We start from the raw sequence: 57,309 nt of genomic DNA on the forward strand, positions 1-57,309 counted from the left end.
TTGCGCTTGATCGAGTACTGGGTCAGCTCGGGGTGGCTGTCGACGAAACTGGTGTTGAACTGGCCACTGCGAAACTCGGGGTTGCGCAGGATTTCCTGGTAGTACGCCGCAGTGGTCTTGATGCCTTGCAGGCGCATGTCATCCAGCGCACGCAGGCCGCGGTCCATGGCCTCCTCCCAGGTCAGCGCCCAGACCACCAGCTTCAGGCACATGGAATCGTAGAACGGCGGAATGGTATAGCCGGTATAGATCGCCGTGTCGGTGCGTACGCCCGGCCCACCAGGCGCGTAGTAGCGGGTGATCTTGCCGAAGCTGGGCAGGAAATTGTTCTTCGGATCCTCGGCATTGATGCGGAACTGCAAGGCAAAGCCACGGTGCACGATGTCCTCCTGCTTCACCGAAAGCGCAAGCCCCGAAGCAATGCGAATCTGCTCGCGAACGATGTCGATGCCGGTGATTTCCTCGGTGATGGTGTGTTCGACCTGCACCCGGGTGTTCATCTCCATGAAATACACCTCGCCTTCGGCGAGCAGGAATTCCACGGTGCCGGCGTTCTCGTAACCCACCGCCTTGGCCGCACGCACCGACAGGTCGCCGATGTAGGCGCGCTGCTCGGGGGTCAGTTGCGGGCTGGGCGCGATCTCGATGAGCTTCTGGTTGCGCCGCTGGATCGAACAGTCGCGCTCGAACAGGTGCACCACATTGCCGAAGCTGTCACCCAGGATCTGCGCCTCGATGTGCTTGGGATTGACGATGCATTTTTCCAGGAACACTTCGGCCGAACCGAAAGCCTTGGTCGCTTCGGAAATCACCCGCGGGAAGGCCTGCTCCAGCTCCTCGCGGCTGTTGCAGCGGCGAATGCCGCGCCCGCCGCCGCCGGAAGTGGCCTTGAGCATCACCGGGTAGCCGATGCGTTCGCCCTCCTCCAGCGCTTCGCGGATGTCGGCCACGTTGCCCTCGGTGCCGGGTGTGACCGGCACGCCCGCCTTGATCATGCTGCGCCGGGCTTCGGTCTTGTCGCCCATGCGGCGGATGACCTCGGCCGACGGACCGATGAACTTCACCCCGCGCTCGGCGCAGATATCTGCCAGCTCGGCGTTCTCGGAAAGAAAGCCATAGCCTGGGTGCAAGGCATCACAGCCGGTTTCCACCGCCAGGTTCACCAGCTTGCGTGGGTTCAGGTAACCGGCCAGGGGCTCGGCACCGATGCTGTGGGCTTCGTCGGCGCGCTTGACGTGCAGCGCGTGACGATCGGCTTCGGAGTAGATCGCGACCGAACGAATGCCCATTTCGGCGCAGGCTCGTACGATACGTACGGCAATCTCACCTCGGTTGGCGATCAGGATCTTTTTTATCACTTGGAATTTCCTCGACCGATGAATCCATTCGGGTCGGTGCGTGGCCGACCCTTTGGGTAACCAGTTGTTTCCTGGTCGCCCCTGCAAGCTAGCGCGGCATGAGGATTAATAAAAATAAATCTTTGTTGGGTTACATATTAGTAAAAGCTTATATTTGAGAAACTGCACACCGCACATCGGATTGAGAAATGCGTAAGTCATTGATGCGCCTGACGTTGCGTCAGCTGCAAGTGTTCAACGAAGTGTGCGACCTGCGCTCCTACAGCCGCGCGGCAGAAGAAATGTCGCTGACTCAACCGGCAGTCAGCTTGCAGATTCGTCAGCTGGAAGAGCTGGTGGGCCAGCCCTTATTCGACTATGTGGGCAAGAAGCTCTACCTGACCGAGGCAGCGCAAGCGCTGCAGGCCGCCAGCCGGGACATCTTCGGCCGCCTGGAAAACCTCGACATGCAGCTGTCCGACCTGCAGGGCTCGCTGCAGGGGCAACTCAAGCTGGCGGTCGAATCCAGTGCCAAATATTTCACGCCACACCTGTTCGCCGCCTTCCGCACGCTGCATCCGGAAGTCAATCTGCAGCTCACGGTGGTCAACCGTGCGCAGGTCATTCGCCGTTTGAGTGACAACCGCGACGACGTGACCATCATGTCGATGGTGCCGCAGGACATGGGGCTGGACTTCATGCCCTTCCTCAACAACCCGATCGTGGCGGTGGCTCCGCCCGAGCACCCGCTGTGCCAGCAGGAACGGGTGAACCTGCAGGACCTGCAGGCCTATACCCTGCTGGTACGAGAACAGGGTTCGGGCACACGACGAGCGTGCGAGGAATATTTCAAGGAGAAGCGCGTGCATTTTGCGCAGACGCTGGAAGTGTCTTCCGCCGAGGCTCAGCGCGAATGCGTGATTGCGGGGCTGGGGCTGGCACTGCTGACACGCCACGCCGTCGCCAGGGAGTTATCCACAGGCACGTTATGCGAATTGCGTGTGGAAGAGCTGCCGTTGCAGCGCAGTTGGTGCGTGGTGCAGGCCAAGGCACGGCGTCAGTCGCCGGTGGCGTTGGCCTTTGCCGCATTCATCCGCGCCGAACGTGCGCAGATCAAGGCGCTGGTCGAGCGTTTTGGCGGGAACCCGCCGATGCCGCCTGCCAGTAATTGAGCTCGGCATCGTCGCCGATTTCCTGGAGCAAGCGACGCTGCTCGGAATAGCTCTCGATCGCGCGGCGAAACTCCATGCGGCGCTGATCTTCCTGCTGGCGTTTGGTACGGGTAGCACTGTTGCCCTGCGGTTGCGAGCCATCGAAGTAACGAGCCATTGCGTGTCTCCCAGTTCGAGTTCGGGAGTACAGGGTGGCGTGGCTATGTGAAGGTTTGGCGACGAGGCGGTGAACATCGGGTTAAACCGCAGCGGTCGCTCAGTCCTCGTGAGCCTCGTGGGCCTTCAACGACTTGGGCGACAGGCGCAGGCTGCGCAGACTGCGCTTGACGCTCTTCAAGTGATTGACCAGGTCTGGGCCGCGAGCCATTGCCACGCCCATGGCCAGTACGTCGATCACCACCAGGTGGGCGATGCGAGAGGCCAGCGGGGTGTAGATCTCGGTGTCTTCATGCACGTCGACCGCCAGGTTGACCGTCGCCAGTTCCGCCAACGGCGTCTGCCCCGGGCACAGCGAAATCAGGGTGGCGCCGGTTTCACGCACCAGGTTGGCGGTGATCAGCAGGTCCTTCGAGCGCCCGGATTGGGAGATGCACACGGCCACGTCGGTCGGCTTCAGTGTCACTGCGGACATGGCCTGCATGTGCGGGTCCGAGTACGCCGCCGCTGTCAGCAGCAGACGGAAGAACTTGTGCTGAGCATCGGCGGCCACTGCGCCGGATGCGCCGAAACCATAGAACTCGACACGCTGTGCGGTAACCATGGCGCTGATCGCCCGCTGCAGGGCTTCGGGGTCGAGCTTCTCGCGCACCTCCATCAGAGTATGCAGGGTGGTGTCGAAGATCTTCAGGCTGTAGTCGGCCACCGAGTCGTCTTCGTGGATGGCGAACTGACCGAAACTCGCCCCCGCCGCCAGGCTTTGCGCCAGCTTGAGTTTGAGGTCCTGGAAACCGGTGCAGCCGATCGCCCGGCAGAAACGCACGATGGTCGGCTCGCTGATGCCCACGCTGTGCGCCAGGTCGGCCATGGAGCTGTGCATCACCGCCGCAGGGTCCAGCAGCACATGCTCGGCAACCTTGAGTTCGGATTTGCGCAGCAGGTGGCGAGACTGGTCGATGTGTTGCAGCAGGTTCAAGGGACAGCTTCCGCTAAAGGGGTCGAAGGGCCGGGATGTAGCTAGTCTGCAGTTATACTACAGGCCTCTGTGATCGCCCAGTTAAACGTCTCAGCAAGGATGATCGGCCGCCAATCCGGCCCTTGCGAATGTCATCGGTACCCATGAGTCTCACCTGCGCGTACCCCGGCCCAGGCTAGCGGTGGTCACCGGTACGCGCCGACACGTCGGTGACCAGAACGATGGTCTGGTGAACTTCACCTCGGGCATTTCGCACGCCGATCAGTTGTAGCCATTGACCATACTGCTCCCCATTCAGTCGCGTCTCGGTCAGCGCTCCCTGCCATGAACCCTCGACGCTCACGGCATGCCGAATCGACGCCTCGCACCTGCGCGCATCGCGACTGCAAGGCAGTTGCCACCAGGATCGCCCGCAGAGCTGATGCGCAGCCAGCCCGGTAATACGGCTGAATGCCGGATTCGACGTCAGTACTTTGCAATGAGCGTCGAGCACCAGGATGCCCTCGCTGGAATGGTCGAACACCAACCCCGCCAGCTCCAGCTGGCCGCTCAGGGCGATGTCGCGGCTGGCGTCGCGGCGGGTGCCGACCATGCGCAGGACACTGCCATCCGCCGCACGCTCCACGGCCCGACCGTGGTCTTCGATCCACAACCAGTGGCCTTCATGGTGGCGGATGCGGTACTGCACCAGGTAGTCGTCGCTGCGACCCTTGAGGTGGTCGATCATGGCGCGCTTCACCCGCGGCACGTCCTCCGGGTGCATGCGCGGGCGCAGTTGCTTGAGCATTGCCTGCATGAATTCCGGCTCCAGGCCGAACAGCTCCTTGAGTTGGGTGTGGTAGACCTCGTCAGTGCTCAGGTTCCAGTCCCACAGGCCCAAACCGCTCGCCTCCAACGCCAGGGCCAGACGCTGCTCGCTCTTGCCCAGCGCCTGGTTGGCCTGATCCAGTTCACGACTGCGCTGCTGCACGCGATTTTCCAGCTCCGCATGGGCTTGAGCCAATTGCTGCTGGGCCTCGCGGCGCTGGCCAACTTCGGTGGTCAGGGCCTGGTTCAGGCGCTCGCTGCGGCTTTGCGCCAACTGCAGGGTCTCGATCAGCTCCTGGTTGCGAAAGCGCCGCAACAGGCTGCGGTTGGTCAGGCGATTGACCTGCCAGGCGACCACCAGCAATGCCCCTAGGAAAATCAGCCCGAACCAGCCCCAGCCGCGCTGGGCGCCGTCGTTCCATACGAACAGGTAGGCGGTGGGCGGCAGCAGGCACGGCAAGGTATAGGCAAGAAAGGCCGGCAGGCTGACGGCGTAGGCCACGCTGGCCGACAGCGTCGCCGCGCCGAGCAGGCCGAACACCCAGGCCTGCTGGATGAGGTTGTCTTCGGACACCAGCATGATGGCCGCCGCCGCCAGGGTCGCGCCGCTGACGGCCGAGCCGAAGATGAACATGCGCCGCCAGTGGGCCTGGGCCTGCCGGTCCGGCATGGCCGCATCGAACGCCGCCACCTGGATGACCCGTCCGGCCACCAGCAGCAACAGCCACAACAACCCGATGCTGACCCCCAGGTAATGCTGCGGAATCCATAGCAGCCAGGCGCACAGGCCGCCGTTGAGCAGCATCAGCAAGGTCGGCAGCAACGAGCCCTGGTACAGCAGGCGCGTGCGCTCGGCGGCCAGTTGCGCGGCGTAGCGCTCCTGCAGGGCCTGCTGCTCCAGGGGCGAGTCCAGCGGGTTGAGGTTCGGCGTCATGGGCAATGTGCTTGTCGTGAGGTGCCATCCGTCGAGCCAGAATACACAAGCACAGGCGTCGCACTTGCACCTTATGTCCGACTCTGCAGGTATTTATCCAAAGACGCGCAACTCTTGTTTGCCCCAACTCCATCGCGCACCCTAAAATGCCCGGATGCGCGATGACCTCTCCCTTCTGCTGAACTCCCTCAACGATGCCCAACGCCAGGCCGTAGCGGCCTCCGTCGGCCGTCAGTTGGTCCTGGCCGGTGCTGGTTCCGGTAAAACCCGAGTGCTGGTGCACCGTATCGCCTGGCTGATCCAGGTCGAAAACGCCTCGCCGCACTCGCTGCTGTCGGTGACGTTCACCAACAAGGCGGCCGCCGAGATGCGCCAGCGCATCGAGCAGCTGATGGGCATCAACCCGGCCGGCATGTGGGTCGGCACCTTCCACGGCCTGGCCCATCGCCTGCTGCGCGCGCACTGGCAGGAAGCTGGCCTGAACCAGAACTTCCAGATCCTCGACAGCGACGACCAGCAGCGCCTGGTCAAGCGGGTCATGCGCGAGCTGGGCCTGGACGAGCAGAAGTGGCCGGTGCGCCAGGCGCAGTGGTTCATCAACGGGCAGAAGGACGAGGGCTTGCGCCCGCAGCACATCCAGCCCGGTGGCGACCTGTTCCTGGCGACCATGCGCTCGATCTACGAAGCGTACGAGGCGGCCTGCGCGCGGGCGGGGGTGATCGACTTCTCCGAACTGCTGCTGCGCGCCCTCGACCTGTGGCGCGACAACCCTGGCTTGCTGGCGCACTATCAGCGCCGTTTCCGCCATGTGCTGGTCGACGAATTCCAGGACACCAACGCCGTGCAGTACGCCTGGCTGCGGTTGCTGGCACAAGGTGGCGACAGCCTGATGGTGGTAGGCGACGACGACCAGTCGATCTACGGCTGGCGCGGCGCCAAGATCGAAAACATTCACCAGTATTCCGCCGACTTCCCTGATTCGCAGCTGATTCGTCTGGAACAGAACTACCGCTCCACCGCCGGCATCCTCAAGGCCGCCAACGCCCTGATCGCCAACAACAGCGGGCGTCTGGGCAAGGAGCTGTGGACCGATGGCGGCGATGGCGAGCCGATCAGCCTGTACGCCGCGTTCAACGAACACGACGAGGCGCGCTATGTGGTCGAAACCATCGAGAGCGCGCTCAAGACAGGCCTGGCGCGCAGCGACATCGCTATTCTCTACCGTTCCAACGCCCAGTCGCGGGTGCTGGAAGAGGCGCTGTTGCGCGAGCGTATCCCTTATCGCATCTATGGCGGGCAGCGCTTCTTCGAACGCGCCGAAATCAAGAACGCCATGGCGTACCTGCGCCTGCTCGAAGGGCGCGGCAACGATGCCGCCCTGGAGCGGGTGATCAACGTCCCGCCACGCGGCCTGGGCGAGAAGACCGTCGAAGCCATCCGTCAGCATGCCCGTCATGCCGAAGTGTCGATGTGGGAAGCCGGCCGCCAACTGGTGGCCAACAAGGGCCTGACCGGGCGTGCCGCCAATGCCCTGGGCGCGTTCATCGAGCTGATCGAGAACCTCGCCGCCAAGGTCATGCAGATGCCGTTGCACCTGATGACCCAGACGGTCATCGAGCAGTCCGGCCTGATCATCTACCACCAGGAAGAAAAGGGCGAAAAAGGCCAGGCACGGGTGGAAAACCTCGAGGAACTGGTCAGCGCTGCGCGCAACTTCGAAAACGGCGAGGCAGAAGCCGACCTGACGCCGCTGGCGGCATTCCTGGGCCATGCCTCGCTCGAGGCCGGCGACACCCAGGCCGAGGAGCACGAGGACAGCGTGCAGCTGATGACCCTGCACAGCGCCAAGGGCCTGGAGTTTCCCTACGTGTTCCTGGTGGGCATGGAAGAAGGCCTGTTCCCGCACAAGATGAGCCTGGAAGAGCCTGGCCGTCTCGAGGAAGAGCGTCGCCTGGCCTATGTCGGCATCACCCGGGCCATGCAGCAGCTGGTCATGACCTACGCCGAAACGCGCCGCCTCTACGGCAGCGAGACCTACAACAAGGTGTCGCGCTTCGTGCGCGAGGTGCCCGCCGGGCTGATCCAGGAAGTGCGCTTGTCCAACAGCGTGAGTCGTCCTTTCGGCGGTGGCCAGGCGCAGAACTCGAGCAGCCTGTTCGGTGCGGCCAACATTCCGGAAACCCAGTTCAACCTGGGCCAGCGCGTGCAGCACTCTGTGTTTGGCGAAGGCGTGATCCTCAACTTCGAAGGCTCCGGCGCGCAGGCGCGGGTGCAGGTCAACTTCGCCGAGGGCAGCAAGTGGTTGATGCTGGGGTACGCGAAGCTCGAGCCAGTGTAGCCACTGGCTGCAGGGCTTTGTCGCGGTGCCCGGCGGCCGCGAAAAAGCCGACACGGCCTTTCCAAGGAGCAACGAATTTTCCTACGCCGCGCTTCGCATTTACGCAAAAGCTCGAAACATGTTGTCACTAGCTATGTACAGCGCACCTGTGCAACATGACTCGCGTGCAATCCACCTAACGGAATGAACCTATGCAACGTTTTCTCAGCATGGCCCTGGCCCTGTGCATCGGCCTGACCATGAGCCTCGATGCCAGTGCCAAACGCTTCGGCGGCGGCAAGAGCATGGGCGCAGCCCCGACTCACCAGACTCGCCAGGCCGCGCCCACCACCCCAGGTGCCGCAGCAGCCGTCCCAGGCCGTGCAGCCCCAGCCGCCAGCGGTGCCTCGCGCTGGTTGGGCCCTCTGGCCGGCCTCGCCGCCGGTGGCCTGCTGGCGTCCATGTTCATGGGCGATGGCTTCCAGGGCATGCAGATCTTCGACTTCCTGATCATGGCGGTCATCGCCTTCCTGATCTTCCGCTTCATCGCCGCTCGCCGTCGCAAGCAGCAGGGCCCGCAAATGGCCGGCGCCGGTGCTCCGTACCAGCGTGAAGCGATCGACCAGGCACCTGCCCAACCGTCGATCTTCGGTGGCGCCAGTGGTGCTTCCGCAGCCCGTCCGGTGATCAACGCGCCGGCCTGGTTCAACGAAGAAAGCTTCCTGAACGCAGCCCGCAGCCACTTCCAGTCGCTGCAGCAGCACTGGGACGCCAACGAGATGGACAAGATCGCCGAGTTCGTTACCCCGCAGATGCTGCAATCGTTGAAGCAGGAACGTGCCGAGCTGGGTGATGGCTTCCAGTCCACCTACATCGACGATCTGCAAGTGCAGCTGGAAGGTGTCGATGACCGCGCCGAGAAAACCATCGCTACCCTGACATTCGTCGGCGTATCGAAGACCTCGCGCTTCGACAAGGGCGAACCCTTCAGCGAAAGCTGGAACATGGAACGCGCCCAGGGCGAAAATCAGCCTTGGCTGGTCGCGGGTATCCGCCAGAACTGATACACGTCACGCTTTGCAAAGCCCCGGCCCTGGTCGGGGTTTTTGCATTTTGAACGTTGCATCCATTTCCAGCTAAGGTATAAACCGCAGCGCGTATTCTGGTCAGAGGAAAACATCGTGGAAGAAGTGATCGAGCAGCTCCGAGAAGCCAATGAACCGGTACCGGTTCCCCTGGAACTGCCAGACGAAGACCTGCTGGTCGAGATCGAAGAGCAGTTGTTCATCAATATTCCGTTCGTCTTCAAGGAGTATCTGCTCACCGTCAGCGACGTCGTGTATGGCAGTCTGGAACCGGTCACCGTGACCGACCCGCAATCGCATACGTATCTGCCGGAGGTCGCCGCCAGCGCCTGGGACATCGGCGTACCACGCGAGCTGATCCCGATCTGTCAGGACGGCGAGGACTACTACTGTGTCGAAGAAGACGGCACCGTGGTGCTGTGGTCGGGCGAGGAAGAGCTGGTGACCGAGGAAAGCTGGGAGTCGGTCTGGCACTGGGTGCGAGACGTCTGGCTGGAAAGCTGATTGATGCAGGCAGGTGTGACCTTTTCACAGCTCGATGGCGCGCCGCCAACCCTGTGGGAGCGGGTTCTACCCGCGAAGAGGCCAAACCTGCCTGCCCAAATTCAATGCTCGACGTTGTTATCCAAGGTTTCCAGCAAAGCCACCTGCATCCGCGTATGCACGCGAATGAACCAGCGCCACAACACGGCCACCACTGCTGCTGCAACCACTGCAATCAGCAGCAGTAATTCCATGGTCGGCAATATGCTCGCCGACAGTGCCGCCAGCAGCACGAAAATCACCAGCAGCGACAGCAGCGGAATGACTTCGGCGATGATGCGCCGCACCCGCTGGGTATGCCTGCCAGCCATTTCAGGCTTCACCCCCATTTCCGCCAGCAGCATCGACAGCGCCTTGAGCTTGCGATAGGCGGCGATCAAAAACGGCAGCGACAGCAGCAAGGCTGCGCCCCAGATCAACGCCTTCTGCCCGCCTGGCTCGGCTACCCAAGTCGTCAGGTGACCGCCGATACGTTCGGCAAAATAGGCGCCGGCCAGAAAGATGCCGATCACCAGTGCCAGGTTGACCCCTACCTGCAGGAGGATCTTGCGGATCATCGATGCCAGCATGGCGCCCTGCCCCCGCGGCTGGATGCTGCGCAGCCATTCCCCGTACATGCCCAGCACGCGTGCGACACGTTGCGGCACGATAGCGCCGAGGCGATGCGACAAGGGATCGGCTGCCCGGATCAGGTACGGCGTGGACAGCGTGGTCAGCACCGACACGGCCACGGCAACGGGATAGAGAAAATCGCTGGTGACCTGCAGGGTCATGCCCAGCGCGGCGATGATGAACGAGAACTCGCCGATCTGCGACAAGCCCATGCCCACCCGCAGCGATGTCTTGCCATCGTTGCCGGCAATGAACGCACCCAGCCCGCAAGAGACGATCTTGCCGAGCACCACGGCCACGGTGATGACTGCAATCGGCCAGGCATAGTCGAGCAGGATGGCGGGGTCGAGCATGAGGCCGATGGCGACGAAGAAGATCGCGCTGAACATGTCGCGGATGGGTTCGATCAGACGCTCGATCTTCAGCAATTGCCGCGACTCGGCCATGATCGCCCCGATCAGGAAAGCCCCGAGCACCATGCTGTATTCAAGCTTGACCACCAGCAGGCAAAAGCCGAAGCACAGGCCCAGCACGGTCACCAGCAGCATCTCGTTGCTTTCGAAGGTGGCCACATAGGCCAGCAGTCGGGGCACCACCAGGATGCCCACGACCAGGGCAATGACCATGAACAGCGAGAGCTTGCCGACCGTCGAGAACACCTCGCCCGAACTGACCGCGCCGCTGACGGCAATCCCCGACAGCAGGGCGATGATACCGATACCTAGAATATCCTCGACGATCAACACGCCGAAGATCAACTGGGCGAAGCGCTCGTTCTTCATCTTCAGGTCGTTGAGCGCCTTGACGATGATGGTGGTCGAGGAAATGGCCAGGATAGCCCCGAGGAACAGCGAGTCCATGGTACCCCAATCGAACCAGCGGCCGATTTCGTAGCCGATCCAGATCATCAGCACGATTTCCAGGAACGCAGCGATGAAGGCCGTGGCACCGACCTGGAACAGTTTGCGCAGGCTGAATTCCAGGCCCAGGCTGAACATCAGAAAGATCACGCCCAGTTCGGCCAGGGTCTTGATGGTGTCTTCGTCGTGGATCAAGCCGAACGGCGGCGTATGGGGGCCGATGATGAAGCCGGCAACGATGTAGCCCAGCACCACGGGTTGCCGTAGCCGGTGAAACAGAATCGTCACCACGCCGGCTACCAGCATGATCACCGCCAGGTCCTGGATAAAACTGATGGCATGCACGGTGATAGCCTCCATTGCTATTCAGAATTGCTGTACCAATTGTTTCAGAAAGGCAGATTAACACCGGCCATTGCAGGCGAACGTCGGTGCAATATGCGGAAACAGATCGCCGCTATGCCCTGCGTAATGGCACGATAGACGTGACGGCGCCCGTCCGTTCGGCGTCCGCTTCTGGATGCAACCCCTTGAAAGCGGCAAACGCCAATATAGGCGACGCCCCTGCACTTCTGCCAACCAACCGTGAGTTCACTATGGAACCTGGAAACGCCCAGCTGTCGATGACGGTGCTGATGACCCCCGACATGGCCAATTTTTCCGGCAATGTGCACGGAGGAACGCTGCTCAAATACCTCGACGAAGTGGCATACGCCTGCGCCAGCCGCTATGCCGGCCGGTATGTGGTGACCTTGTCGGTGGATCAGGTGATCTTCCGCGAGCCGGTGCATGTCGGCGAACTGGTGACGTTCCTGGCTTCGGTCAATTACACCGGCAATACTTCGATGGAAGTGGGCATCAAGGTGGTCACCGAGAACATCCGCGAACGCTCCGTGCGCCACACCAACAGCTGTTTCTTCACCATGGTGGCAGTGGATGACCAGCGCAAGCCGGCCAGCGTACCGCCCCTGCAGCCGCAGGATGCCGAAGGCACACGGCGCTTCATCCAGGCGCAGCAACGTCGGCAGATTCGCCAGGAGCTGGAAAAGCGCTACCGCGATCTCAAGGACGAGCCGATTTAAAGCGCCACGGCTTCGAACCGCAGGCGCGGATGGACGATGCGGTCCTGGGCACGCACCAGCTCCAGCTCGTAGCTGGCGCAGGCCTGGGTTTCCAGCAGCACTTCGTGCACCGCCGCCGCGGTGAATTCGAAAGCCGCCAGCCAGTCATCGCCCAGCAGCAGCCGGGCGAGGAACAAGCCACTGGTCAGGTCACCCACCCCGACCGGTTGGCGCGGAAACGCCAGCAGCGGACGACGCAGGTGCCAGCTGCCCGCGGCAGTGACCAGAAGCATTTCGAAGTCTTCGGCCGATTTGCCCGGATAGGCCAGGTGCTTGACCAGCACCGCCTTGGGTCCGCGCGCCAGTAATGCCCGCGCCATGGCCACGCAGTCCGGCAGGGATTGGGCCTTTCGCCCGCTGAAGCTGTCGAGCTCCAGCTGGTTGGGACACAGCACGTCGGCAGCGGCAACGGCTTCATCGAGCAGAAAGTCGCTGACCTCGGCCGGCACCACGCAGCCTTTTTCCGCATGCCCCATCACCGGGTCGCACAGATACAGGGCCTTGGGATTGGCCGCCTTGACCCGACGTACCACGCCCAGGATCGCTCGCCCCTGCGCGGCGCTGCCCAGATAGCCACTGAGCACGGCATCGCAGTTGCCCAACTCGCCAATCGTCGCAATCCCTTCGACCAGTGCGGGAATGTGTTGCGGCGCCAACACTTCTCCCGTCCACTGGCCATACTGAGTGTGATTGGAAAACTGCACCGTATTCAGTGGCCAGACCTTGACCCCCACCCGCTGCATCGGAAAAACCGCCGCGCTGTTGCCGGCGTGGCCGAACACGACATGGGACTGGATGGCGAGCAGGTGTGGTGTACGTTTCATGCAAGGATTCCGGACCGGTGACAGGACTTCATGGCGCGCAGTATCGCGCGAAATGCAGCCTGTACGACAGACCGGAGACACAGTTAAGCTGCGAGCAACCGGTTGGAGCGCACTTCGATGTTGACCCTTGGCAATATGTTCATCCTGATGTTGATGGCCGCAGGTGCGGCTTGGCTGTGGCACAACCATGGCCTGCGTGAAAAGGCCCTGGCGCGGGTCAAGCAGCATTGCAGCAAGCTCGACCTGGAACTGCTCGACGACAACGTGGCCTTCAAGCGTTTTGCCTGGCTGGCCGATGCCAACGGCCGCAAGCGTCTGGCGCGTGTGTACAACTTCGAATTCACGGTAACCGGCGAGCAACGCCATGCGGGCATTGCCACCCAATTCGGGCCGCACGCGGTGCAGATCGAGCTGGCGCCCTACCCGTTCGAAGTGAAAACCGCGACCAGTGCCGAAGTCATCGAGATGAGTCAGTGGCGTCAGGAACACAAGCGCTGGCGTCCCTGAGCGACGTCAGCGCTGCGATGGGTCGTCCACGCGTGCCTGCTGCAAGTGATCCTGAAGGGCGGCTGCGTCCTGCGGCGTATCGAATATCAGCTCCAAACGTGAATCACGACGCCATTCACTGGTTTTCCACTGCACCGACTGCCCCGCCAGCAGGTTGCTCGAAAACCATCCATTCGGGCTGTGGATAACCAGCTTGGCCCGTCGCCAAGACCAAGTGGCCAATGCGCGCTCCACTGTTGGCAAATCGAACTGCGTTCGGGCTTGCCATCGCCAGCCGATGCTCCAGCCATCGCGGTGATCCTGCACCTGGCATTGCGGCTGGGACTTATCCACCCAGATTTCGCCCGTGGCTTGCGGGAGCTTCCTCAGCCTGTCCACAACCAGTGGCGTTGAATTATCCACAAGGGGCAATTGCTCGAATCGCACCTGATCGACATCGAGCCACAGCAGTCGGTCTGTGGGTAACCCTGAAGTTATGCACACTTCTGGCGTCGGCTTTGCCTTGTTCATGATCAACAAGCCTGCCACTTCAGCGGCTTCGCGCTGTGCAGCTGGCAGCGCGACGCCTTTCGCAAGGGTCAGCGCGTCGAGCACCATCACCAGCGGTTGCACCGCCAGAACGCCGCGCCAGGGCGCTTCGCTCAGTTGCGAAAGGATCTGCAAAGGATGACCCAGACCCGAGGGTTCGATGAACAGGCGATCCGGCCGGGCTTTGCGCAGCAGGCGGCCCAGGCCGATCTGAAACGGCGCACCGTTCACGCAGCACAGACATCCTCCGGCGATTTCGCCGATTGCGATACCATCATCGGTGGTGGCAAGCAGCGCGGCGTCGATGCCCACCAGGCCGAATTCGTTGATCAGCACGGCCCAACGCTGGTTTGTCGGCTTGCACGCCAGCAGACGACGAATCAGGCTGGTCTTGCCGGCGCCCAAGGGGCCTGCGATGACATGGGTGGGGATGTTCTGCAGCATGGTCGGATATCTATGGAGGTTGAGCGATGCGTGTGTGGGGTTTGCTGGGGCTGCTGGCCAGTACCCAGGTGTGGGCCGAGGCCTGCGTGGTGCATAGCCAGGCAGAACGGGTAAGCGTCGAAGTGTGCCAGCAGAATCGCACTATACCGCCGAAGCTGTTCAAGGAAGGTTTTTGTCGACCCAACCTGCCGGGGCAGCAGGTCGAAGTGCAATTCCTGGCGCAGTGCCCACGAGGCGCCTACGGCATCTGCCGCGGCGCTCGGGTCGAGCGCATGCCCTATGAACAGGACATCCACTACTACGGTGTGGCGAGCGACGCCGCCTACCTCAAGCCGTTCTGCGAACAGAACAGTCAGGGACAATGGATCTTGCCCTGAGCAATCTGGATCACGCCTGCTGGCCTTGATCGTGCCACTCGCCGAACGGATCCGGCCAGTGCACCCAGGCCTGTGCGCCCTGGGCCAGTTCCTCATCATCCAGCAGACACTGGTCCAGCGCGTGGCCCAACGCTGCGAAATCCATGTTCTGCCCGATGAATACCAGCTCCTGGCGGCAGTCTCCGGTGTCGGTCTGCCAGGTTTGCTGGATGGCAGCCACACTCTCGGCCTCCTGCGGCCATTGCGTTTGCGGCACGAAACGCCACCAGCGGCCAGCGAAGCCATAGCGCATCAACCCACCCGCCTGGGACCAGCTTCCTGCTTCCTGGGGTTTGCTGGCGAGCCAGAAAAAGCCTTTGGAGCGCAGCAGCCGACCATTGGTCCAGGGTTTGTCGATGAAGTCATGGAAGCGCTGTGGGTGGAACGGACGCCGGGCGCGGTAGGCCGTGGATGCAATGCCGTATTCTGCGGTTTCCGCAACATGCTCACCCCTGAGCACCTTCAGCCAACCTGGCGCTTGCGCTGCGCGCTCGAAATCGAACAGCCCGGTGTCCAGAATGCGTGCCAGCGGCACCTGCCCCATGACCATGGGCATGACCTGCGCGCCGGGGTTGAGTGTGTGCAGTACTGCCATCAGCTCGGTGCGTTCAGCCTGACTGATGAGGTCGATCTTGCTGATAAGGATGACGTCGGCAAATTCCACCTGTTCCACCAACAAATCAGTGATGGCTCGCTCGTCGTCCTCTCCCAGGGTTTCGCCGCGCGTCGCCAGGCTTTCCGCTGCCTGATAGTCGAGCAGGAAATTGACCCCGTCGACCACCGTGACCATGGTGTCGAGCCGGGCCAGATCGGCCAGGCTCTGGCCGTGCTCGTCGCGGAAGGTAAAAGTCTCGGCCACCGGCAGCGGCTCGGAGATGCCCGTCGATTCGATCAGCAGGTAATCGAAACGCCCCTCGGCAGCCAGCTTGGCCACTTCTTCGAGCAGGTCTTCGCGCAGGGTGCAGCAGATGCAGCCATTGCTCATTTCGACCAGTCTTTCTTCGGCCCGGTTGAGGCTGACGTTACGCTGCACTTCACTGCCGTCGATGTTGATCTCGCTCATGTCGTTGACGATCACGGCAACGCGCAGATCCTCCCGGTTGCGCAGGATGTGATTGAGCAACGTGCTCTTGCCGGCCCCAAGGAAGCCGGACAGCACGGTGACGGGTAAACGGTTGGGCATGACGGACCTCATCGGTGACAGGTGCAACGAACGCTGCATCGCTTATATTGTTATAACATAACATATAAGTCGTCACTGACTTGATTACATTGTGCTTTAAGCAACAATTGCATGGCCGAGAAACGCGTGTTCCACGTGGAACACGCATTGCAGCTATCAGGTGCGAGGCTTCACTGACCCACAGTTGTTTCCCAACCAAACGGCGCGAGTGTTCATGCTGCCCTTCTGCGCGACGCCGGAGGCATTGAACGTGCCGTTGACCGTGGTAAGAAACTCTCTATCGCTGAGAAACTGGGCTTGCCCGGTACCCTGAGCCTTGGGGCAACTGAACTGAAATTTCCAGACATTGCCATTGCGCTCAGTGATCTTCTGCGTGCAGCCGGACTTTGCATCTTGCAAAGGGATGTCGTTGGTTTTCACCTGTTCAGGCGTCAGGCACGAGCGAATGCCATTGCCGCCCACCGTGATGCCCTGGTTGGCAAGCACGCCTTCCATCATTGCCCTTTGCTCGGGTGGAAGCATCTTCAACTGACCCAGCATCACCTGCATGTCAGGCAGCGGCTTGCCATCGACTTGCATGTTACTGGTGGTCATTTCCCATAGGCCCGGCTGGAGCATCTGCGCCTGTGCCCCGGTTGCCGAAAGGCACACTACCAATGCAGCCATCGGCCATTTAAATCTCATCTGATTCCACTCCTCAAGAACGTTGGGAAAAGTGCGGGCATGGGTCTTTGACGTCGAAACGGGTGCCGAGTTGCGCGGTAATAAAAACGCGACAACCGCCACTGAACGTGGTCTGTTTAGCACAGCGCATCAAGGAGCCGCCGTGCAATGGATTATCACAGTCCGATTTTTTTTGGGTATCTATTTGGCCTGCTGCACGTGTTGGGCATCGCTGCCGCCGTTCATGCAGTTCTTACCGTACGCACCGCGCAGGGTTCGATTGCTTGGGCCTTATCGCTGTTGTTCATTCCCTACCTCACGTTGATCCCCTATCTGGTGTTTGGCCGCAGCACGTTCGACGCATACATCAAGGCCCGTCGGCATGCCAACAAGGAGATGCACACCGCCATCGCCGACATGGATTGGCGCCCTTGGATAGAGGAAGCACTTGCCGCACGCAAATCCACGTCTTACGCGTCACTCAGGGCCATGCCCAAACTTGGCCGGATGCCATGCCTGGCCAATAACCGGGTCGGTCTGCTGATCAATGGACACGCCACGTTCGATGCCATCTTTGCAGCCATCCGCGAAGCCCGGCGAGCGGTGTTGGTGCAGTTCTTCATCATCCACGACGATCATATCGGCCGGCAGCTGCAAGGCTTGCTGCTGCAAAAGGCCTCCGAGGGGGTCGAGGTCTACGTGCTTTACGACCGAGTGGGGAGCCACGCCCTGCCCCGCGAATACGTCGAGCGGCTGCGCGAGGGTGGCGTCAATGTGAAAGCATTCGCGACCCAAAGCGGCTGGTTGAACAGGTTTCAGGTCAATTTCCGCAACCATCGCAAGATCGTCGTGGTGGACGGAGTAAAAGGCTTCATCGGTGGCCATAACGTCGGCGACGAATACCTGGGCGGCAATCCCAAGCTCTCGCCCTGGCGCGATACCCATGTGAGCATCAGCGGGCCGGTGATCGCCTGCCTGCAAGAGTCGTTTGCCGAAGACTGGTTCTGGGCAGCACGGGAATTGCCACCCTTGATCCTCCCCGAAGCGTATGAGGAAGACGGCGTGTTGTGCCAAGTGCTGGCCAGTGGCCCGGCCGACCCCTATGAAACCTGCTCGCTGTTTTTCGTTGAATCGATCCACGCTGCGAATGACAGAGTGTGGATAACCACTCCTTATTTCATACCGGACGAAGCGGTTTTTGCCGCACTGCGGTTGGCGGTACTGCGCGGGGTGGACGTCCGTATCCTGCTGCCCTCGCGTCCGGATCACAAAGTGGTGTATGCCGCATCCAGCCTGTTCGCGTTCGAAGCAGTGCGCGCCGGGGTGAAAATGTATCGCTATGGCCCAGGCTTTCTGCATCAGAAAGTGGTGCTGGTCGACGATGAAATTACGGCAATCGGCAGTGCCAATATGGACAACCGCTCGTTTCGTTTGAACTTCGAAATCATGTTGCTGACCGTCGATAAGGCATTCACCAGCGAAGTGGAACAGATGTTGCTCGATGATTTCGCCCAGTCACGAGAAATAGATGTCCGTGATAGCAAAGAGACACATCGTTTGGAAAAGCTCGGTATGCGAGTGGCGCGCTTGATTTCGCCTATCCTGTAGCGCGCAGTAGGCGAATTTGTCAGCTGATCGGCAACGAAGCCTGCCTTTAGACATATAAGGAAACATTGGAAACGCTTCGTGTACCATGAGCGGGCTTCGATATTACTAAAGGGAAGTGGACCTGCATGAACGCAGAGAAAGAGAGATTCATCGGTTTGGAATGGCTGCGGTTTTTCCTGGGCGTGTATCTGGTGATGTTCCACACGCTGCCGTTCTACGAGGAATACACACAGCTGAGTGGGTTGGTGGAATTCACCGAATTGGGTTTCTTTGCCACAAGCAGCTTTTTTGCGTTGTCCGGTTTTCTCCTCGCGCACGTCTACCTCGACGGTGACAAACTGCGGGAGCCGCCGGTCTCCTTCATGACCAAACGATTTGCCAACCTCTATCCGATCCACATATTCGGCCTCGCCAGCTGCGTGGTTCTGATATCGCTGACAGGCCTGTTCGACAGCAACACTGACCTGAGTGTGGCGTATCGTTCCGATGACCTGCTCAAGCGTACCGCGCCCGAGCTGCTCAAATACAAACTCAGCGATTTCCAGATAGCCGTGAATGCTGTGCTGCAGGTTACCCTGCTGCAGGCCTGGAACCCGGTTTACCTGGCCTACAACGGCCCGCTGTGGTCGATCTCGGCGCTGTTCTTCTTCTACCTGACATTCCCCTGGTTTGCGCCACGCCTGGCAGCCGCCAAACATAAGGTAGGGTTGCTGCTGATCATCTGGGCCGCCTGCCTGATCCCTCCTTTGCTGGTGGTCCTCAATGACGACTACAGCTCGATATGGATTGGCTTCCTGCACCACTTCCCGTTGCTGCGGCTGCCGGTCTTTCTCGCAGGCATCGTCGCCTACCTGCTGTTTCGCGATTATCGACTGATGGGTACCGGCCTGCGCGGGCCTCGCAAATTGATGGCGGTGATTGCCCTGGGCTTCGGTGTGGCGATCGCCGCCGAGGTCAACTGGCGGGGCGAAAGCCATTGGTATGTGCTGCTGCACAATGGCTTGCTGCTGCCGATGGTGCTCAGCGTCATCATCCTGTGCGCCATGGCCTCGAGTGCGCAAAGCGAGCGGCATATCAAATGGGCCCGCCGTCTGGGCGCCGCGTCACTGCCGATGTTCGCCCTGCACACGCCGATCTTCATCGTCTTCCGTCGCTTGGAAATGCTGGCGAACATCGACGTGAACCTGTGCTTCACCAACGCGGCGGCGTGCGTGGCAGAGGCCAAGGGGCATCCATTGTCGCTGACTTACTACCCGCTGCTGCTGCTGGCGTGCATCATTCTGTGCGTGATCTTTCAGGAGCAGATTGGCAACCGTACGCGACAGTGGCTGTTGCAGGGTCCGTTGAGTCGCTGGGTGGTGAAGAGCAAGCGTGAGACGTCGGGCAACACCAACGCCCTGCGCGCAGCCTGAACATCGGGTGACTGTCCTTGCAGTTCAGGCGCTGCCTGAGCTGCAAGGGACCCACGCGCCGTTCCTAGCCCTGTACAGACTTCCAAAGGGCACGCTGCAAAGGCTGATGTTGCAGGCGCGGGACAGTTTGCCCGACAAGGTGGACAGCCAGCCGCTGCGGTTCAGCCCAACCTGTCCAACTCAACCACGCACACCTGCGCGGCCGTACCTTCCAGGCTGTAACGCTGGCGCCGGCCGCTGGCGTTGGTGCAGCGCAACGTTGCTCGCGAGCTTAACTCGTGTCTGCGTCCATCACTCGCGTCGGTCACCTGGACAGCATCTGAAGAGGCGTTGAAGAAAATCACCTCGGCCGCCACCGAGCTCAACACCACCACCGGATGGCAATCCACCCAGCGCAACGATGCCTGGATCCGATCGTGGCGGTAGATCAGGTTGAAGTCCTCGATGGGTGAACCCAGCAACCGACACCGTACCTTCGCCCCACCGTCGAAACTCATAGGCTGGATGGGACCCAGCGCCCTGCTCTCCACCCCGTTCACTTCCAACACCATGCCATCGCCGTGCAGCACGGTGATGATCCGGCTATAACCGGCGAACACGGAGAAGGGTCCGTCGGCGCTGATCTGGGCAATCGACAGGCGCCAGTCATACCCGCTGTCATCGACGGAGCGCTGCCGGACAATTTCCAGGGTACTGCCGCCGCCGTTCTTCCACGGCATGGACGCGTAATCTTCGGGGCGGTATACGTGCGCATCGGTCATCGGAATCTGGCTACCAAAGGAATGTCAGGCAGGCTTGAACGCCATGAATCGCTCGATCAGTGCACGCAGTACCGGCTGGAGAGTCTCGACCTTGTCTGCTTGCAACCCGTAGGGGGCGGTTTCCTGCATGTAGGCTCGCTGCGCCAGCTCCAGCTGTACGGCGTGAACCCCTTGGGCCGGGTGGCCGTACTGGCGAGTGATGTAGCCGCCTTTGAAGCGGCCATTGAGTACCGCCGGCAACTGCGGAGCCAACCGCTCGGCCACGGCGAGCAGCTGCTCCCCGATGCCGGGTGCGCAGGCGCTGCCGTTGGCGGTGCCGAAGTTGAACACCGGTAACTGGCCTTCGAACAGGTGCGGGATGACCGAACGGATCGAGTGCGCGTCCCACAGCAGGGCGTAGCCATGGATCGCCTTGATTCGTTCCAATTGCTGCTGCAACGCTCGATGGTACGGCTGCCAGTAATGCTCCAAACGCTGTGCGATTTGCGCATCGTCTGGTTCGTGCCCCGGCTGGTACAGCGGCACGTCGTCGAATGTCGTCAGCGGGCATAGCCCGGTGGTGTTCTGGCCCGGATACAGGCTGGCGCCATCGGCAGGCCGGTTCAGGTCGATCATGTAGCGCGAAAATCGTGGACGCAACGTCGACGCGCCCAGAGCGGCAGCGAAGTCGTACAACTCATGAATATGCCAATCGGTGTCATCCACCGCCTGGCCGACCAGGCTGTAATGCGCTTTCAGCTCGTCCGGCAGCAAGGTGCCGACGTGAGGCATCGATATCAGCAGAGGGCCGACGCCCTGATGCAGCTCGAAGGTAGGTTCCCGATTCATAGCGTATGCTCCAGTAAATCGGCCAGGGTGGCGCGGTAGCCTTGCAGAGCCTGCACTTGCAGGGCGTGCTGGCCGTCATCGATGACCTGCCTGCCGCCGACGAAGACGTCACGTACCAGATTGTTGCCGTGCTCGCAGAACACCAGCGAGGACAACAGCTGGGCTGGATGGCCCGGGGCGATATTCACGGCGTCTGAATCGATGACGACCAGGTCGGCACGTTGCCCCACCATCAGCCCGGCTACCGAGCGGCCGGTCGCCTGGGCCCCGCCCTTGACCGACTGATCGAACAGGCGATCCGCCACCACCGGCGCGTCGGGGCTGGCCAGCACATTGCGCCGACGGTGCAACAGGCGCTGGCCGTATTCCAGCAGGCGTAGCTCGGCCCAGGGGTTGACGGCTACGTTGCTGTCCGAACCGATACCCCAACGGCCCTTGTCTGCCAGAAACCGCTGAGCGTCGAACAATCCATCGCCAAGATTGGCTTCGGTGCTCGGGCATAGCCCTACGGTGGCACCACTGCGCGCCAACGCTGCGTATTCAGCGTCGTCCATGTGGGTGGCGTGCACCAGGCACCAACGCGGGTCCAAGGGTTGGCGGTCCAACAGCCACTGCACCGGTCGCTGGCCGAGGATTGCCTCGCATTCCTCGACCTCGCGGGTCTGCTCGGCAATATGGATATGCACGGGCGCGCGCGGATCGTCGGCATCCAGGCCATCCATCAGTCTCGACAGGGACGCTTCGCTCACGGCACGTAACGAATGCGGCGCGACGCCATAACGCCGATTGCCGTTCTGCGGCATGGCTTTTTGCAGGTGCTGACGCAGCTCCAGAATCCACTCCGGTGAATTGATGAAACGACGTTGGTGCGGCAAGGGTTCTGCCTGGCCTAGCCCACCGTATTGGTAAAGCACCGGAAGCAGGGTCATGCCGATGCCTACTTCTTCGGCCGCCCGCACCACGCGCAGGGACAATTCGGCGGGGTTCGCGTAACGCTGGCCGTCAGCGTCGTGGTGCACGTAATGGAACTCGCACACCGAGGTGTACCCGGCCTTGAGCATTTCGATGTACAGGTGCCGACCGATGGCCTGCAAGTGCCGAGGCTGCAGGCGCTGGGCAAATCGATACATCAGGGTACGCCAGCTCCAGAAGGAGTCGGCGGGGTCGCCCAGGGTTTCGGTCAAGCCGGCCATGGCGCGCTGGAACGTGTGGGAGTGCAGGTTGGGCATGCCACTGATCACCGGGCCACGCGCCACCGGCGTGCCAGCCAAGGGCACGGCATCGCAGGCCACGGTGGTCAGATCGCCAGCGGCGTTCCAACTCAGCAGTACATTGCGCTGCCAGCCACCAGGCAGCAAGGCGCTGTGGGCAAACAGACTGCCCTGGGCTTGGCTGGCAACTGAATCGATTGGTATATCCACAAAAACCTCTGGGCAGTGGCGCAAGCGCAAGCCATCAAAGAACAGGCGCTGCGTCTCGCGACAGCACGCTGTGCAGGAAACTGCGGGTCCGCGCTTCACGCGGTGCGGTGAAAAGCTGCGCCGGTGGCGCGGCCTCGACAATCGCGCCTTGATCCATGACCACCACCACGTCGGCCACTTCCCGGGCAAATCCCATTTCGTGGGTAACGATGATCATGGTCATGCCTTCGCTCGCCAGGGTCTTCATGACCTGCAATACCTCGCCCACCAGCTCCGGATCCAGCGCCGAGGTAGGCTCGTCGAACAGCATGACCTTGGGCTCCATGGCCAATGCGCGGGCAATCGCAACGCGCTGCTTCTGCCCACCGGACAAAGTGCCGGGGTAGACCTGCGCCTTGTGCTCCAGGCCAACCTTGTTCAACAGGCGCAGCCCCTGCTCTTCGGCCGCTTGGCGCGATCTGCCGCGCAGGGCCATGGGCGCCAGGATGATGTTGTCCAGCACGCTGAGGTGCGGGAACAGGTTGAACGACTGGAACACCATGCCGACTTCGCTGCGCAGGGCGTCCAGTTTGCTCTCCGACATCATCCTGCCCTGCTCCACCACGGTATGGCCACACGCGCGCAGCGTCCCGCCTTCGGCGGTTTCCAAGCCGTTCATGCAACGCAGGAAAGTGCTCTTGCCCGACCCGCTGGGCCCGATCACCACCACGACCTGGCTGGCCTGTACGCTGAAGTCGATGTTGTGCAGCACCTGATGCGTGCCAAACGATTTGCTCAGGTTTTGAATATCGATAATGGCGGTGCTCATCACACTCTCCCGTCGGCGCGCAGCACTTTCTCGGTGCGGCGCAGGATCAAGGTGGTGATGCTGGTCAGCATCAGGTAGATGACGGCAATGGCGAGGTACACTTCGAGCGAACGGTAGGACACGCTGATGATCTTCTCGCCTTCGTGCATCACGTCGGCGATGGTGAGCAGTGACACCAGCGCCGAGTTCTTGATCAACGCGATGAATTCGTTGCCCAGGGCGGGGATCATGCGCACGAAGGCCTGGGGCAGGATGACCTTGCGCATCGCCAGTTTGTGCGGCAGACCCAGCGAGCGGGCGGCTTCCATCTGGCCCTTTTCCACCGACTGGATCGAACCCCTGACAATCTCCGAGACATAGGCCGCACTGTAGATGCCCAGGCCGAAAATTCCGCACACATAAGCGGGTAACTGAATGCCGAAGTGCGGCAGGCCAAAGAACAGAATGAACAGCTGCACCAGCAGCGGCGTGCCGCGGACCAGCGTCAGGTAGGTGGTGCACAGCCCGTAGATCAGCGTGCGCTTGGGATTCAGCCGCCCCAACCCGATCAACAGGCCCAGGACACAGCCCAGCACCAACGCTGCAGCGGTGATTTCGATGGTGGTCAGGGTACCGGAGGCGAGCGCGCGCCAGCCGTCCCAGACCGGGGAAAAGTCGAGATCCATGAGGTACTCCGCAGAGGCTTACGGTTAAAGCCGTAAAGTGTGCAGGCTCGTCGCAGCATCGGCCGAACCTGCAACGGCGACTTATTCTTTGGTGGTGCCGAACCACTTCTGGGTCAGTGCGGCGTATTCGCCATTGCTGCGCAGGGTTTGCAGCGCCTGGTTCATCTGCTGTTGCAGCGCGGTGTCATTCTTGCGAACGGCAAAACCGTACAGTTCGGTGGTCAAGCCTTCGTCCAGCACGCGGACCTTGGGCTGACGCTTGGCATATTCCACCGCCGCCGGGCGCCCGGTCACTGCAGCGTTCACCCGGCCAATGGCCAACAGGTCGAACATGGCCTGGTTCTTTTCCACTTCCACCACGCTCACTGCGGGGTAGTTGGTTTTCAGAAAGTCGATGGACTTGGTACCTACCTGGGCTGAAACCTTCTTGCCCGCGACCAGATCGCCGGGTTTATCGATGCTGGTGTCATCCTTCAGGACCAGCACAGCGAGGCCGCCGCGATAGTAGGAATCAGTGAAGTTGACCACCTTCTGCCGTTCTTCGGTCATGTAGATGGCCGACGCCGCCACGTCGAAGCGGTTGGAAATCAAGCCGGGGATCAGCCCCTTGAAGCCGATGTCGATCCACTCGACCTTCTTGTTCAGTTGCTTGCCGATGGCTTCGATCAGTTCGATATCGAAGCCGGTGCGCTTGCCATCCTGCACGAACTCCATGGGTGGAAAGGTCGCATCGGTGCCGACACGCATCACTTCATCAGCTGCCTGGGCCGAGGTGCACAGCGAAGCCATCAGCGTCAGCGCGGCAGCCAGGGGGGTGAATAACTTCAACGCTTTCATCACGAATTCCTTCGGCAAGGGTAGGTCCGGTCAGGACCTGAAACATGGATTGGGCGGCAGTTAGAAGCGATTGCAGATGCGGCTGGCTGCTTTTCTGGTGAGGCTGATCAATTCAGCCTCCCGTGGGCCAACGCGCAGTGACGGCGCCATCAACGTAATGGTGCCTTCCAGGGCACCGTCCGCCGAAATCAGCGGGACACTTACGCCCCAAACACCCAGATCGACCTCACTGTCACTGGTGGCATAGCCATTCTTGCGGATCCTGGTGATCTCCCTTTCCAGCGCCGCAACGTCCATGGCGCCCTCCTGCGATTGCGTTTTCAGCAGTTGGCGCTGCACCGATTCGGGCAGAAACGCCAACAGGCTCTTGGCCGAGGCGCCCTGCATCATGGAGTGGGCGCGGCCCTTGGTGAACGAGCAACGCAGCGAGCTGCTGCTCTCCTCCATGGCGATGCACACCATCTGGCCGTTGCTGTACACCAACAAGCCGACGCTTTCTCCCGTGCGCTCAGCCAGGGCACTGATCTCGTCGCGGCTCTGGCTGATCAGGTTGGAGGTCTGATCGAAACCCCACGCCAACTGCACGCCGGTCGCGCCTGGCTCGTACAGCCCCGTGGTCATGTGTTCTTGCAGCAGACCCCACTTCTTCAACGACGCCAGGTGCCGATAGACCGTGCTCAACGGCATCTGCACCTGCGCGGCAATGCGCTTGGCCGCAATCGGTTGCCCAGCCTTGGCCACGCAGGTCAGCACCTGCAGCACACGGTCGACAATGCTGGTGGTTCGTGGGTCGTTCATGACTGCACTATAAGAACAAATTCTCGATTCTGAAGGGGGATTCTCATTGGGCGGGAAAAAAACCTCCATGTCGCTGGCATGGGACTGCGTGGGCCACTGGTGAAATTCACCGAACGCGCGGTGCCACAGGCACATCCGAGCATTCAGCGCTGCCGAATTCCATGGGATAGTGTCCGTCTTTCTCCCCATCTGAAGACCCTGCCCCATGGCCACCAAGCACCCACTTGAACCTCTGGCTCAACGCTTCCTTGGCAAACACCCCCATCAGCTCGAACCTGAAGAAATACATGTTCTGGAGCAGATGAAAAAGCGTCTGCCCGTCAGCCGCGATGCCAGTGACGCCTCCGACGAAGTCGCAACGTTCGGCGAAAGACTGTCTGATCGGGTTGCGGCGATCGGCGGCTCATGGGCGTTCATCATCGCCTTTACCATCATCCTGTTCGGCTGGATGCTGCTCAATACCGATGTGCTCGATCACTTCGGCCTGGCCTTCGACCCTTACCCGTACATTTTTCTCAACCTGATGCTCTCTACCGTCGCGGCCATCCAGGCGCCGGTGATCATGATGAGTCAGAACCGCCAGTCGGCCAAAGACCGCCTGGCCGCGAGCCTGGACTTCGAGGTGAACCTGCGCGCGGAGCTGGAAATCATGCGGCTGCATGAAAAGATCGACAAGGAGATCCTGAAGCGGCTGGATCGGATCCTGGCGAGTGTGGAGCCCAAGGGCAGCGTGTGAATGTGCGCTTGGGCGTCCGGGGGCAGGATCGGCTGATTTCTACGATGAAGGCGCTTACCGCCTCACACCCCCCTCACTCCACCGTCACCGACTTCGCCAAGTTGCGCGGCTGATCCACGTCCGTACCCTTGAGCACCGCCACATAGTACGAAAGCAGCTGCAAAGGAATGGTGTAGAGGATCGGCGCCAGTGCATCGATGATGTGCGGCATCGCCACCACATGGGTGCCGGGACCATTGCTCAGTTGCGCCTGCTCATCGGCGAAGACCACCAGCTCACCGCCGCGGGCACGGACTTCCTGCAGGTTGGACTTGAGCTTTTCCAGCAGCTCGTTGTTCGGCGCCACGGTTACCACGGGCATGTCCTTGTCCACCAGCGCCAGCGGCCCGTGCTTCAACTCACCGGCAGGATAGGCTTCGGCATGAATGTACGAGATTTCCTTGAGCTTCAGCGCGCCTTCCATCGCCACCGGGAATTGCGCGCCGCGGCCCAGGAACAGCGTGTGGTGCTTCTCGGCGAACAGCTCGGCGATGCGCTCGATGGTGGTGTCCATGGCCAGGGCTTCGCCCAGGCGTGTCGGCAGACGGCGCAGTTCGGCCACCAGCTCGGCTTCCACGCCCTCCTCCAGCGTCCCGTGAACTTGGCCAAGCGACAGCGTCAGCAGCATCAACGCAACCAGTTGAGTGGTGAAGGCCTTGGTCGAAGCGACACCGATTTCCGGACCTGCCTGGGTCAGCAAGGTCAGGTCGGACTCGCGCACCAAAGAGCTGATGCCGACGTTGCAGATCGCCAGGCTGCCGAGAAACCCCAATTGCTTGCCATTGCGCAGCGCGGCCAGGGTGTCGGCCGTTTCACCGGACTGTGAAATGGAAACGAACAGCGTGTCGGGCTGCACCACGACCTTGCGATAGCGGAACTCGCTGGCCACTTCGACCTGGCAAGGGATGCCGGCCAGGCCCTCGAGCCAATAGCGCGCAACCATACCGGCGTGATAGCTGGTGCCGCACGCCACGATCTGCACATTGCGCACCTTGGCGAACAGCTCGGCGGCCTGCGGACCGAAGGCCTGCACCAGCACCTGGTTCTGGCCCAGGCGACCTTCCAGGGTGCGCTGTACCACGGTGGGCTGCTCGTGGATCTCTTTCATCATGAAGTGGCGATACTCGCCCTTGTCGGCCGCCTCGGCGCCTTCGTGATACTGCACGCTTTCACGTTCCACAGGCATGCCGGCGGCATCCCAGATCTGCACGCTTTCACGGCGGATCTCGGCAATGTCACCTTCCTCCAGGTACATGAAACGGTCGGTCACCTGCCGCAGCGCCAACTGGTCTGAGGCGAGGAAGTTCTCGCCCATGCCCAGGCCGATGACCAGTGGGCTGCCGCTGCGGGCGGCCACCAGACGGTCGGGTTGGTGCACGCTGATGGCCGCCAGGCCGTAGGCGCCGTGCAGTTGCTTGACCGTCGCCTTGAGAGCGTCGGCCAGGTCGGGCAATGCCTTGAGGGTGTGATGCAACAGATGCGCGATGACTTCGGTATCGGTCTGCGACGTGAATACGTAGCCCAGCTCCTTGAGCTGGGTGCGCAGGACTTCATGGTTTTCGATGATGCCGTTGTGCACCACTGCCACTTCAGCAGTGGAAAAGTGCGGGTGGGCGTTCTGTTCGGTCGGCGCACCATGAGTGGCCCATCGGGTATGGGCGATGCCCAGCTTGCCGAGCAGAGGCTCATCAGCCAGCGCGGCCTGCAGTTCGGCAACCTTGCCGACGCGACGGCGGCGCTGCACGCTGCCATCCTCGCTCAACACGGCTACGCCGGCGCTGTCGTAACCGCGATATTCCAGGCGCTTGAGGCCCTCGACCAGAATGGCAGTGATGTTGCGCTCCGCGATGGCGCCGACGATTCCACACATGTTCGCTTCTCCTAGCTGGTAGCGGCGAGCACGAGATCTATCCCGCGCGCCTGAATCTGATCGCGTGCTTCGAGGGGCAGGCGATCATCGGTAATGAGGGTGCTGATGCGGCCCCAGGGCAGCTCCAGATTGGGGATCCTGCGTCCGACCTTGTCGGACTCGACCATGACGATCACTTCGCGAGCGACTTCGGCCATCACTCGGCTCAGGCCCAGCAACTCGTTGAAGGTCGTGGTGCCGCGCTCCAGATCGATGCCGTCGGCACCGATGAACAACTGGTCGAAGTCATAGGAGCGCAGCACCTGCTCGGCCACCTGGCCCTGGAAAGATTCGGAGTGCGGATCCCAAGTGCCGCCGGTCATCAGCAAGACGGGCTCATGCTCCAATGCACTCAGGGCATTGGCGACGTGCAGCGAGTTGGTCATGACCACCAGGCCCGGCTGTTTGCCCAGCTCGGGAATCATCGCAGCGGTGGTGCTGCCACTGTCGATGATGATGCGCGCGTGCTCCTTGATGCGCATGACGGCAGCGCGGGCGATGGATTGCTTGATGGCCGAGACGCGTTGGCTCGGTTCGCCGATCAGCTCTTGCGGCATGGTTACCGCGCCGCCATAGCGACGCAGCAGCAGGCCGTGGCTCTCTAGGGCAGCGAGGTCCTTGCGGATAGTGACTTCGGACGTTGCGAAATGCCTCGCCAAGTTATCCACAGTCACTTCGCCCTGCTCATTGAGCAGGGCAAGGATGCTGTGACGGCGTTGGGGCGTATTGCGCTTCGACATGGCCTAAGTTTCGATTCGAAAGATAACGAAGGCAATAGAAACCTAAACTGAAAGGTTCGTCAATGGTGTCATCGTATTTATCATGGCCTCTTCGCGGGCAGAGCCCGCTCCAACAGGGTCCTACCTGAGACCTTGTGGGAGCGGGCTCTGCCCGCGAATAGCCTTATACAATAGCTACACCTGTGGATAACTAAGGCTTCTTCACCTTCACCGGTCGCTTCCACCCTTCGATGTTACGCTGCCGCGCACGTGCCACGCCCAATTGCCCTGCAGGCACCTGTTGGGTGATGGTCGAACCTGCAGCAGTCGTCGATCCAGCCAAGATATCCACAGGTGCGACCAGCGCATTGTTGGAACCGATGAAAACGTCCTCACCAATGGTCGTTTTCCATTTGTTCGCGCCGTCGTAGTTGCAAGTGATGGTACCGGCGCCGATGTTGCTGTTGGCACCGATGTCCGCATCGCCCAGATAACTCAAGTGACCGGCCTTGGCGCCCTCGCCCATACGGGCATTCTTCAGCTCGACGAAGTTACCCACATGCGCCCGGGCTTCCAGCACCGTGCCGGGTCGCAGGCGCGCAAAGGGGCCAGCATCGCTGCCTTCGTGCAGCACTGCACCGTCGAGGTGGCTGTTGGCCTTGACCTCCACGCCTCTGCCCAGCGTACTGTCCTTGATGTAGCAGTTGGGCCCGATGACCACATCGTCTTCGATCACCACCCGCCCTTCGAGCACCACATTGACATCGATCAACACGTCCCGACCCACGCTGACTTCACCGCGCACATCGAAGCGCGCCGGGTCGCGCAAGGTCACGCCCTGGGCCATCAACCGACGCCCTTCGCGCAACTGGTAGTGACGCTCCAATTCCGCAAGTTGACGGCGGTCATTGGCGCCCTGCACCTCCATCGGATCCTGGGCGGTTTCAGTGGCCACCACCAAGCCATCGCTGACAGCCATGGCGATCACATCGGTCAGGTAATACTCACCTTGAGCGTTATTGTTGGACAGGCGCGCCAGCCACTCGGCCAGACGCTTGCCAGGCACTGCGAGAATGCCGGTGTTGCCTTCTCGAATGGCTTTCTGTGCATCGCTGGCGTCCTTGTGCTCGACGATAGCCTGCACCTGGCCATCCGCATCGCGCACGATGCGGCCGTAGCCCGTGGGATCGGCAAGCTCGACGGTGAGCAGGCCTAGCTGGTCGGCACTGACTTTCTGCAGCAGGCGCTGCAAAGTCGCCACTTCGATCAGCGGAACGTCGCCGTAAAGTATCAATACATTGTCGGCCGTTAGGCCTGGCACAGCCTGGGCGACCGCATGGCCGGTTCCCAGCTGCCTGTCCTGCAGCACGAAATTCAGGTCGTCAGCGGCCAGGCGTTCACGTACCGCATTCGCACCGTGGCCAATCACCACGTGGATGTTCTGCGGCTTGAGCTGGCGGGCGCTGTGGATAACATGGCCGAGCATTGAATTGCCAGCGACCGGGTGCAACACCTTGGGCAAGGCCGAGCGCATGCGTGTGCCTTGGCCGGCGGCGAGAATGACGATATCGAGAGACATGAACGGCTACCAGTCCGGAGAATGGCCAGCAGGCTGACCGGGGAGAAAATGCTGAAAAAGAAAAAGGGTAGCCGAGGCTACCCTTTTACTCAATCGCAAGTGAGTCGACGCATCAGCCGCCGAATTTCTTGCGGATCTGCTGGACGGTGCGCAGCTGAGCTGCAGCCTCGGCCAGGCGTGCGGCGGCAGATCCGTAGTCGAAGTCTGCGCCTTTTTCGTTCAGGGCCTTCTCGGCAGCCTTGACGGCTTCCTGAGCGGAAGCTTCATCCAGGTCGGCAGCACGCTGCACGGTGTCGGCAAGAACCTTGACCATGTTCGGCTGAACCTCGAGGAAACCACCAGAGATGTAGAACACCTCGGCTTCGCCACCCTGCTTGATCAGGCGGATCGGACCCGGCTTGAGATCGGTGATCAGCGGGGCGTGGCCTGGAGCGATACCGATATCACCCAGGTTACCGTGCGCAATCACCATCTCGACCAGACCGGAAAAGATTTCTCCTTCCGCGCTGACAATATCGCAATGGACTGTCATAGCCATACTTGCCTCAACCTGATTAGCGCCCGTCGCCGGGCGCCAGGATTACAGTTTCTTGGCTTTCTCGATCGCTTCTTCGATGCCGCCGACCATGTAGAACGCTTGTTCCGGCAGGTGGTCGTAGTCGCCGTTGAGGATGCCTTTGAAGCCTGCGATGGTGTCTTTCAGGGAAACGTATTTACCCGAGGCACCGGTGAAGACTTCAGCCACGAAGAACGGCTGCGACAGGAAGCGCTGGATCTTACGAGCGCGGGATACCAACTGCTTGTCGGTTTCCGACAGCTCGTCCATACCCAGGATCGCAATGATGTCCTTCAGCTCTTTGTAGCGCTGCAGCACATACTGAACGCCGCGAGCGGTGTCGTAGTGCTCCTGGCCGATCACGTTCGGGTCCAGCTGGCGCGAAGTCGAGTCCAGTGGATCGACCGCTGGGTAGATACCCAGGGAGGCGATGTCACGGGACAGTACGACGGTGGCGTCCAAGTGGGCGAAGGTGGTCGCAGGCGACGGGTCGGTCAAGTCATCCGCAGGTACGTATACCGCCTGGATCGAGGTGATCGAACCTTCCTTGGTCGAAGTGATGCGTTCCTGCAGAACGCCCATCTCTTCGGCCAGGGTCGGCTGGTAGCCTACTGCCGATGGCATACGGCCCAGCAGTGCGGACACTTCGGTACCGGCCAGGGTGTAACGATAGATGTTGTCGACGAACAGCAGAACGTCGTTACCTTCGTCACGGAATTTCTCGGCCATGGTCAGACCGGTCAGGGCGACGCGCAGACGGTTGCCCGGCGGCTCGTTCATCTGGCCGTAGACAAGGGCTACCTTGTCCAGAACGTTGGAGTCCTTCATCTCGTGGTAGAAGTCGTTACCCTCACGGGTACGCTCGCCCACACCGGCGAACACGGAATAACCGCTGTGCTCGATGGCGATGTTACGGATCAGCTCCATCATGTTCACGGTCTTGCCGACACCGGCACCACCGAACAGACCGACTTTACCGCCCTTGGCGAACGGGCAGACCAGGTCGATGACCTTGATGCCGGTTTCCAGCAGGTCGTTGCCGCCTGCCTGGTCCGCGAAGGAAGGTGCCGGACGGTGAATGCCCCAGCGCTCTTCGGTGTCGATCGGGCCCGCTTCGTCGATCGGGTTGCCCAGTACGTCCATGATCCGGCCCAGAGTGGCCTTGCCAACGGGTACGGAAATGGCTGCGCCGCTGTCGAGTACGTTCAGGCCGCGTTTGAGGCCTTCGGTGGAACCCATGGCAATGGTACGAACCACGCCGTCGCCCAGCTGCTGCTGGACTTCGAGGGTGGTTTCAGCGCCTTGTACCTTCAGCGCGTTGTAGATGCTCGGTACGCTGTCGCGTGGAAATTCCACGTCGATAACGGCGCCGATGATTTGAACGATACGTCCGCTACTCATAGCTGGATCCTCTGAATATTTGAACCGTTAAACCGCGGCAGCGCCGCCGACGATTTCCGAGATCTCTTGGGTGATCGCAGCCTGACGCGCCTTGTTGTAGATCAGCTGCAAATCGCTGATCAGGTCGCCGGCGTTGTCGGTTGCATTCTTCATCGCGATCATCCGCGCCGCTTGTTCAGCAGCGTTGTTCTCGACCACCGCCTGGTACACCTGCGACTCCACGTAACGCACCATCAGGCCTTCCAGCAGCTCTTTGGCGTCGGGTTCGTACAGGTAATCCCAGTGGTGCTTGAGTTCTTGATCCGGGGTTGCCTCCAACGGGATCAACTGCTCCACCGTCGGTTGTTGCGTCATGGTATTGATGAACTTGTTGGACACCACGGACAGGCGATCGATACGGCCTTCCAGGTACGCGTCCAGCATCACCTTGACGCTGCCGATCAGATCATTGATCGACGGCTCTTCGCCCAGATGGCTGATCGCTGCCACGACGTTGCCGCCGAAGTTGCGAAAGAACGCTGCACCCTTGCTGCCGATCACGCACAGGTCGATTTCGACGCCGCGTTCGCGATTGGCCGCCATGTCCTTGACCAGGGCCTTGAACAGGTTGGTGTTCAAGCCGCCGCACAGACCACGGTCACTGCTCACCACGATATAGCCGACGCGCTTGACGGCGCGTTCGATCATGAACGGGTGGCGGTATTCCGGGTTGGCGTTGGCCAGATGTCCAATCACCTGGCGGATACGTTCCGCGTAGGGACGGCTGGCTGCCATGCGCATTTGTGCCTTGCGCATTTTGCTGACCGCCACTTTTTCCATGGCGCTGGTAATTTTTTGCGTGCTTTTGATGCTCGCAATCTTACTGCGAATCTCTTTTGCGCCTGCCATGTAACACCTATCAGGTTAGCAAGCAGGGGCCTTGCGGCCCCTGCTGCGGCTTACCAGGTTTGGGTGGCCTTGAACTTCTCGATACCGGCCTTGAGGCCCGCGTCGATTTCGTCATTGAAGTCACCCTTCACGTTGATCTTCGCCAACAGGTCGGCGTGATCGCGGTTGAAGTAAGCAATCAGGGCCTGCTCGAAGCTACCTACCTTGGCGATCTCGACGTCAGTCAGGAAACCACGCTCGGCGGCATACAGCGACAGCGCCATGTCGGCGATCGACATTGGCGAGTACTGCTTCTGCTTCATCAGCTCGGTCACGCGCTGGCCGTGTTCGAGCTGCTTGCGGGTGGCTTCGTCCAGGTCAGACGCGAACTGGGCGAATGCCGCCAGTTCACGGTACTGAGCCAGAGCGGTACGGATACCACCGGACAGCTTCTTGATGATCTTGGTCTGAGCGGCACCACCTACGCGGGATACCGAAACACCGGCGTTCACTGCAGGGCGGATGCCCGAGTTGAACATGGCCGATTCCAGGAAGATCTGACCGTCGGTGATGGAAATCACGTTGGTCGGAACGAACGCGGAAACGTCGCCAGCCTGGGTTTCGATGATCGGCAACGCGGTCAGGGAGCCGGTCTTGCCGGTCACTGCGCCGTTGGTGAACTTCTCGACGTACTCTTCGGAAACGCGCGAAGCACGCTCCAGCAAGCGGGAGTGGAGATAGAACACGTCGCCTGGGTAGGCTTCACGACCTGGTGGACGGCGCAGCAGCAGGGAAATCTGGCGGTAGGCCACTGCTTGCTTGGACAGATCGTCATAGACGATCAGTGCGTCTTCACCGCGGTCACGGAAGAACTCGCCCATGGTGCAGCCGGAGTAAGGCGCGAGGAACTGCAGCGCAGGAGATTCCGAGGCACTGGCAGCCACCACGATGGTGTTGGCCAGGGCGCCGTTTTCTTCCAGCTTGCGTACCACGTTGGCGATGGTCGACTGCTTCTGACCGATGGCAACGTAGACGCAGAAGATACCGGAGTTCTTCTGGTTGATGATCGCGTCGATCGCCAGAGCGGTCTTGCCGATCTGACGGTCGCCGATGATCAGCTCGCGCTGGCCACGGCCGACAGGGATCATGGCGTCGACGGCCTTGTAGCCAGTCTGCACAGGCTGGTCTACCGACTTACGCCAGATAACGCCCGGTGCAACCTTTTCGACCGCGTCGGTCTCGGTGTTGCCCAGCGGACCCTTGCCATCGACAGGGTTGCCCAGTGCGTCGACGACGCGACCCAGCAGTTCCTTGCCAACCGGAACTTCCAGGATGCGGCCGGTGCACTTGGCGCTCATGCCTTCGGCCAGGCTGGTGTACGCGCCCAGTACCACGGCGCCTACGGAGTCCTGCTCCAGGTTGAGTGCCATGCCGAAGACGCCGCCTGGAAACTCGATCATTTCGCCGTACATGACGTCGGCCAGACCGTGGATCCGTACGATACCGTCGGAAACGCTGACGACGGTGCCTTCGTTACGGGCTTGGGAAGTCACATCGAGCTTGTCGATGCGACCCTTGATGATTTCACTTATTTCGGAAGGATTGAGTTGCTGCATTGCTCTGCTGCCCCTTCAAACTCAAGATTTCAATGCTTCGGCCAGTTTCGCGAGTTTGCCGCGAATCGAGCCATCGATAACCAGGTCGCCGGCGCGGATGACGACGCCACCTATCAGGCTGGCATCCTCCGCAACTTGCAGGCGCACTTCCCGGTCGAGTCGTGCACTGAGAACCTTGGCGAGTTTGTCTTGCTGTTCTTGGTTCAATGCGAAGGCACTGGTGACTTCCACGTCGACCGATTTTTCCTGCTCGGCCTTGTACAGGTCGAACAGCTCGGCGATCTCCGGCAACAGCAGGAGACGGTCGTTTTCGGCAACGACGTGGATGAAATTCTGTGCCTTGGCATCGAACTTGTCGCCGCACACGTCAATGAACGTGGCGGCCTTGTCTGCGCTCGTCAGTCGCGGGGCCTTGAGCAGGCTCTGCATGGTGGCGTCTTGCGCCACCGCTGCAGCCAGGCCGAGCATGGCTGACCAATTGGCCAGCTGCTGGTGGGCCTGAGCGTGCTCGAAGGCCGCCTTAGCGTAAGGTCGGGCCAACGTGGTCAGTTCTGCCATGATCGCCCTCGCTTAGATTTCAGCAGCCAGTTTGTTAACCAGCTCCGCGTGCGCGTTTTGATCGATTGTGGCGCCCAGAATCTTCTCGGCACCGCCCACGGCCAGCATACCCAATTGGGCACGCAGCGCGTCTTTGACGCCGTTCAGTTCCTGCTCGATCTCGGCTTGAGCCTGCACTTTCACACGGTCAGCGTCGATACGGGCCTTTTCAACGGCCTCTTCGACGATCTGGTTGCCGCGTTTCTTTGCCTGCTCAATGATTTCGGCTGCCTGAGCTTTCGCTTCGCGCAGTTGATGACCCACTTTCTCTTGGGCCAACTCCAGGTCGCGAGCTGCTCGGCTGGCAGCGTCCAAACCATCAGCGATCTTCTTCTGACGTTCGTGCAAAGCCGCGATGACCGGAGGCCACACGAACTTCATGCAGAACAGCACAAAAATGAAGAACGCAACGGTCTGGCCAATCAGGGTTGCATTAATGTTCACGCCAACACCTCGCTCGTTCTTTGTCCATCACACCAATCCACTCGAAGGTTCGAGAGATCAGCCAGCGAGTTGACCAACGAAGGGGTTCGCGAAGGTGAAGAACAGAGCGATACCAACACCGATCATGGTCACGGCGTCGAGCAGACCGGCGACGATGAACATTTTCACTTGCAGCATCGGAACCATTTCTGGCTGGCGAGCAGCGCCTTCCAGGAACTTGCCGCCCAGCAGGCCGAAGCCGATAGCGGTACCCAGTGCGCCCAGGCCGATCAGCAGAGCAACAGCGATAGCGGTTAGACCAACTACAGTTTCCATCTTTCCTCCCGACTTTTTACGTCGTCTTTTGCTTGGTTTTTAGGTTTTAAAGCGGTGTTACAAACCGGTGTTTCGGCCCGGAGGGGCCTCCCTCGCGCCAGGGCGCGAGGGGCATCAGACTCGCCAGGCGGGTCTCAATGATTTTCTTCGTGTGCCATCGAAAGGTAGACGATGGTCAGCATCATGAAGATGAATGCCTGCAGCGTGATGATCAGGATGTGGAACACGGCCCACGCCCACTGCAGCACGACGCCCAGGCCGCTGAGCCACAACAGGCCACTGCCGAACATCACGGCGATCAGGATGAACACCAGCTCGCCGGCGTACATGTTGCCGAACAGTCGCAGTGCCAGCGAGATCGGCTTGGCGATCAGGGTGACGAATTCGAGCAGGAAGTTCACCGGGATCAGCAGGATCTTGGCGAAGATGTTCTTGCTGCCGAACGGATGCAGGGTCAGCTCGCCGATGAAGCCGCCCAGGCCCTTGACCTTGATGCTGTAGAAGATGATCAGCGCGAACACCGACAGGGCCATGCCCAGGGTCGCGTTCGGATCGGTGGTCGGCACGGCGCGGAACGGGATGTGCGAGTCGCCGGAGATCCAGGCCGCAGCCATCGGGATCCAGTCGACCGGAACCAGGTCGATGGCGTTCATCAGGAACACCCAGACGAAGATCGTCAGCGCCAGCGGTGCGATCACCGCACTGCGGCCGTGGAAGCTGTCACGCACGCTGCCATCGACGAACTCGACCAGCACCTCGACGAAGTTCTGCAGGGCGCCCGGCTGACCGGACGTTGCCTTCTTCGCCGCCATGCGGAAGATCAGGATGAAGATCAGGCCCAGGGCAACCGACCAGCCAAGGGTATCGACGTGGAACGCCCAAAACCCCATTTCCTTGGCTTCTGCAGCGGTGTGGGCAAAGCCCCAGCCGCCTTCTGGTAGCTGACCGAAGGTCAAGTTCTGCAAGTGGTGCTGGATATAGCCCGAAGCGGTTGTTTCTGCCATGGTTGCCTCAAACGCCCTAAGGTCTCGAAAGTCTTGTTTTCATGAGCAGGGGTGCGAACCAGCTGACCAGTTGGGTCAACCCGAAGACGCCGAATACAGCCAGCGGCGCCAGTGGTTTCACTCCTGCGAACGTCAGTGCGAACAGCACTGCCGTCAAAATCAGCTTGCCAGCCTCGCCGGCGTAGAACGACCGGACGATGGCTTGTGCGGCCCGGGCTCCGGTGAACCGGAATGCCTTCCAGGCGAAATACAGATTGGGCAACCAGGCGATCAGGCCTCCGCAGAGACCCGAATAACCGCTGACCGCCCCGAGCCATTGCCACAGCACCAGAGCTGCCAGCAACGCGACGACACCTTGCGCCAACAACATCGGGAAAACGACCCATTGATGGAACGGCAGGCGGTTTGGCGTGCGGGTTTCCATCGTGGCGACTCCTCAATGGTCGACGTGCCATAAGCCTTAACTTGGCATAAATTGTGCCGACAAAATGCGCGCAGAGTATAGGGGCGCTTCCGCCCCTATTCAACTGCCGGGTAGTGATTTCCGACTGCGCGCTACATAGGGAATTGTTTCAGCGAATGTGTGCGAGCACACCCTGCAACTCGTCCAGCGAGTTATAGCGGATCACCAACTGGCCCTTGCCCTTCTGTCCGTGGCGAATCTGCACCGCAGAGCCCAGGCGCTCGGCCAGGCGCTGTTCCAGCCGGGTGATGTCCGGGTCGGCCTTGGCCGGCTCCACGGGCTCGGGTTTGCCACTGAGCCACTGCCTGACCAGGGCTTCGGTCTGGCGCACGGTCAGACCACGTGCGACAACGTGTCGCGCCCCTTCGACCTGCTGTTCGTCCGGCAGACCGAGCAACGCGCGCGCATGCCCCATTTCCAGATCGCCGTGGGACAGCATGGTCTTGATCACTTCAGGCAAGGCGATCAGGCGCAGCAGGTTGGCCACGGTGACCCGCGACTTGCCCACCGCATCGGCCACCTGCTGCTGGGTCAACTGGAACTCGTGCTGCAAGCGTTGCAGGGCAATGGCCTCTTCCACCGGGTTGAGGTCTTCGCGCTGGATGTTTTCGATCAATGCCATGGCGATCGCGGCTTCGTCGGGCACATCGCGGACCATGGCCGGAATGGTCTCCAGGCCGGCCTGTTGCGCGGCGCGCCAGCGGCGCTCCCCGGCGATGATCTCGAACCGCGAGTTGGCCACCGGCCGTACCACGATCGGTTGCATCACGCCCTGGGTCTTGATCGAGTGCGCCAACTCTTCGAGCGCCTGCGGGTCCATGTCCCGACGTGGCTGGTATTTACCGCGCTGGATGACGTCCAGGGGCAAATGCTGCAACTCGTTCTGGTCGACCGTGACGGCCTGCTCTTCGAGCGCACTGACGGTCGAACCGCTGAGCAGCGCATCCAGCCCACGCCCGAGACCACGTTTCTTGACGGCCATTGGATTCCTTAAATGACTGCAGCGGTGCGAGATTGGCGACGCTGCCGACGAACCATCTCGCCAGCCAGTGCCAGGTACGCCAGGGCGCCGCGTGACGATTTGTCGTACGTGAGCGCCGGCATCCCATAGCTGGGAGCTTCGGCCAGACGAATGTTGCGCGGGATGACGGTATCGTAGAGCTGGTCGCCGAAGTGCTCCTTGAGCTGCGCCGACACATCGTTCATCAGGCTCAGGCGCGGGTCGTACATGGTTCGCAGCAAACCCTCGACCTTGAGGTCCGGATTCAGCAGTTCGGCGATGCGCTTGATGTTGTCCACAAGGTCGCTCAGCCCTTCCAGGGCGAAATACTCGCACTGCATCGGAATGATCACGCCATCGGACGCCACCAGCGCATTGAGGGTCAGCATCGACAGCGAGGGCGGGCAGTCGATCAGAATGTAGTCGTAGTTGTTGCGCACCGGCGCCAGCGCACTGCGCAGCCGGCTCTCTTTCATCTGCATTTCCAGCAGGACCACCTCGGCCGCCGTCAGGTCGCGGTTGGCCGGCAGCAACTGATACCCGCCGTGCTCGGAGAAGTGCATGGCCTGGGCCAGGTCGCACTCGCCGATCAGCACGTCGTAGATGGAGTTTTCAAGTGCATGCTTGTCCACTCCGCTACCCATGGTGGCGTTGCCCTGCGGATCGAGGTCGATCAGCAGCACGCGGCGCTTGGTCGCGACCAGCGATGCTGCGAGGTTGATGCAGGTGGTGGTCTTGCCCACACCACCTTTCTGGTTCGCTATCGCGAATACCTTAGCCATTATTGCTCGTGTTCCCAATCATGCCGTGCGGCGCAGTATCAGCAGATGGCGTTGGCCTTGGCAACCGGGGACGGCCAAGGCGTGTTCGCTATCGAGGTGGAAGTCCGCTGGCAATGCTACCAGTTCGTCAGCTGGATGCAGCCCTTTCATCGCCAACCAGCGCGTGTCGCCGTTGCCCAGGTGGCGTGTCCAGTGGCCAAAATCGTGCAGGCTGCTGAACGCGCGGGAAACGATACCGGCGAAAGGTTGCTCGGGGACGAAGGTTTCGGCGCGGCTGTGGATAACTTTCAGGTTGGCCAATCCCAGCTCCAGTTTCACCTGGGTCTGGAAGCGGGTTTTCTTGCCATTGCTGTCGAGCGTGGCGATCCGTTTTTCAGGAAACATGATCGCCAGCGGGATGCCTGGCATGCCGCCGCCGCTGCCGACATCCAGCCAGCTGTCGGCCGCTGCCAGGTACGGCAGGATGCTCAGGCTGTCGAGCAGGTGCCGGGAAACCATCTCGTCGGGATTGCGCACCGCCGTCAGGTTGTACGCCTTGTTCCATTTGATCAACAGGGCCAGGTAGGCCAACAGCTGCTCGCGCTGGGCTTCGGACAGTTCGACGCCCAATTGCCGGGCGCCTGTGGACAACTCTTCGCGGTGCTGTTCGGTGACCATGGAACTCAAGCGCTTTGCTCCAACTCACGGCCTGCGCCGCGTTTTTTCAGATGAATCATCAACAGCGAAATGGCAGCGGGCGTCACACCCGGTATACGCGATGCCTGACCCAGGGTCTCGGGACGAGTGGCGCCCAGCTTGCCCTGGATTTCCTTGGACAACCCGGAGATGCCGACGTAGTCGATATCCACAGGCAGACGAGTGTCTTCGCTGGCACGCAGCCGGGCGATCTCGTCCTGTTGACGATCGATGTACCCGGCGTACTTGGTCTTGATCTCGACCTGTTCGGCCACCTGTGGATCCTGCGCGCCGCCACCGGTGACTTCGACCAGACCGACATAGTCGATTTCCGGACGGCTGAGCAGGTTAAGCAGGTTGTATTCATGGGTCAACGGCGTACCGAATTTCTCGGCAAGCGCATCGCCCACGGCAGTGTTCGGTCGGACCCAGGTGCTTTTGAGCCGCTGTTCCTCGATTTCGATGGCTTCGCGCTTGGCACTGAACGCTGCCCAACGGGCGTCGTCGACCAGGCCCAGCTCGCGACCCTTTTCGGTCAGGCGCAGGTCTGCGTTGTCCTCGCGCAGGATCAGGCGATACTCGGCCCGCGAAGTGAACATCCGGTACGGCTCCTGGGTGCCCAGGGTGATCAGGTCATCGACCAGCACGCCGATGTAGGCCTCGTCCCGGCGCGGGCACCAGGCGTCTTTGCCCTGTGCACGCAACGCCGCGTTGGCGCCGGCCAGCAACCCCTGCGCGCCGGCCTCTTCGTAGCCGGTGGTGCCGTTGATCTGCCCAGCGAAGAACAGACCGGCGATCACCTTGGTTTCGAGGCTGTACTTGAGATCGCGCGGATCGAAGTAGTCGTATTCGATGGCGTAGCCGGGACGCATGATGTGTGCGTTTTCCATGCCACGGATCGAACGCACGATCTGCAACTGCACATCGAACGGCAGGGACGTGGAAATTCCGTTGGGGTACAGCTCGTGGGTGGTCAGCCCCTCCGGCTCGATGAACACCTGATGGCTCTGCTTGTCGGCGAAGCGGTGAATCTTGTCTTCGATCGACGGGCAGTACCGTGGACCTACGCCTTCGATTTCACCGGCTGCCGAATACATCGGCGAGCGATCGAGGTTGGCCGCGATGATTTCATGGGTGCGCGCGTTGGTATGGGTGATCCAGCAACTGACCTGGCGCGGATGCAGTGCCTTGGATCCCATGAACGACATCACCGGGATCGGGGTATCGCCCGGCTGCTCGGTCATCACCGAAAAGTCCACGGACTTGCCGTCGATGCGCGGCGGTGTACCGGTCTTCAACCGGCCTACTCGCAGGGGTAGTTCACGCAGGCGATGGGCCAGCGCGATCGACGGCGGATCGCCCGCACGGCCTCCCGAGTAATTCTGCAAACCGATGTGGATGAGCCCGCCGAGGAAGGTACCGGTGGTGAGCACCACGGAATCGGCCATGAAGCGCAGGCCCATCTGGGTGACCACGCCCTTGACCTCGTCCTGATCGACGATCAGGTCGTCTGCCGGCTGCTGGAATATCCACAGGTTGGGTTGATTCTCCAGGATTTCGCGGATCGCCGCCTTGTACAGGACCCGGTCGGCCTGGGCACGGGTGGCCCGTACCGCTGGGCCCTTGCGGTTGTTGAGCACGCGAAACTGAATGCCACCCTTGTCGGTAGCCAGTGCCATGGCACCGCCGAGCGCATCAATCTCCTTTACCAAGTGGCTCTTGCCGATGCCGCCGATGGCCGGGTTGCAACTCATGGCACCGAGGGTTTCCACGTTGTGCGTCAACAGCAGGGTCTTTGCACCCATGCGTGCTGAGGCCAGTGCTGCCTCGGTACCGGCATGACCGCCGCCGATGACGATCACTTCAAAACGGGAAGGGAAATCCACCACGCACCTCGTGCCTGTTCAATGTGGGTAATTGGGATAGCGGCGCAGTATAGGGAATTTGCCTCGGCTAAAGAACCCTTCTGCACAAAAAATAACCAGCTGTGGATAGACCGAGTAATAGAAATTAAAAGAGAGAGATTTATTAAAGCTTTGTTTTTATGTTTATTACTATGCAACGACAAATCTGTGGATAAGGTTCTGAAACCCTCTGTACTCGTGCTGTACAGAGAAATTAAAGGTTGTGTTCACCTGTTCATGAGCCCGGTGTATAACCGAAATTAACCTGTGGGTAACACGGTTGCTTACCCACAGGCGGATTTATCATCAGCTTTCGGACCCGCTTATCAACCTGGCTCAGGCGGACTTTTCCACAGGGCTCCTGAAGCATGTATAAAAAAAAGCCGCCTCGAAAGGCGGCTGTTGATCGGTTTCACGCGAGGGTCGTGGCGGTGCTTGCACGCCTACTTGCCGATGCAGAAGCTCGAAAAGATGCGTCCCAGCAGATCATCTGAACTGAATGCTCCGGTGATTTCACCCAAGGCTTGCTGCGCCAGGCGCAGGTCTTCGGCCAACAGCTCGCCGGCACCGGCCAGGGTCAATTGATCACGTCCATGGTCAAGGTGGTCGCCGGCATGGCGCAAGGCTTCGAGGTGACGTCGACGTGCGCTGAAGCTGCTTTCTGCGGTCTGTTCGTACCCCATGCAGGCCTTGAGGTGTTCGCGCAGCAACTCCAGCCCCTCGCCTGCCCCCTTGGCAGTCAAGCTCAAGGTGACGTGTCCGTCGCCGTCCTGCTGCAGGCCGATGGGTTCCCCACTCAGGTCTGCCTTGTTGCGAATCACCGTGACTTTGCCGATATCGGGCGTGAGCTCGAGGAACTCCGGCCAGAGCGCAAACGGGTCGGCCGCTTCGGCGGCCGTCGCATCCACCACCAGCAGGATACGATCGGCCTCGGCAATGGCCTTCAGCGCTCGCTGCACGCCGATCTGCTCGACTTCATCGGCCGTGGTGCGTAGCCCCGCGGTGTCGATCACGTGCAACGGCATGCCATCGATGTGGATATGTTCGCGCAACACGTCCCGGGTCGTGCCGGCAATCTCCGTCACGATCGCGGCTTCGCGTCCGGCCAGCAGGTTGAGCAGGCTCGACTTGCCGGCATTCGGTCGACCGGCGATCACCACGTTCATGCCATCACGCAGCAAGGCCCCCTGCCCGGCTTCCCGCAGCACGGTGGATAACTCGCCCCGTACCTTGTCGAGCAGGCTCAGTACATGACCATCGGCGAGGAAATCGATTTCCTCCTCGGGAAAGTCGATGGCGGCCTCGACGTAGATACGCAACGCGATGAGCTGCTCGGTCAAGTTATCCACACGGCGGGAAAACGCCCCTTGCAGCGAACGCACGGCGTTGCGCGCCGCCTGGGCGGAACTGGCTTCGATGAGATCGGCAATGGCCTCGGCCTGGGCCAGGTCGAGCTTGTCGTTGAGGAATGCACGCTCGCTGAATTCGCCCGGACGTGCCAGGCGGCAGCCCAACTGCAGGCAGCGCTGCAGCAGCATGTCCATCACCACAGGCCCACCGTGGCCTTGCAGCTCGAGCACGTCCTCGCCGGTGAACGAATTGGGCCCGGGGAAGTACAGGCTCAGGCCCTCGTCGATGACCTGGCACTGCGCGTCGAGCATTGGGCCGTAGTGAGCGTAGCGAGGCATTGGCACACGGCCGATGATCGCCTGGGCAGCCGCGCTGGCCAGTGGTCCGGAGATACGCACGATCCCCACTCCACCGCGACCCTGGGCCGTGGCAATGGCAGCGATGGTTTCGCGAACGACGTTCATGCAGATACTCCGGTCGAATTTCAGATAGCAAAACGCCCCACGAGGGGGCGCTTTGTGCACAGGTTAGTCGAGCAACCCGTTAAACGGCAGGTTTGTTTGCCGCAGCTTTCTCGATACCGCGCGTGATGTACCACTGCTGGGCAATCGACAGGGTGTTGTTGGTTACCCAGTACAGTACCAGGCCGGCCGGGAACCAGAGGAAGAAGAAGGTGAACACGATCGGCATCATCTTCATCACCTTCGCCTGCATCGGATCCGGAGGCGTTGGGTTCAAGCGCTGCTGAATGAACATGGTCGCGCCCATGATGATCGGCAGGATGAAGAACGGATCCTTGATCGACAGGTCGGTTATCCACAGCAGCCAAGGTGCCTGACGCATCTCGACGCTTTCCAGCAGTACCCAGTACAGGGACAGGAAGACCGGCATCTGCACCAGGATCGGCAGGCAGCCACCCAGCGGATTGATCTTCTCTTTCTTGTACAGCTCCATCATGGCCTGCGACATCTTCTGGCGATCGTCGCCATGCTGCTCCTTGAGCAATGCCAGTTTCGGCGCAACGGCGCGCATGCGCGCCATCGACCGGTAGCTGGCGGCCGACAAGGGGAAGAACAGCAGCTTGATCAGGATGGTCAGGCAGATGATCGAGAAGCCCCAGTTACCCAGGATCGCGTGGATATGCTTGAGCAGCCAGAAGATCGGTTGTGCGATGAACCACAGGATGCCGTAGTCGACGGTCAGCTCCAGGCCTGGGGACAACTCCTTGAGCTTGTCCTGTACCTTCGGACCGGCATACAGGGTGGCTGTGGTTTCGACCTTGCCACCTGGTGCGGCGGACAACGTCGGACCGGTGTAGCCGATGATGTAATGGCCCTGGTTGTCCTTGCGCGTCATGACGTTGTTGCTGTCACCGGGGGCAGGGATCCAGGCCGTCACGAAGTAGTGCTGCAGCCAGGCTACCCAACCACCTTGCACGGTTTCCTTGAGGCCGGCCTTGTCCATGTCCTTCATCGACACTTTCTTGTACGGCTCGCCATTTGTCCACAGGGCCGCACCCAGGTAGGTCGCGGTACCGGTGGCCGTAGTCGACGATGGGTCGGAGCTGTTGTCTCGCTTGAGCTGGGCGAACATGTTGCCGCTCCAGTTCTGCGCGCTCTGGTTATCCACAAGGTAGCCGACTTTCAGGTCGTATTCGCCGCGGTCGACCGTGAAGCGCTTGACGTAGTTGACGCCGTTGTCGCTGTAGGTCAGGTCGACTACCAGCTGGTTCTGACCCTCGGCCAGTTGATAACTTTTTTGCGTCGCGCTGTACACGGGGCGCCCAGTGGAACGCGCATCCGGGCCGTTCGCACCGGTCAGGCCGCTCTGGGCCAGGTAGGTCAGTTCACCACCGTTGTCGAACAACTGGAATGGAATGTTCGGCATGTCCTGGCGCCGAGGGTACTCGGGCAGGTTCAGCTGGACGATATCACCACCGGTAGGATCGATAGCGAAGTTGAGCACGTCGGTCTTGACCCAGATCAGGTCCTTGCTGACCACGACAGGGGTCGGCACAGGCAGATTGGCATCAGGATTGGCGCTGGGTACATCGGCACTGGCTTGAGTGTTGGTGCCCGGTACCGTTTCCGGCAATGCCGGGGTCGGGTTCTGGGTAGCCATATTCTGAGTCGGCAAGGCGGCTTGACCGTAGTCCTGGTTCCATTTCAGGACCATGACGTAGGCCACGACTGCCAGGGCGACGATCAGGATCGTGCGTTTAATATCCATGATTACTCGGCTATCGAAGAAGAACGGGGTGATGGGGCGTCTGGAACCGGGTCGAAACCACCGGCATTCCATGGGTGACAGCGGCCAAGGCGACGAACGGTCAGCCAGCTTCCACGCAAGAGGCCGTGGATCTCGATGGCTTCGAGCGCGTAGCAAGAGCAACTGGGATAAAAACGACAGTGGTTCGCCATGAGAGGGCTGATGGCGTAGCGGTAGAACTGGATCGGAACGATTGCCAGTTTACGCATCTTGACTGTCCACTCCTGCAGGTTCGGTCTTCACCACTGGAGCGGGCCGGTTACGTGCAAGGCGCTTCCAGAGCTTGCCAAAATGCTCATGCAATTCAGGGTTTTCCACGTCGCCCAAACCTTTGCGCGCGACGATGACGATGTCCCAGCCAGCCAGTATGTCCTGGTGCAGACGGAACGAGTCACGCATCAAACGTTTCAAGCGATTGCGTTGAACGGCGAGCTTGACGCTCTTTTTACCGATGACCAGCCCTAGACGGGGATGTTCGAGGCCGTTCTCACGCGCAAGGAGCAGCAAGTTCTTGCCGGGTACCTTGCCAGACGGCGAGTCGAAGACTGCTTTGAAATGCCGGGCTGTCAGCAGACGCTTTTCCCGACCGTAGTCCTGACTCACCACCTGTGCCGAAGGATCAAACTGCCAGACGCTTGCGGCCCTTGGCGCGACGACGCGACAGGACGGTACGGCCGTTCTTGGTAGCCATGCGGGCACGGAAACCGTGAGTGCGAGCGCGCTTGATGGTGCTGGGTTGGAAAGTACGTTTCATGGTTGTTACCTGGTTCGTCCACAACGGGCCGGAATGGACCCCGTTTTAAGAGACCGGCGATTCTAGTGAAAGCGCGGCAGAAGGTCAATTTCCAACCAGCTATTACTTTTGCATCGTTTATCAGAACCCTGCGCTGCACGTAGACACTCACCCTCACCTTCGATTCATCCGCTTCCTGTTTCCAAGCCTGCGTATGACACACCAGAGCCGATCAAATATAGAAATAGAGAAGGGACTTATTTTAAAGCTTTTCTGTAATGCTTATAGATCTTAGTGAGGCCCTTTTCTGTGGATAACTGCCTTCAGCCCTTGCGGCCCGTACGTCCTGGAGATTCGCAACCCTGTCCAGAAGAGGTGCTGCGCCTGTGTCGATGCTCGGGACAACCTGTGGACTAAAGACGAGGATATCCACAGGGGTGTTATCCACAGATCTCGACCCCCACTTGTGCATAGATCTCAAGTCAGGTTATCCACAGAGCTCAGGAATCAGATTTCGAGGCATTGAACAGCGGTTTTTTCACGCTTTCCAGGCCAGTGGCCGGACCTACATGTGGATAAGTGTGCTGAGCGTCGGTACAATGGGGGTTGTTTTTGCCTTGCCGGCTTTCAATTCAGGGGATACCTGTGTCAGTGGAACTTTGGCAGCAGTGCGTGGAACTCCTGCGCGATGAACTGCCTGCCCAGCAATTCAACACCTGGATCCGTCCGCTACAGGTCGAAGCCGAAGGCGACGAGTTGCGGGTCTACGCGCCCAACCGCTTTGTGCTGGACTGGGTAAACGAGAAGTACCTGACACGACTTCTCGAACTGTTGGGTGAGCACGGCAACGGACTCGCGCCGGCGCTTTCGTTGCTGATCGGCAGCCGCCGCAGCTCGACGCCCCGCGCTGCATTCAACGCCCCGCTGGCAGCCTCTGCAGCGGCAAGCCAGGCGCAGGCGGCCCCGGTGACTGCCGTGCCTGCAGTTGCGCCTGTAGAGGCCGTTTCCAAGCCTTCGGTCAGTGAGGAACCCTCGCGGGACAGTTTCGACCCCATGGCCGGCGCCAGCTCGCAACCGGCACCCGTACGTGCCGAGCAGCGCACCGTGCAGGTAGAAGGTGCGCTCAAGCACACCAGCTATCTGAATCGCACCTTTACCTTCGAAAACTTCGTCGAAGGTAAATCCAACCAGTTGGCGCGCGCCGCTGCCTGGCAGGTTGCGGACAATCCCAAGCATGGCTACAACCCGCTGTTCCTTTATGGCGGTGTGGGTCTGGGTAAAACGCACTTGATGCATGCTGTGGGTAACCATCTGCTCAAGAAGAATCCGAATGCCAAGGTCGTCTACCTGCATTCCGAGCGATTCGTGGCCGACATGGTCAAGGCGCTGCAGCTGAACGCGATCAACGAATTCAAGCGGTTCTATCGTTCGGTCGATGCGCTGCTGATCGATGACATTCAGTTCTTCGCTCGCAAGGAGCGCTCCCAGGAGGAGTTCTTCCATACGTTCAATGCGCTGCTCGAGGGCGGCCAGCAGGTCATCCTGACCAGCGATCGCTACCCCAAGGAAATCGAAGGGCTCGAAGAGCGCCTGAAGTCGCGCTTTGGCTGGGGTTTGACAGTGGCGGTCGAACCACCGGAACTCGAGACGCGAGTCGCGATCCTGATGAAGAAGGCGGATCAGGCCAAGGTTGAGTTGCCCCATGACGCGGCGTTCTTCATTGCCCAGCGGATTCGCTCCAACGTCCGCGAACTCGAAGGTGCCCTCAAGCGGGTCATTGCGCACTCGCACTTCATGGGCCGAGAAATCACCATCGAGCTGATCCGCGAGTCGCTCAAGGATTTGCTGGCACTGCAAGACAAGCTGGTGAGTGTGGATAACATTCAGCGCACGGTGGCCGAGTACTACAAGATCAAGATTTCCGATCTGCTGTCCAAGCGCCGCTCACGCTCGGTGGCGCGACCGCGGCAGGTGGCCATGGCGTTGTCCAAGGAACTGACCAACCATAGCCTGCCGGAAATCGGCGATGTGTTTGGTGGCCGTGATCACACCACCGTGTTGCACGCCTGCCGCAAGATCAACGAACTCAAGGAATCCGACGCGGATATCCGCGAGGACTACAAGAACCTGCTGCGTACCCTGACCACGTGAACATTCACTACGCAGCTTTTGAGGCAAGGGACTAGACCATGCATTTCACCATTCAACGCGAAGCCCTGTTGAAACCCCTGCAGCTGGTCGCCGGCGTCGTCGAACGCCGCCAGACCTTGCCTGTGCTTTCCAACGTGCTGCTGGTCGTTCAGGGGCAGCAGTTGTCCCTGACCGGTACCGACCTGGAAGTGGAACTGGTTGGCCGCGTACAGCTGGAAGAGCCCGCCGAGCCTGGCGAGATCACGGTGCCCGCGCGCAAGTTGATGGACATCTGCAAGAGCTTGCCCAACGACGCCCTGATCGACATCAAAGTCGATGAACAGAAGGTAGTGGTCAAGGCCGGACGCAGCCGTTTCACCTTGTCGACATTGCCGGCCAATGATTTCCCGACGGTCGAGGAAGGCCCGGGTTCGCTGACGTGCAGCCTGGTCCAGAGCAAGCTGCGCCGGTTGATCGAACGCACCAGTTTCGCCATGGCTCAACAGGACGTTCGCTATTACCTCAACGGCATGCTGCTGGAAGTATCGGCAGGTATCATCCGCGCCGTCGCAACCGATGGACACCGCTTGGCCATGTGCTCGATGCAAGCCGACATTGGCCAGGCCGATCGGCATCAGGTCATTGTGCCGCGCAAAGGTATCCTGGAGCTGGCCCGCCTGCTGACCGAGCCTGATGGCAACGTCAGCATCGTGCTGGGCCAGCACCACATTCGTGCTACCACCGGTGAGTTCACCTTCACCTCCAAACTGGTCGATGGCAAGTTCCCCGACTACGAGCGCGTGTTGCCCAAAGGTGGCGACAAGTTGGTGGTCGGAGATCGCCAGGCATTGCGTGAGGCGTTCAGCCGCACCGCTATTCTGTCCAACGAAAAGTACCGCGGCATCCGTTTGCAACTGGCGGCCGGTCAGCTCAAGATCCAGGCCAACAACCCCGAGCAGGAAGAAGCGGAAGAAGAAGTGGCCGTGGACTACAACGGTGGTGCGCTGGAGATCGGCTTCAACGTCAGTTATCTTCTCGACGTGCTGGGCGTGATGACGACGGAGCAGGTGCGCCTGATTCTGTCCGATTCCAACAGCAGCGCCCTGGTGCAGGAATCGGACAACGACGACTCGGCATATGTCGTCATGCCGATGCGCCTCTGACCCCTGCCTGAATGTCCCTTACCCGCGTCACAGTCACCGCGGTGCGCAACCTGCACCCGGTGACCTTCTCCCCCTCCCCGCGCATCAACATTCTTTATGGCGCCAACGGCAGTGGCAAGACCAGTGTTCTAGAAGCCATTCACTTGCTGGGTCTGGCTCGATCTTTCCGCAGTACGCGCCTGGTGCCGATCATCCAGCACGATCAGGCGAGCGCTACGGTGTTCGGGCAGGTTCAACTGGCCGAAGGTGGACAGAGCAATCTGGGGATTTCCAGAGAGCGCCAAGGCGATTTCACCATTCGCATAGATGGCCAGAATGCGCGAAGCGCAGCCCAGCTTGCCCAGATACTTCCGCTGCAGTTGATAAATCCCGACAGCTTTCGGCTGTTGGAAGGCGCGCCTAAAATTCGCAGACAGTTTCTCGACTGGGGTGTGTTCCACGTGGAACCTCGCTTCATGTCGACCTGGCAGCGTCTGCAGAAGGCCTTGAAGCAACGGAACTCGTGGCTTCGACATGGTACACTTGACGTTGCTTCGCAAGCGGCCTGGGACCGAGAACTCTGCCTTGCCAGTGCGGAAATCGACGAATACCGCCGTGCTTATATCAAGGCGCTGAAGCCTGTGTTCGAACAGACACTCGCCGAGTTGGTGCAGCTCGATGGGTTGACGCTGAGCTATTACCGCGGTTGGGACAAGGATCGCGAGCTTGCCGATGTATTGGCGGGTTCGCTGTTGAGAGACCAGCAGATGGGGCATACCCAGGCTGGACCTCAACGTGCTGATCTTCGCCTCAGAATGGGCGCCCATAATGCGGCTGACATATTGTCGCGCGGTCAGCAGAAACTGGTGGTATGCGCACTTCGCATTGCCCAGGGCCATCTGGTAGGCCAGGCCCGCCGGGGGCAATGCATCTATCTGGTAGACGATTTGCCCTCCGAACTGGACGAGAAACATCGTCGCGCATTGTGCCGCTTGCTGGAAGAATTACGCTGCCAGGTGTTCATCACCTGTGTGGATCAAGAATTATTGAGGGAAGGCTGGCAAACGGAAACGCCAGTTGCCGTGTTCCACGTGGAACATGGCGGTATTACCCAGACCCACGATCATCGGGAGTGAAGGCATGAGCGAGAACCAAACGTACGACTCCTCCAGCATCAAGGTGCTGAAAGGGCTTGATGCCGTACGCAAACGTCCCGGTATGTACATCGGCGACACCGATGATGGTAGCGGCCTGCACCACATGGTCTTCGAGGTGGTGGACAATTCCATCGACGAAGCACTGGCCGGCCACTGTGATGAAATCACCATCACCATTCATCCAGACGAATCCATTTCCGTAACCGACAACGGTCGCGGCATTCCAGTGGATGTGCACAAGGAAGAAGGCGTATCTGCGGCCGAGGTCATCATGACCGTGCTGCACGCTGGTGGTAAGTTCGACGATAACTCGTACAAGGTTTCCGGCGGCCTGCACGGCGTTGGTGTGTCCGTGGTGAACGCACTCTCTGAAAGCCTGCAATTGACAGTGCGTCGCGCTGGGAAATTGTGGGAGCAGTTCTACGTGCATGGCGTCCCGCAGGAGCCGATGCAAATCGTCGGTGAAAGCGAAACCACCGGTACCAAGATCCACTTCAAGCCATCGGCCGACACCTTCAAGAACATCCACTTCAGCTGGGACATTCTGGCGAAGCGAATCCGCGAATTGTCCTTCCTCAACTCTGGCGTGGGTATCCTGCTGAAGGATGAGCGCACCGCCAAGGAAGAGCTGTTCAAGTTCGAAGGCGGTCTGCGGGCATTCGTCGAATACCTCAATACCAACAAGACGCCCGTCAATCAGGTGTTCCACTTCAATGTGCAACGCGACGACGGCGTAGGTGTTGAAGTGGCACTGCAGTGGAACGACAGCTTCAATGAAAACCTGTTGTGCTTCACCAACAACATTCCGCAGCGCGATGGCGGTACTCACCTGGTGGGCTTCCGCTCGGCGCTGACGCGCAACCTGAACAACTACATCGAGCAGGAAGGCCTGGCCAAGAAGAACAAGGTCTCGACCACCGGCGACGATGCGCGTGAAGGCTTGACCGCAATCATTTCGGTGAAAGTGCCGGACCCCAAGTTCAGCTCGCAGACCAAGGACAAGCTGGTTTCGTCCGAAGTGAAAACTGCGGTCGAGCAGGAAATGGGCAAGTACTTCTCGGATTTCCTTCTGGAGAATCCGAACGAAGCCAAGGCCGTGGTGGGCAAGATGATCGATGCCGCCCGTGCTCGTGAAGCTGCTCGCAAGGCGCGCGAGATGACCCGTCGCAAGGGTGCATTGGACATCGCTGGCCTGCCAGGCAAATTGGCCGACTGCCAGGAGAAGGACCCTGCCCTTTCCGAACTCTACCTGGTGGAGGGTGACTCCGCCGGTGGTTCGGCCAAGCAAGGCCGCAATCGCAAGACCCAGGCGATCCTGCCGCTCAAGGGCAAGATCCTCAACGTCGAGAAGGCACGCTTCGACAAAATGATCTCTTCCCAGGAAGTGGGCACCTTGATCACGGCACTGGGCTGCGGTATCGGTCGCGAAGAGTACAACATCGACAAGTTGCGCTATCACAACATCATCATCATGACCGATGCCGACGTTGACGGATCGCACATCCGTACCTTGTTGCTGACCTTCTTCTTCCGTCAGTTGCCTGAGCTGATCGAGCGCGGTTACATCTACATTGCCCAGCCGCCGTTGTACAAGGTGAAGAAGGGCAAGCAGGAGCAGTACATCAAGGACGACGACGCCATGGAGGAGTACATGACGCAGTCGGCCCTGGAAGATGCGAGCCTGCACCTCAACGATTCGGCGCCCGGTATTTCCGGGGAAGCGCTGGAGCGCCTGGTGAACGATTTCCGTATGGTCATGAAGACGCTCAAGCGTCTGTCGCGTCTGTACCCGCAGGAGCTGACCGAGCACTTCGTGTACCTGCCGGCGGTTGCACTCGAGCAGCTGGGCGACCACGAGGCCATGCAGGCCTGGTTGGCCAAGTTCGACGCACGTCTGCGTACCAGCGAAAAATCGGGCCTGGTGTACAAGGCCAGCCTCCGTGAAGACCGTGAGCGTAACGTCTGGCTGCCAGAGGTGGAGATCACCTCCCACGGCCTGGCGAGCTACATCACATTCAACCGCGATTTCTTCGGCAGCAACGACTACAAGACCGTGACCGCTCTGGGCGCACAGTTGGCCAGTCTGCTGGACGAAGGCGCCTACGTTAAACGGGGCGAGCGCAAGAAGGCCGTGGTCGAGTTCAAGGAAGCCCTCGAGTGGCTGATGACCGAAAGCACCAAGCGCCATACCATCCAGCGCTACAAAGGTCTGGGTGAGATGAACCCAGACCAGTTGTGGGAAACCACGATGGACCCAAGCGTGCGACGCATGCTCAAGGTCACCATCGAGGATGCGATCGGCGCCGACCAGATCTTCAACACCCTGATGGGTGATGCGGTCGAGCCCCGTCGCGAGTTCATCGAAAGCAATGCACTGGCGGTGTCGAACCTCGACTTCTGAGGCTTGGACCCACCCACCGAACCCCGGCGCCCTTGGCCCGGGGTTTTTTTATGGGTGTGCGTATCCAATGCCTCACGCCGAGAACGGACGAACGGCCCTGGCGTGGATCTTGCGCAGGCTTATTGCAGGTGCGCTGCGGGCATGACTACGTCAATGCCGCTTTTCGGCAGGAGTGTCACAGCCCGCGCCCGATAATCAATGGCTCGTCACGTCTGCACAGGGGTAAAGCTCATGGACCATGCAATGGAGGGGCGGGTATCCCCCGCGACGTTGAAAAAGGTGATCTGCGCCGCTGCCGTGGGCAACTTCGTGGAATGGTTCGACTTTGCGGTCTACGGGTTTCTGGCCACGGCCATCGCCCAACAGTTCTTCCCCAGTGGTGACGCTGCCACGGGCCTGTTGAAAACCTTTGCAGTGTTCGCCGTGGCGTTTGCGTTCCGGCCCCTGGGCGGTATCGTTTTCGGCATGCTCGGCGACCGAATCGGGCGCAAGAAGGTGCTGGCCATGACCATCCTGCTCATGGCTGGTGCAACGACGCTGATCGGTTTGTTGCCCACCTATGCCGCCATCGGTATTGCTGCGCCGATCATGCTGACGCTGATTCGCTGCGCTCAGGGTTTTTCTGCCGGCGGTGAGTATGCCGGCGCCTGTGCCTATCTCATGGAGCATGCGCCGCGTACCCAACGTGCCTGGTATGGGAGCTTCATCCCGGTGTCGACCTTCAGCGCGTTTGCCTGTGCTGCGGTAATGGCCTACGCATTGGACGCTTCGCTGTCGCCCGAGGCGATGGCCAGTTGGGGTTGGCGAGTGCCGTTCCTGATAGCGGCGCCGCTGGGCCTGGTGGGGCTTTACCTGCGCTGGCGGCTGGATGAAACGCCTGCGTTCCAGGCAGTCAAGCAAGAACACGACGTCGCCCATTCACCGCTCAAGGACACCCTGCGCAGTCACGGTGGTGCGATCCTGTGCCTGGGTGCATTCGTGTCGCTGACCGCCCTCTCCTTCTATATGTTCACTACCTACTTTGCGACTTATCTGCAGGTGGTGGGTGGCTTGAGCCGGGCCACGGCGTTGTTGATCTCGGTGATCGCCTTGGTGTTTGCCGCGTTGATGTGTCCCGTTGCGGGAGCATTCTCCGACAAGGTCGGGCGTCGGGTAACGGTGGGGACCGCTGGGGTGTTGATCATCGCGGTGGTGTATCCGTCGTTCCTGCTCGCCAGCTCAGGCTCGTTCGTCGCTTCCGTCATCGGGGTGATGATGCTGGCGGTCGGTGCAGTGCTCAGTGGTGTGGTGACTGCAGCTTTGTTGTCCGAGACATTCCCGACCCGAACCCGCTACACGGCCTCGGCAATCACCTACAACCTCGCCTACACGGTGTTTGGCGGAACGGCGCCGCTGATGGCGACCTGGTTGATCGGTATGACGGGGAGCAACCTGTCGCCAGCGTTCTATCTCATGGGGGTATCGGTGCTGGCACTCGCGGGAGGATTGGCGTTACCCGAGACATCGAAGATTTCCCTGCATGGCGATGCGGGGGAAGCTGTTCATGGTGGGCAGCCGGTGGTTGTTTGAGCCGGTTGGATCTGTGGCGACTCGGCTGACGTCTTCGCGGGCAGAGCCCGCTCCCACATGAAGGCAACATTCAGTGCCATGTGGGAGCCGGGCATGGGTTTCAGGTGGCGAGCAAGGTAGCCTGCTGGTCGGCGCACAGTTGCAGGAGGAAATCCCAGACCACACGCAGCCGTACCGATTTGTGCAGTTCGCGTCGGGTGCTGATCCAGTAACTGCGCTGGATGGTTTCGTCGGGCAGTACGCGCACCAGCCGTGGGTCCTTGGCAGCCATGTACACGGGCAATACGGCGATGCCCAGGCCGATGCATGCAGCCTCCTGTTGAGCCAGCACACTGGTGCTGCGAAAGGCCACGACCGGGTTGCGACAGAAGCTGTTGAGCAATAACAGCTCCTGGCTGAACAGCAGATCATCGACATAGCCGATCCAGCGATGCTGTGCCAGGTCTTCACGATTGCGCAGCGGCTCGGCAGCAGCCAGGTAATCGGCACTGGCATACAGTGCCAGGTTGTAGTCGGTTAGCTTGCGGGTGATCAGCAGATCGGCATTGGGACGCTCGAGGTGCACGCTGATTTCGGCTTCGCGGTTGAGAATGCTGACAAAGCGCGGCACAGCCACCAGCTCCACTTCCAAGCCTGGATAACGGCGGAACAGTTCGCCGAGGCGCGGTGTGATGAAGGCGATACCGATGCCTTCTGTTACGCCCAGGCGGATCTTGCCCAGCGGATTGAATGACTGCGTAATGTCCTCCTGCGCGCGCAGGGCCAGGTTCTCCATGGCCTCGGCGTGCTTGAGCAGCGTCTGCCCCGCCGGGGTCAGTTCGTAGCCGTGGGCGTTTTGCACGAACAGCGGCGTGCCCAGGTGGCGCTCGATGCTTTCGATGTGCCGGGCGACCGTACTGTGCGTGGTATGCAGGCGCTTGGCAGCGGTCAGCAATCGGCCGCTGCGTTGCAGCTCGAGAAAGAAGCGCAGGTCGTTCCAGTCGAACATTGATTTTCCCTTGTTAATCAACTGCGCTCTGGACTGTGCGAAAACGCTCAGCCCCTGGGTGAAATCTTTAGTTTTCACCACGAAGCTAATCAATAACATGGAGAACGACAAGAACAATAAAACGGCGCGGAGTACACCATGCCATCAGTCCCATCCGTCTATGACTACATCATTGTCGGCGCAGGTCCTGCAGGTTGTCTGCTTGCCAATCGACTGTCGACCGACCCTTCGGTACAGGTGCTGTTGCTCGAGGCAGGTGGCCGGGACAACTATGCCTGGATCCACATCCCGGTCGGTTATCTGTTCTGCATCGGTAATCCCCGCACCGACTGGTGTTTCAAGACCCAGCCACAACCAGGCCTCGACGGCCGCAGCCTCAACTACCCTCGGGGCAAGGTCCTCGGCGGCTGCTCGTCGATCAATGGCATGATCTACATGCGCGGCCAGTCCAGCGACTACGATCGCTGGGAGGCCCAAGGCAATCCCGGCTGGGGCTGGAAAGACGTCCTTCCGCTGTTTCGCCAGAGCGAAAACCATCATGCCGGCGACTCCGAGTTCCACAGCGCCCAGGGCGAGTGGCGAGTCGAGCAGCAGCGCTATCGCTGGCCCATTCTCGACGCCTTCCGCAGTGCGGCGGCCGAGTCCGGGATCGCCAGCATCGAAGACTTCAACACCGGAGACAACCAGGGTTGCGGTTACTTCCAGGTCAATCAGAAGTCCGGGGTGCGCTGGAATTCGACCAAGGCGTTCTTGCGCCCTGCGCTGAAGCGGTCGAATCTGACGGTGCACACGGGCGTGCGGGTGGACAAGGTGCTGCTGCAAGACGGCCGTGCCCATGCGGTGGCTGCCCGCTGGCAGGGCGCCGACCATCGGTTCGAGACGCGCGGTGAGATCATTTTGTGCGCCGGCGCAATCGGTTCGCCGAACATTCTCCAGCGCTCCGGCATTGGCCCCCGCCCCTTGCTCGAACGCCTGGGCATCGACGTGCAGCATGAGTTGCCCGGCGTGGGTGGCAATTTGCAGGATCATCTGCAGCTGCGGCTGGTGTACAAGGTCAGCAACGCGCGCACCCTCAACCAGGTTGCCAACAGCCTGTGGGGCAAGTTCGGCATGGGCGTGCGCTACCTGTACGACCGCAGCGGGCCGCTGGCGATGGCGCCGAGTCAACTAGGCGCCTTCGTGCGCTCGAGCCCCGAGCAGCCCTCCCCCAATCTTCAATACCACGTGCAGCCGCTGTCGTTGGAACGCTTCGGCGAGCCGCTGCACCGCTTTCCTGCGTTTACCGCTTCGGTCTGCAACCTGCGGCCCAAGAGCCGCGGGCGGGTGGACATCAGCTCTGCCG

General features: G+C 60.6%; 53 protein-coding genes and 1 pseudogene (2 of these 54 cut by a window edge). 16 read left to right on the top strand and 38 right to left on the bottom strand.

The features are described from left to right. A protein-coding gene (locus IFT75_RS13350; RefSeq protein WP_122480004.1) for an acetyl-CoA carboxylase biotin carboxylase subunit crosses the window boundary here: on the bottom strand, nucleotides 1-1,358 show its 5' portion. Its footprint begins 58 nt before the window's first position; only the first 1,358 of its 1,416 coding nucleotides appear in the window; its start codon is at nucleotides 1,356-1,358; the stop codon falls past the left edge of the window. 188 nt (nucleotides 1,359-1,546) lie between these two features. Between IFT75_RS13350 and IFT75_RS13355 the strand changes: the two genes are divergently transcribed. Then, complete coding sequence (locus tag IFT75_RS13355; protein ID WP_192055149.1) at nucleotides 1,547-2,509, top strand: LysR family transcriptional regulator; 963 nt, start codon at nucleotides 1,547-1,549, stop codon at nucleotides 2,507-2,509. Here the strand turns inward: IFT75_RS13355 and IFT75_RS13360 are convergent. From IFT75_RS13360 to IFT75_RS13370, 3 genes and pseudogenes are all read right to left on the bottom strand, one after another. Continuing rightward, entirely contained in the window at nucleotides 2,451-2,666 is a 216-nt protein-coding gene (locus IFT75_RS13360; protein ID WP_192055150.1) for a PA3496 family putative envelope integrity protein, read from the bottom strand. The genes IFT75_RS13355 and IFT75_RS13360 overlap by 59 nt on opposite strands. A gap of 99 nt (nucleotides 2,667-2,765) precedes the next feature. After that, nucleotides 2,766-3,641 (bottom strand): transcriptional regulator HexR, encoded by an 876-nt coding sequence (hexR, locus tag IFT75_RS13365; protein ID WP_122480007.1) that lies wholly within the window; start codon nucleotides 3,639-3,641, stop codon nucleotides 2,766-2,768. 193 nt (nucleotides 3,642-3,834) lie between these two features. Then, nucleotides 3,835-5,382, bottom strand: a pseudogene (locus tag IFT75_RS13370) (PAS domain-containing protein); the annotation flags it as partial. A gap of 154 nt (nucleotides 5,383-5,536) precedes the next feature. Here IFT75_RS13370 and uvrD point away from each other — a divergent pair. From uvrD to IFT75_RS13385, 3 genes are all read left to right on the top strand, one after another. Beyond that, entirely contained in the window at nucleotides 5,537-7,720 is a 2,184-nt protein-coding gene (uvrD, locus tag IFT75_RS13375; protein WP_122480009.1) for a DNA helicase II, read from the top strand. A gap of 191 nt (nucleotides 7,721-7,911) precedes the next feature. Beyond that, complete coding sequence (locus tag IFT75_RS13380; RefSeq protein ID WP_192055153.1) at nucleotides 7,912-8,763, top strand: Tim44 domain-containing protein; 852 nt, start codon at nucleotides 7,912-7,914, stop codon at nucleotides 8,761-8,763. A gap of 117 nt (nucleotides 8,764-8,880) precedes the next feature. Continuing rightward, nucleotides 8,881-9,288, top strand: coding sequence for an SMI1/KNR4 family protein (locus IFT75_RS13385; protein WP_122480011.1), 408 nt, complete (start codon nucleotides 8,881-8,883; stop codon nucleotides 9,286-9,288). Nucleotides 9,289-9,389: 101 nt separating this feature from the next. On the opposite strand, the gene IFT75_RS13390 is transcribed toward IFT75_RS13385, so the two are convergent. Beyond that, nucleotides 9,390-11,144, bottom strand: coding sequence for a cation:proton antiporter domain-containing protein (locus IFT75_RS13390; RefSeq protein ID WP_192055252.1), 1,755 nt, complete (start codon nucleotides 11,142-11,144; stop codon nucleotides 9,390-9,392). A 251-nt stretch (nucleotides 11,145-11,395) separates the two neighbouring features. Between IFT75_RS13390 and IFT75_RS13395 the strand changes: the two genes are divergently transcribed. Next, the gene (locus IFT75_RS13395; protein WP_122480012.1) at nucleotides 11,396-11,881 is read left to right on the top strand and encodes an acyl-CoA thioesterase; all 486 of its coding nucleotides are present in this window, start codon (nucleotides 11,396-11,398) and stop codon (nucleotides 11,879-11,881) included. Here the strand turns inward: IFT75_RS13395 and pdxY are convergent. After that, a complete protein-coding gene (gene pdxY / locus IFT75_RS13400; RefSeq protein WP_122480013.1) occupies nucleotides 11,878-12,744 on the bottom strand; it encodes a pyridoxal kinase PdxY in 867 nt (288 codons plus the stop codon). The genes IFT75_RS13395 and pdxY overlap by 4 nt on opposite strands. A 117-nt stretch (nucleotides 12,745-12,861) precedes the next feature. Here pdxY and IFT75_RS13405 point away from each other — a divergent pair, with 117 nt between their 5' ends. After that, a complete protein-coding gene (locus IFT75_RS13405; RefSeq protein WP_122716071.1) occupies nucleotides 12,862-13,251 on the top strand; it encodes a DUF3301 domain-containing protein in 390 nt (129 codons plus the stop codon). A gap of 6 nt (nucleotides 13,252-13,257) precedes the next feature. On the opposite strand, the gene IFT75_RS13410 is transcribed toward IFT75_RS13405, so the two are convergent. Further along, nucleotides 13,258-14,223 carry a CobW family GTP-binding protein gene (locus tag IFT75_RS13410; RefSeq protein ID WP_192055155.1) on the bottom strand — a complete coding sequence of 322 codons (966 nt, stop codon included), beginning with the start codon at nucleotides 14,221-14,223 and terminating at the stop codon, nucleotides 13,258-13,260. A 26-nt stretch (nucleotides 14,224-14,249) separates the two neighbouring features. Between IFT75_RS13410 and IFT75_RS13415 the strand changes: the two genes are divergently transcribed. Next, nucleotides 14,250-14,600 carry an NADH:ubiquinone oxidoreductase gene (locus tag IFT75_RS13415; protein WP_192055157.1) on the top strand — a complete coding sequence of 117 codons (351 nt, stop codon included), beginning with the start codon at nucleotides 14,250-14,252 and terminating at the stop codon, nucleotides 14,598-14,600. A gap of 10 nt (nucleotides 14,601-14,610) precedes the next feature. Here IFT75_RS13415 and zigA read toward each other — a convergent pair whose 3' ends face one another. Further along, nucleotides 14,611-15,822 (bottom strand): zinc metallochaperone GTPase ZigA, encoded by a 1,212-nt coding sequence (gene zigA, locus IFT75_RS13420; RefSeq protein WP_192055159.1) that lies wholly within the window; start codon nucleotides 15,820-15,822, stop codon nucleotides 14,611-14,613. Between the two features lie 156 nt (nucleotides 15,823-15,978). Then, nucleotides 15,979-16,506 carry a DUF3617 domain-containing protein gene (locus tag IFT75_RS13425; protein ID WP_185794797.1) on the bottom strand — a complete coding sequence of 176 codons (528 nt, stop codon included), beginning with the start codon at nucleotides 16,504-16,506 and terminating at the stop codon, nucleotides 15,979-15,981. Between the two features lie 147 nt (nucleotides 16,507-16,653). On the opposite strand from IFT75_RS13425, the gene cls reads away from it, so the two are divergent. Beyond that, entirely contained in the window at nucleotides 16,654-18,093 is a 1,440-nt protein-coding gene (gene cls / locus IFT75_RS13430) for a cardiolipin synthase (RefSeq protein ID WP_122480019.1), read from the top strand. A 125-nt stretch (nucleotides 18,094-18,218) separates the two neighbouring features. Continuing rightward, the gene (locus IFT75_RS13435) at nucleotides 18,219-19,505 is read left to right on the top strand and encodes an acyltransferase family protein (protein WP_192055161.1); all 1,287 of its coding nucleotides are present in this window, start codon (nucleotides 18,219-18,221) and stop codon (nucleotides 19,503-19,505) included. 161 nt (nucleotides 19,506-19,666) lie between these two features. On the opposite strand, the gene IFT75_RS13440 is transcribed toward IFT75_RS13435, so the two are convergent. From IFT75_RS13440 to IFT75_RS13470, 7 genes are all read right to left on the bottom strand, one after another. Then, nucleotides 19,667-20,266: a HutD/Ves family protein gene (locus IFT75_RS13440; protein WP_274605351.1), complete on the bottom strand. Its 600-nt coding sequence runs from the start codon at nucleotides 20,264-20,266 to the stop codon at nucleotides 19,667-19,669. 24 nt (nucleotides 20,267-20,290) lie between these two features. After that, nucleotides 20,291-21,094, bottom strand: coding sequence for an N-formylglutamate deformylase (gene hutG, locus IFT75_RS13445; protein ID WP_192055164.1), 804 nt, complete (start codon nucleotides 21,092-21,094; stop codon nucleotides 20,291-20,293). Next, nucleotides 21,091-22,515 (bottom strand): formimidoylglutamate deiminase, encoded by a 1,425-nt coding sequence (locus IFT75_RS13450; protein ID WP_342214377.1) that lies wholly within the window; start codon nucleotides 22,513-22,515, stop codon nucleotides 21,091-21,093. The genes hutG and IFT75_RS13450 overlap by 4 nt, the downstream gene beginning before the upstream one ends. Nucleotides 22,516-22,549: 34 nt before the next feature. Further along, nucleotides 22,550-23,311 (bottom strand): amino acid ABC transporter ATP-binding protein, encoded by a 762-nt coding sequence (locus IFT75_RS13455; protein ID WP_264382888.1) that lies wholly within the window; start codon nucleotides 23,309-23,311, stop codon nucleotides 22,550-22,552. A gap of 11 nt (nucleotides 23,312-23,322) precedes the next feature. Next, nucleotides 23,323-23,988, bottom strand: coding sequence for an amino acid ABC transporter permease (locus IFT75_RS13460; protein ID WP_122796681.1), 666 nt, complete (start codon nucleotides 23,986-23,988; stop codon nucleotides 23,323-23,325). 81 nt (nucleotides 23,989-24,069) lie between these two features. Continuing rightward, complete coding sequence (locus IFT75_RS13465) at nucleotides 24,070-24,825, bottom strand: transporter substrate-binding domain-containing protein (RefSeq protein ID WP_122480025.1); 756 nt, start codon at nucleotides 24,823-24,825, stop codon at nucleotides 24,070-24,072. Nucleotides 24,826-24,885: 60 nt separating this feature from the next. Continuing rightward, nucleotides 24,886-25,623, bottom strand: a complete 738-nt coding sequence (locus IFT75_RS13470; RefSeq protein WP_122480026.1) for an IclR family transcriptional regulator — start codon at nucleotides 25,621-25,623, stop codon at nucleotides 24,886-24,888. Nucleotides 25,624-25,828: 205 nt separating this feature from the next. Here IFT75_RS13470 and IFT75_RS13475 point away from each other — a divergent pair, with 205 nt between their 5' ends. Continuing rightward, entirely contained in the window at nucleotides 25,829-26,359 is a 531-nt protein-coding gene (locus IFT75_RS13475; RefSeq protein WP_192055166.1) for a DUF1003 domain-containing protein, read from the top strand. 73 nt (nucleotides 26,360-26,432) lie between these two features. On the opposite strand, the gene glmS is transcribed toward IFT75_RS13475, so the two are convergent. The 21 genes from glmS to rpmH all read right to left on the bottom strand — a co-directional run bounded on the left by glmS (nucleotide 26,433) and on the right by rpmH (nucleotide 46,601). Further along, the gene (gene glmS / locus IFT75_RS13480) at nucleotides 26,433-28,268 is read right to left on the bottom strand and encodes a glutamine--fructose-6-phosphate transaminase (isomerizing) (protein WP_192055167.1); all 1,836 of its coding nucleotides are present in this window, start codon (nucleotides 28,266-28,268) and stop codon (nucleotides 26,433-26,435) included. Between the two features lie 11 nt (nucleotides 28,269-28,279). Beyond that, a complete protein-coding gene (locus IFT75_RS13485; RefSeq protein ID WP_122480029.1) occupies nucleotides 28,280-29,047 on the bottom strand; it encodes a DeoR/GlpR family DNA-binding transcription regulator in 768 nt (255 codons plus the stop codon). A gap of 190 nt (nucleotides 29,048-29,237) precedes the next feature. Next, the gene (gene glmU / locus IFT75_RS13490) at nucleotides 29,238-30,605 is read right to left on the bottom strand and encodes a bifunctional UDP-N-acetylglucosamine diphosphorylase/glucosamine-1-phosphate N-acetyltransferase GlmU (protein WP_192055169.1); all 1,368 of its coding nucleotides are present in this window, start codon (nucleotides 30,603-30,605) and stop codon (nucleotides 29,238-29,240) included. Nucleotides 30,606-30,717: 112 nt separating this feature from the next. Then, on the bottom strand, nucleotides 30,718-31,143 hold the full coding sequence (locus tag IFT75_RS13495; RefSeq protein ID WP_043192055.1) for a F0F1 ATP synthase subunit epsilon: 426 nt from the start codon (nucleotides 31,141-31,143) through the stop codon (nucleotides 30,718-30,720). A 42-nt stretch (nucleotides 31,144-31,185) separates the two neighbouring features. Next, nucleotides 31,186-32,562, bottom strand: coding sequence for a F0F1 ATP synthase subunit beta (gene atpD / locus IFT75_RS13500; protein WP_122480031.1), 1,377 nt, complete (start codon nucleotides 32,560-32,562; stop codon nucleotides 31,186-31,188). A gap of 27 nt (nucleotides 32,563-32,589) precedes the next feature. After that, on the bottom strand, nucleotides 32,590-33,450 hold the full coding sequence (gene atpG, locus IFT75_RS13505; protein WP_043192052.1) for a F0F1 ATP synthase subunit gamma: 861 nt from the start codon (nucleotides 33,448-33,450) through the stop codon (nucleotides 32,590-32,592). A 50-nt stretch (nucleotides 33,451-33,500) separates the two neighbouring features. Next, nucleotides 33,501-35,045, bottom strand: coding sequence for a F0F1 ATP synthase subunit alpha (atpA, locus tag IFT75_RS13510; RefSeq protein WP_122480032.1), 1,545 nt, complete (start codon nucleotides 35,043-35,045; stop codon nucleotides 33,501-33,503). A gap of 21 nt (nucleotides 35,046-35,066) precedes the next feature. Beyond that, nucleotides 35,067-35,603 carry a F0F1 ATP synthase subunit delta gene (locus tag IFT75_RS13515; RefSeq protein ID WP_043192047.1) on the bottom strand — a complete coding sequence of 179 codons (537 nt, stop codon included), beginning with the start codon at nucleotides 35,601-35,603 and terminating at the stop codon, nucleotides 35,067-35,069. A 12-nt stretch (nucleotides 35,604-35,615) separates the two neighbouring features. Next, nucleotides 35,616-36,086 (bottom strand): F0F1 ATP synthase subunit B, encoded by a 471-nt coding sequence (locus IFT75_RS13520; protein WP_122480033.1) that lies wholly within the window; start codon nucleotides 36,084-36,086, stop codon nucleotides 35,616-35,618. Nucleotides 36,087-36,143: 57 nt separating this feature from the next. Continuing rightward, on the bottom strand, nucleotides 36,144-36,401 hold the full coding sequence (gene atpE / locus IFT75_RS13525) for a F0F1 ATP synthase subunit C (protein WP_002555987.1): 258 nt from the start codon (nucleotides 36,399-36,401) through the stop codon (nucleotides 36,144-36,146). Between the two features lie 134 nt (nucleotides 36,402-36,535). Continuing rightward, the gene (atpB, locus tag IFT75_RS13530; protein ID WP_122480034.1) at nucleotides 36,536-37,405 is read right to left on the bottom strand and encodes a F0F1 ATP synthase subunit A; all 870 of its coding nucleotides are present in this window, start codon (nucleotides 37,403-37,405) and stop codon (nucleotides 36,536-36,538) included. 16 nt (nucleotides 37,406-37,421) lie between these two features. Next, nucleotides 37,422-37,829 carry a F0F1 ATP synthase subunit I gene (locus tag IFT75_RS13535; protein WP_122796674.1) on the bottom strand — a complete coding sequence of 136 codons (408 nt, stop codon included), beginning with the start codon at nucleotides 37,827-37,829 and terminating at the stop codon, nucleotides 37,422-37,424. 148 nt (nucleotides 37,830-37,977) lie between these two features. Next, complete coding sequence (locus IFT75_RS13540; protein ID WP_122716089.1) at nucleotides 37,978-38,850, bottom strand: ParB/RepB/Spo0J family partition protein; 873 nt, start codon at nucleotides 38,848-38,850, stop codon at nucleotides 37,978-37,980. An 8-nt stretch (nucleotides 38,851-38,858) separates the two neighbouring features. Further along, nucleotides 38,859-39,650, bottom strand: coding sequence for a ParA family protein (locus tag IFT75_RS13545; RefSeq protein WP_122480037.1), 792 nt, complete (start codon nucleotides 39,648-39,650; stop codon nucleotides 38,859-38,861). Nucleotides 39,651-39,668: 18 nt separating this feature from the next. After that, the gene (rsmG, locus tag IFT75_RS13550; RefSeq protein ID WP_192055255.1) at nucleotides 39,669-40,307 is read right to left on the bottom strand and encodes a 16S rRNA (guanine(527)-N(7))-methyltransferase RsmG; all 639 of its coding nucleotides are present in this window, start codon (nucleotides 40,305-40,307) and stop codon (nucleotides 39,669-39,671) included. A 5-nt stretch (nucleotides 40,308-40,312) separates the two neighbouring features. After that, nucleotides 40,313-42,211: a tRNA uridine-5-carboxymethylaminomethyl(34) synthesis enzyme MnmG gene (mnmG, locus tag IFT75_RS13555; RefSeq protein WP_192055171.1), complete on the bottom strand. Its 1,899-nt coding sequence runs from the start codon at nucleotides 42,209-42,211 to the stop codon at nucleotides 40,313-40,315. Nucleotides 42,212-42,672: 461 nt separating this feature from the next. After that, a complete protein-coding gene (gene mnmE / locus IFT75_RS13560; protein WP_192055172.1) occupies nucleotides 42,673-44,043 on the bottom strand; it encodes a tRNA uridine-5-carboxymethylaminomethyl(34) synthesis GTPase MnmE in 1,371 nt (456 codons plus the stop codon). Between the two features lie 79 nt (nucleotides 44,044-44,122). Continuing rightward, the gene (gene yidC, locus IFT75_RS13565) at nucleotides 44,123-45,808 is read right to left on the bottom strand and encodes a membrane protein insertase YidC (protein ID WP_192055174.1); all 1,686 of its coding nucleotides are present in this window, start codon (nucleotides 45,806-45,808) and stop codon (nucleotides 44,123-44,125) included. 2 nt (nucleotides 45,809-45,810) lie between these two features. Continuing rightward, the gene (yidD, locus tag IFT75_RS13570) at nucleotides 45,811-46,056 is read right to left on the bottom strand and encodes a membrane protein insertion efficiency factor YidD (RefSeq protein ID WP_082223633.1); all 246 of its coding nucleotides are present in this window, start codon (nucleotides 46,054-46,056) and stop codon (nucleotides 45,811-45,813) included. After that, a complete protein-coding gene (rnpA, locus tag IFT75_RS13575) occupies nucleotides 46,049-46,453 on the bottom strand; it encodes a ribonuclease P protein component (RefSeq protein WP_049860458.1) in 405 nt (134 codons plus the stop codon). Before rnpA ends, yidD begins: the two co-directional genes overlap by 8 nt. A gap of 13 nt (nucleotides 46,454-46,466) precedes the next feature. Next, the gene (gene rpmH, locus IFT75_RS13580) at nucleotides 46,467-46,601 is read right to left on the bottom strand and encodes a 50S ribosomal protein L34 (RefSeq protein WP_043192020.1); all 135 of its coding nucleotides are present in this window, start codon (nucleotides 46,599-46,601) and stop codon (nucleotides 46,467-46,469) included. 624 nt (nucleotides 46,602-47,225) lie between these two features. Between rpmH and dnaA the strand changes: the two genes are divergently transcribed. The 5 genes from dnaA to IFT75_RS13605 all read left to right on the top strand — a co-directional run bounded on the left by dnaA (nucleotide 47,226) and on the right by IFT75_RS13605 (nucleotide 54,979). Continuing rightward, nucleotides 47,226-48,731 carry a chromosomal replication initiator protein DnaA gene (gene dnaA, locus IFT75_RS13585; RefSeq protein WP_192055176.1) on the top strand — a complete coding sequence of 502 codons (1,506 nt, stop codon included), beginning with the start codon at nucleotides 47,226-47,228 and terminating at the stop codon, nucleotides 48,729-48,731. 38 nt (nucleotides 48,732-48,769) lie between these two features. After that, nucleotides 48,770-49,873, top strand: coding sequence for a DNA polymerase III subunit beta (gene dnaN / locus IFT75_RS13590; protein ID WP_122480043.1), 1,104 nt, complete (start codon nucleotides 48,770-48,772; stop codon nucleotides 49,871-49,873). Nucleotides 49,874-49,884: 11 nt separating this feature from the next. Then, on the top strand, nucleotides 49,885-50,988 hold the full coding sequence (recF, locus tag IFT75_RS13595; RefSeq protein WP_192055178.1) for a DNA replication/repair protein RecF: 1,104 nt from the start codon (nucleotides 49,885-49,887) through the stop codon (nucleotides 50,986-50,988). Between the two features lie 4 nt (nucleotides 50,989-50,992). Continuing rightward, complete coding sequence (gyrB, locus tag IFT75_RS13600) at nucleotides 50,993-53,410, top strand: DNA topoisomerase (ATP-hydrolyzing) subunit B (RefSeq protein WP_122480045.1); 2,418 nt, start codon at nucleotides 50,993-50,995, stop codon at nucleotides 53,408-53,410. 231 nt (nucleotides 53,411-53,641) lie between these two features. Beyond that, nucleotides 53,642-54,979: an MFS transporter gene (locus tag IFT75_RS13605; RefSeq protein ID WP_192055180.1), complete on the top strand. Its 1,338-nt coding sequence runs from the start codon at nucleotides 53,642-53,644 to the stop codon at nucleotides 54,977-54,979. 100 nt (nucleotides 54,980-55,079) lie between these two features. Here the strand turns inward: IFT75_RS13605 and IFT75_RS13610 are convergent, their stop codons facing one another. Next, a complete protein-coding gene (locus IFT75_RS13610) occupies nucleotides 55,080-55,967 on the bottom strand; it encodes a LysR family transcriptional regulator (protein ID WP_192055181.1) in 888 nt (295 codons plus the stop codon). Between the two features lie 138 nt (nucleotides 55,968-56,105). Between IFT75_RS13610 and IFT75_RS13615 the strand changes: the two genes are divergently transcribed. Further along, nucleotides 56,106-57,309, top strand: the 5' portion of a protein-coding gene (locus IFT75_RS13615; RefSeq protein ID WP_192055183.1) for a GMC family oxidoreductase. 449 nt of this gene lie beyond the right edge of the window; only the first 1,204 of its 1,653 coding nucleotides appear in the window; it begins with the start codon at nucleotides 56,106-56,108; the stop codon falls past the right edge of the window.

Origin of the sequence: Pseudomonas sp. CFBP 8758, assembly GCF_014841725.1 — a bacterium.
Classification (GTDB): Bacteria; Pseudomonadota; Gammaproteobacteria; order Pseudomonadales; family Pseudomonadaceae; genus Aquipseudomonas; species Aquipseudomonas baltica.

Coding starts and splice junctions, on each gene's coding strand:
- IFT75_RS13355 (WP_192055149.1), top strand. CDS start 1,547: ATGCGTAAGTCATTGATGCGCCTGACGTTGCGTCAGCTGCAAGTGTTC.
- IFT75_RS13360 (WP_192055150.1), bottom strand. CDS start 2,666: ATGGCTCGTTACTTCGATGGCTCGCAACCGCAGGGCAACAGTGCTACC.
- uvrD (WP_122480009.1), top strand. CDS start 5,537: ATGCGCGATGACCTCTCCCTTCTGCTGAACTCCCTCAACGATGCCCAA.
- IFT75_RS13380 (WP_192055153.1), top strand. CDS start 7,912: ATGCAACGTTTTCTCAGCATGGCCCTGGCCCTGTGCATCGGCCTGACC.
- IFT75_RS13395 (WP_122480012.1), top strand. CDS start 11,396: ATGGAACCTGGAAACGCCCAGCTGTCGATGACGGTGCTGATGACCCCC.
- pdxY (WP_122480013.1), bottom strand. CDS start 12,744: ATGAAACGTACACCACACCTGCTCGCCATCCAGTCCCATGTCGTGTTC.
- IFT75_RS13405 (WP_122716071.1), top strand. CDS start 12,862: ATGTTGACCCTTGGCAATATGTTCATCCTGATGTTGATGGCCGCAGGT.
- IFT75_RS13410 (WP_192055155.1), bottom strand. CDS start 14,223: ATGCTGCAGAACATCCCCACCCATGTCATCGCAGGCCCCTTGGGCGCC.
- IFT75_RS13415 (WP_192055157.1), top strand. CDS start 14,250: ATGCGTGTGTGGGGTTTGCTGGGGCTGCTGGCCAGTACCCAGGTGTGG.
- zigA (WP_192055159.1), bottom strand. CDS start 15,822: ATGCCCAACCGTTTACCCGTCACCGTGCTGTCCGGCTTCCTTGGGGCC.
- IFT75_RS13425 (WP_185794797.1), bottom strand. CDS start 16,506: ATGAGATTTAAATGGCCGATGGCTGCATTGGTAGTGTGCCTTTCGGCA.
- cls (WP_122480019.1), top strand. CDS start 16,654: ATGGATTATCACAGTCCGATTTTTTTTGGGTATCTATTTGGCCTGCTG.
- IFT75_RS13435 (WP_192055161.1), top strand. CDS start 18,219: ATGAACGCAGAGAAAGAGAGATTCATCGGTTTGGAATGGCTGCGGTTT.
- IFT75_RS13440 (WP_274605351.1), bottom strand. CDS start 20,266: ATGACCGATGCGCACGTATACCGCCCCGAAGATTACGCGTCCATGCCG.
- hutG (WP_192055164.1), bottom strand. CDS start 21,094: ATGAATCGGGAACCTACCTTCGAGCTGCATCAGGGCGTCGGCCCTCTG.
- IFT75_RS13460 (WP_122796681.1), bottom strand. CDS start 23,988: ATGGATCTCGACTTTTCCCCGGTCTGGGACGGCTGGCGCGCGCTCGCC.
- IFT75_RS13465 (WP_122480025.1), bottom strand. CDS start 24,825: ATGAAAGCGTTGAAGTTATTCACCCCCCTGGCTGCCGCGCTGACGCTG.
- IFT75_RS13470 (WP_122480026.1), bottom strand. CDS start 25,623: ATGAACGACCCACGAACCACCAGCATTGTCGACCGTGTGCTGCAGGTG.
- IFT75_RS13475 (WP_192055166.1), top strand. CDS start 25,829: ATGGCCACCAAGCACCCACTTGAACCTCTGGCTCAACGCTTCCTTGGC.
- glmS (WP_192055167.1), bottom strand. CDS start 28,268: ATGTGTGGAATCGTCGGCGCCATCGCGGAGCGCAACATCACTGCCATT.
- IFT75_RS13485 (WP_122480029.1), bottom strand. CDS start 29,047: ATGTCGAAGCGCAATACGCCCCAACGCCGTCACAGCATCCTTGCCCTG.
- glmU (WP_192055169.1), bottom strand. CDS start 30,605: ATGTCTCTCGATATCGTCATTCTCGCCGCCGGCCAAGGCACACGCATG.
- IFT75_RS13495 (WP_043192055.1), bottom strand. CDS start 31,143: ATGGCTATGACAGTCCATTGCGATATTGTCAGCGCGGAAGGAGAAATC.
- atpD (WP_122480031.1), bottom strand. CDS start 32,562: ATGAGTAGCGGACGTATCGTTCAAATCATCGGCGCCGTTATCGACGTG.
- atpG (WP_043192052.1), bottom strand. CDS start 33,450: ATGGCAGGCGCAAAAGAGATTCGCAGTAAGATTGCGAGCATCAAAAGC.
- atpA (WP_122480032.1), bottom strand. CDS start 35,045: ATGCAGCAACTCAATCCTTCCGAAATAAGTGAAATCATCAAGGGTCGC.
- IFT75_RS13515 (WP_043192047.1), bottom strand. CDS start 35,603: ATGGCAGAACTGACCACGTTGGCCCGACCTTACGCTAAGGCGGCCTTC.
- atpE (WP_002555987.1), bottom strand. CDS start 36,401: ATGGAAACTGTAGTTGGTCTAACCGCTATCGCTGTTGCTCTGCTGATC.
- atpB (WP_122480034.1), bottom strand. CDS start 37,405: ATGGCAGAAACAACCGCTTCGGGCTATATCCAGCACCACTTGCAGAAC.
- IFT75_RS13535 (WP_122796674.1), bottom strand. CDS start 37,829: ATGGAAACCCGCACGCCAAACCGCCTGCCGTTCCATCAATGGGTCGTT.
- IFT75_RS13540 (WP_122716089.1), bottom strand. CDS start 38,850: ATGGCCGTCAAGAAACGTGGTCTCGGGCGTGGGCTGGATGCGCTGCTC.
- IFT75_RS13545 (WP_122480037.1), bottom strand. CDS start 39,650: ATGGCTAAGGTATTCGCGATAGCGAACCAGAAAGGTGGTGTGGGCAAG.
- rsmG (WP_192055255.1), bottom strand. CDS start 40,307: ATGGTCACCGAACAGCACCGCGAAGAGTTGTCCACAGGCGCCCGGCAA.
- mnmE (WP_192055172.1), bottom strand. CDS start 44,043: ATGAACGTCGTTCGCGAAACCATCGCTGCCATTGCCACGGCCCAGGGT.
- yidC (WP_192055174.1), bottom strand. CDS start 45,808: ATGGATATTAAACGCACGATCCTGATCGTCGCCCTGGCAGTCGTGGCC.
- yidD (WP_082223633.1), bottom strand. CDS start 46,056: ATGCGTAAACTGGCAATCGTTCCGATCCAGTTCTACCGCTACGCCATC.
- rpmH (WP_043192020.1), bottom strand. CDS start 46,601: ATGAAACGTACTTTCCAACCCAGCACCATCAAGCGCGCTCGCACTCAC.
- dnaN (WP_122480043.1), top strand. CDS start 48,770: ATGCATTTCACCATTCAACGCGAAGCCCTGTTGAAACCCCTGCAGCTG.
- recF (WP_192055178.1), top strand. CDS start 49,885: ATGTCCCTTACCCGCGTCACAGTCACCGCGGTGCGCAACCTGCACCCG.
- gyrB (WP_122480045.1), top strand. CDS start 50,993: ATGAGCGAGAACCAAACGTACGACTCCTCCAGCATCAAGGTGCTGAAA.
- IFT75_RS13605 (WP_192055180.1), top strand. CDS start 53,642: ATGGACCATGCAATGGAGGGGCGGGTATCCCCCGCGACGTTGAAAAAG.
- IFT75_RS13610 (WP_192055181.1), bottom strand. CDS start 55,967: ATGTTCGACTGGAACGACCTGCGCTTCTTTCTCGAGCTGCAACGCAGC.